Below are 57,671 nucleotides of genomic sequence, written 5' to 3'. Positions count from 1 at the left end.
CTGAAATTGTATTGTCCTCTCTTACACCGAGTGATTTAATGCAAGGAAAAATCATCGGCTATTTCGGTGTTGGATTAAGTCAGGTGTTCATCTGGTTAGGATTTGGAATTCCATTAGCGGCCTGGAGAATAGAGGATGTTGCCATTGTAGACAACTTACTTGTACCGGAGCTTCTTATTATGATGCTAATCGCAATATTAGGATACCTTCTGTTTGCTGCGCTGTTCGTTGGCTTTGGTTCAACAGTCGAAGATATCAACTCATCAAGTAATTTTCAAGGCTTACTGATGATGCTTCCGTTTCTACCATTGGTATTTATTCAACCAATCTTAATAAGTCCTAACGGATTGGCAGCTACAATCGGCTCTTTTATACCATTCGCATCTCCTGCTGTATTAATTCTAAGGATGGCTATGCTTGAGGAGTGGCCTTGGATGGAGTTTGGCTTAGCTTTTGTTGTCCTTACGTTGAGTGTGTGGGGCATGATCAAACTGTCTGGCAAGATATTTGAAGTCGGCATACTTCTTTATGGCAAGAATGCAACTCCTAAAGAAATTTGGAAATGGATTAAAGCATAAGATCGGTTGGAGTAAATTTGAATGCAGCATATTTAGATTGGTGAAATCTATGAATGTAAGGCATCTATCTCATACTAATCTAGTAACGATTAGTAATAAAAAAGGGAACCTACGGGGGTTCCCTTTTTTACCGTGAATATCATTAATAAGCTATAACAAACCTTTTATTGTTGATTCATTTCATCATCTTCATACATATAAACAACTTCCCATAAATGGCCATCAACATCCTGAAATCCCCATATATACATAAATCCATGATCTAGAGGGTCATTATAAGGTTTACCACCATTAGTTAAAGCTTTCTTCACTAGCTTATCCACTTGATCACGACTTTCAGCTGATAAGCAGAAAATAGCTTCTGCAGAAGTAGTCGTATTGACAATTTCCTTCTTACTAAACCCTTTAAAGCTTTCTTCAATCATTATCATAGCATAAATATGATCACTGATAATCATACAAGATGTTGTCTCATCGGAGAACTGGGGGTTAATTTCAAATCCTAGTTCCTTGAAAAAGTTGGTGGATTTCTCCAAGTCTACTACCGGTAAATTGATAAAGATATTTTTAGACGTGAATGCCAATTTAACTCCTCCTTAAAACTGCATTTCTAAAATGCTCCTACCTTATCAATGAACTGATTTATTAATGATTTTCCTGAATTTTTTTCAAAATAGTAGTATCGATTTTTTTCATTTGTAGCATTTCCTTCAACACTTTTTCGGATATTGCAGGATCTGGGTGGCTAAGTAACTCTGAAAGACAATCAGGGACGATTTGCCAGGATACTCCGAATTTATCTTTTAACCACCCACATTGTTGTTTCGATTCGTCTCCGCCTTCAGACAGCTTTCCCCAGAAATAATCCACTTCTTCCTGATTAGCGCAGTGCACGATGAAAGAAACCGCCTCATTAAACTTAAATTGGGGGCCGCCGTTTAATGCCACAAACTTTTGTCCTTCCAATTTGAACTCTACAGTCATCACTGCGCCCTCTTCCTTACCATGTATTTCTTGGCCTGTTTTCAGGTAGTGAGTGACTTTTTCGACTTTGGAATCCTTAAATATAGAGGTATAGAACTCTACCGCTTCTTCCGCTTCGCTATCGAACCAAAAATTTGGAGTGATCTTTTGAATGTTACCCATAATCGATCTCCTTTCCAAATAATTCATAAACTGCCTTAGTTCATCTACATTTCACACAGTCAGCCTTTGCTGAAATCTCTATCCTAATTGCCCCTCCTTTTGTACAAGGTAATTCATGTCGCTTTTATACTAACATGGGAGATATTTAATGATTTCTTCTCAATTGCTATGATGTTTGATTCGATTTAAGAAATTGTTCATCAACAGTGGTAGGGAAATAAGAATCGGTGAATCTTCTATATGTGGGGGACGGAGAGTTACTTTTTGATGGGGAACCTCAGATTCAGGTTCAACAATGATTGGCTTTTTCGAACGTGATCGTAAAGTCTTATGTGGAAGCATAAAATCTTGAGCAGCCATTTCCCATGAGACGGAGGTTGCAAATAAATAATAAACGCCTGGCTCGACGCCTTTAATCGAGAATTTTCCCAATGAAGATACAAGAGTTCCATTGAGCGGGTATCCTTCAGGGATGGGCTTGGGAAACAGACCAATCAAAATCACACCCTCAAATTGCTCGGTCGCATTAATAGTCCCATTTATGTTAGGGATGCTATTCGAAAAATTTCCTAAATCGGTCCAATCGCGAAGATGTTGCAATGAACGAAGGTGTTGGCTGGCCTTGGTAACCGTATTTCGGAATTGTGCAGGAGTCATTCCCACCTTCTCTGTAAACCTCGTAGTAAAAGTTCCTAAACTTTGTTGTCCGATTTCCATACCGATATCCCGCACGCGCAAATTCGTATTTAATAGTAAATCTTTGGCCATTTGAAGGCGTAGCGCTGATATGTAATATAAAGGAGGAAGACCAATAGTTTCCTTGAAAATACGATTGAAATGATAGCGGCTATAGCCAGCCTGATTAGCTAAGTCAGAAAGAGTCACTGAATCGCATAAATGCGCTTTTATATATTTAAGGACCTGTTCGATTTCCGGATAAGCTTTCGTCATAATACACCATACTCCCTTCTAAAATATAAACTTAGAATCCTTGATGAGAGTATCTGTCATATTAAATGATTTCCATAATTTAAAGCTAAGTCCTGCAAAAAGTCTTTTTAGTATTCGTTTACGAATGGCCATTTTCATATTGGTTTCCTAATAGTCCAGACTTTTTTCCTATTAAACCACTACTTTTGATATACTACCTGTAATTTGGTACTTAATGAAGTAGGTGAAAAGCATGAATCGACGGCAGCAAAAACTATTGCTGATGTTACTAGAAAGTAAAGAGACGCAGCTTGTTAGTAAACTCGCTTCTCGTCTTTCTTGTTCAGAGAAGACCGTTCGAAACGATCTTGGGACAATAAAAGAATATATAGAAAGTGAAACGAATGGTGAGCTAATCAAGAAACCAGGACTTGGTGTCTATATTGAGGTTGAGGAATATGAACGAAATCGACTCTTCCAAACCTATTCATTTATAGATACAAAGAAAGAAGATGTGATTGAACGTCAGCGAAAAGTTGAAATCGCATACGAGTTGTTGATAACAAAAGCTCCTATTTCGATTCAAACTCTTTCAGAGCGTTATTATGTGAATCGGCCTATTATTCGAAAAGAACTGGAGGACATTCGGATTTGGCTAAAGGCGTATGAGTTAGATGTTCATTTGAAACAAAAAATTGGTCTTCGTATTGAAGGGGATGAGATGGCGAGAAGGAAGGCTATTTCTAATTTAAGTGAGGTTGTAAATGATGAACCCCTTGTTCACTCATTTCTTAAAAAGCAATTTTCTTCTTATGAAATTAGCCTGGTTGAGAACGAATTAAGAACTTTACAGGATAAGCATGGGATTTCTTATACAGACGAAGCATATGAAAATCTCCTTCTGCATACCCTTTTTACGGTCAAGCGAGTAAAGCAAAGACAGATCATCACGCTTCGTGACAAAGATTTCGACAGAGTTACGTCAACGGCCGAATATACTTGGGCGAAGGAGATGTTAAAGAAGCTTGAAATCGTATTTGTCGCTCATTTTCCTCAGGAAGAAATTGCTTATCTAGCGCTTCATTTTATTGGCGGAAAACGTCGTGACTTAAGGGAAGCCGAGTTAGAAATCGATCCGATCGCAAAAGAACTTGTTGAGAGGATGACAGAGCTGACATCTCTGTCATTTCATGAAGACGACGCTTTAATGGAAGGGCTTCGAGTTCATCTGTATGCTGCGTTAAACCGGATTACATATGGACTTTCGTTTACAAATCCGATGCTGCAGGATATTAAGCATATGTATCCTTATTTATTCGATCTTCTTATTGGTATTGCTTCAGAGTTTAGTGAGAAACATGCCATCAACATTCCAGAAGATGAGGTGGCCTATTTAACGCTGCATTTTGAGGCTGCAGTTGAACGCCTTCATTCTAATAGAGGAAAAAGAAAAAGAGCGGTTATTGTATGTCATTTAGGAGTCGGAATGTCGCAACTCCTTCGGTCGAAGCTTGAGCGCAAGTTCGCTTCGCTTACCATTCTTGATTGTATTTCTAGGGGAGATTTGTCTTCTTTCTTGAAGAAAGAGGAGTTAGATTTGGTCATCTCAACCGTTACCCTTGATACATTGCAGTCAATTCCGTCAATCGTTATCTCTCCCTTACTAAATATCGAGGAAGAAAGTAGGCTCGAGGCATTCATTGAGAGTATCGATCGTACAAAGCGTGGCTCGATGATTACAACGTATGTAAAGCCTGAATTTGTGTTTGTCTATCATGAACCTGTTCATCGATTTAAGGTCATTGAAGAACTGGCGAACGCACTCTACCACAGTGGCTATGTGAAGAGGGAGTATGCCGCACGTGCGCTTGAAAGAGAACGAACATCTTCTACAAACATTGGGTCAGGTATTTCGATCCCTCATGGTGATCCCACGTTGATTCAGGACTCTGCGATTGCGGTTGCTGTTATGAAAGAACCCATCGAATGGGAGAGAGAAAACGTGAGCCTAGTCTTTTTGCTAGCGGTGAAAAATGATAAAAGTGAGGAAACGAGAGCCCTTTTTCGAGAAATTTCAACTCTTAGTGAAAACCCACTAGTATTAAAGGAGGTTGTGAGTCAGACGAACCCTCAAGCCGTTATTGATAGCCTTAGAGGAACCAATCCTTCGAAATAGTTCAAATTTCCGGAAGTTCCGGTAAACATTCTTTCTTTATTCCCTCCATTAATAAGATAGGATATGTGTAAGCGATATCATGAAAAAGGGGGATGAACATGAAGTTGTTAGCGATTACATCTTGTCCGAACGGGATTGCCCATACGTACATGGCAGCGGAGAATTTACAAAAGGCTGCTGAAAAACTGGGTGTCGAGATGAAAGTAGAAACGCAAGGGTCGATTGGCGTTGAAAATGAATTTACGGAAAAGGACATTCAAGAAGCTGATGGGATTATCATTGCAGCTGATAAGACGGTTGTGAAGGACCGGTTCAACGGCAAAAAATTACTTAGCGTTGGTGTTCAGGAAGGAATTCGAAATCCTGAAGGGTTGATCAAGAAACATCAGAACGGCGACGTGCCAGAATATCATAGTAGTGGAACTGAAGCTGCAAAAAGCGAGAAGAAAGGGAAAGAAAATCCGATCTACCGTCATCTTATGAACGGTGTTTCATATATGATCCCGTTTATTGTGGTCGGGGGACTGTTGATTGCTATCGCACTTACAATTGGAGGGAAACCAACCGAGAATGGACTTGTGATCCCTGAAGGTTCTTTCTGGAAAACGATTGAACAGCTTGGCGGCGCGTCATTTACGTTCATGATTCCGATTCTTGCCGGATTTATTGCCTACAGTATCGCCGATCGACCTGGTCTCGCACCGGGTATAATTGGGGGATACATTGCGGCGAATGGGAGCTTTTATGGAAGTGAAGCTGGAGCAGGATTCATCGGAGGTATCATCGCTGGTTTCCTCGCAGGTTACGTTGCGCTGGCGATTAAGAAGGTTAAGGTTCCGAAATCTGTCCAGCCGATCATGCCGATCATCATCATTCCGGTTTTTGCATCACTCATTGTTGGGCTAGCTTTTGTATTTCTCATTGGTGCTCCGGTAGCGCAAGTATTTGTAACACTAACGGACTGGCTTGCAGGCATGCAGGGAACAAGCTCGATTCTTCTAGCAGTTATCCTTGGCGCGATGATTTCATTCGACATGGGTGGTCCTGTTAACAAGGTTGCCTTCCTATTCGGAGCAGCTATGATCGGAGAAGGAAACTACGAAATTATGGGTCCGATCGCAGCAGCGATCTGTATCCCTCCTATTGGGATGGGCCTTGCAACATTTCTTAAGAAACGAAAGTATCAGGAAGCAGAAATCGAAACAGGTAAAGCATCGTTTACAATGGGGCTATTTGGAATTACGGAAGGCGCGATTCCGTTCGCTGCCCAAGATCCGCTCCGCGTTATTCCAAGCATTATGGCAGGCTCGATCACAGGTTCAGTGATCGCCATGATGGGGAATGTTGGCGACAGAGTTGCTCACGGTGGTCCGATTGTAGCGGTACTAGGTGCGGTTGATAACGTGGTCATGTTCTTTGTAGCTGTCATTGCAGGTGCATTCGTCACAGCATTACTGGTTAATACGCTGAAAAAAGACGTTACTAAGATGGAGCTTGCCGGCGAAGGGGTACAAGTAGAGGCTGCAACAGCTCATGAGGAGACACCTCCTGTTTCAAAAGTAACAGAGGTTACGAAACTAACAGATATCATGAACGAAAACTTGATTAACATCAATATAAAAGGTTCAAAAAGAGACGACGTAATCGATGAAATGATCGGTATGCTTGAAATGGAAAACGTACTTGAGTCGACAGAAGACTTTAGGGACGCAATTCTTGCAAGAGAAAATGAAAGCTCGACAGGAATCGGTATGAACATTGCCATTCCTCATGGAAAATCACCAGCTGTTTCAGAACCTCGCGTAGTGTTTGGCATCAAGCGCGAAGGAATCGATTGGAACAGTCTCGATGGAACAGAAGCACGACTGATCTTTATAATTGCCGTTCCGAAAGAGAGCGAAGGAGATGCACACTTAAAAATTCTACAGATGCTTTCAAGAAAACTAATGGACGATGATTTTCGAGAGCAGTTGTTAGAAGTGAAGTCGGATGAAGAAGCGTATGAACTATTGAAACAGGTGCAGTGAAAGTAGGAATCTAAGGAAATGAAGTGGAGTTGGTCATTCAAATGATCAACTCTATTTTTTCGGTCTATACTAATAGAAGAAAAGCGAATGATTTGGAAATTGCCAGTATATCACTCCAAACCCATAACTCATTCCCTTGCACTTTTCGTTAAATCATTTTAAAGTATATAATGGTTGAGATATAACGTAACTGACATGGATAAAACAATCATCATTTATAAATATGGGATCATGTGTCTCTTAAGGAAAGGGTTCAGATAGATTATGAAAGAAAATTTTTGGCATGAGCTACCACGACCATTCTTTGTTTTGGCTCCAATGGAAGCCGTGACAGATGTCGTATTTCGTCATGTTGTAAGCGAGGCAGCGAGACCAGACGTATTCTTTACAGAGTTTACGAACACCGAAAGCTTCTGCCATCCAAACGGAAAAGAAAGTGTAAAGGGGCGTCTGACGTTCACGGAAGATGAACAGCCGATCGTCGCTCATATTTGGGGAGACAAGCCGGAATACTTTAGGGAAATGAGTATCGGAATGGCCGAAATGGGCTATCGCGGTGTAGATATTAACATGGGCTGTCCTGTGCATAACGTTGCAGCGAAAGGGAAAGGATGCGGGTTAATCCGTCGTCCGGATGTTGCTGCAGAAATCATTCAGGCTGCCAAAGCTGGAGGATTGCCAGTAAGTGTGAAAACACGCCTTGGTTATACAGAAGTTGACGAATGGCGCCACTGGCTAAAGCACCTTCTTGAACAGGATATTGTAAATCTTTCTATCCACCTTCGTACGAAGAAGGAAATGAGTGAAGTTGATGCTCACTGGGAGCTTATTCCTGAGATCAAGAAACTTCGTGATGAAATTGCCCCTAATACGCTTCTGACGATTAATGGGGATATTCCAGATCGTCAGAAGGGACTTGAACTTGTAGAAAAGTATGGCGTCGATGGCGTTATGATTGGACGGGGAATTTTCCATAATCCATTCGCTTTCGAAACAGAGAAGAAAGAGCATACAAGTGAAGAACTGCTTGATCTCCTTCGACTGCATCTTGATCTTCATGATAAGTATTCGACAGAACTGGAGCCTCGTTCATTCAAACCGCTTCGCCGCTTCTTCAAGATCTATGTGCGCGAATTTAGAGGTGCAGGTGAGTTGAGAAATCTGTTGATGAGTACAGAATCCACTGATGATGTACGTGCTCTGCTTGATGAGTATACTGGTGGGAATCTCGGAGAGAGTTCTCGTGATTCAGTAGAAAGTATGAGCGGTGTCGAAAGCTAGTTTCAACATACAATAGGACGTTAAATAAAATCAGTTAGGCATATTTATGTCTAACTGATTTTTATATCAAGAGCAATTAATAAGCTAGCTCAAATACTGCTCCATTGGTAATCTTTTATGAGTCAGATACGATTGATCTTAAAGAAATGAAGTTATGTTCCTCTGGTTATCACTTTATTTAGCAAATGTAGTTGTGTAGAATCGCCATTAGAAAGAAGTTAAACGTATCGCAGGGGGCATTCATGATTTCAGAAGTAAAAGGAAATGCATTACATATTTTAAAAGGTAATTGGATGAAAGTAGTGAGCTTAGTTTTCATTACTTATCTACTGATCTCTCTAGCTGGAGCAGATTATTCTACTTTGTCATTTAATAGAGGAGGATTAAATTTTAGTCCACTTACCTTTACAAGTTCGCTAAATATCGTCGGTATCATTCTTGGGTCACTTATAGGGAGTATCCTTTTCTTTGCTTTAGTGGATCTGATTCATAGTATTAAACACCATAAAGACAAGAAGTATCTTACATCCTTTTTATATGGATTTAGACATAGAACGCTTATTATTAAAGGTTTTATCATCTTAGTCGTAAATCGGGTTTTACAACTGGTTGTCGCTATATGTACAGGTGGCGCACTCTTTAACTTACTGTTGGTGAACACCCCTTTAAGGGCAGGGGTATTATTATTAATCGCCTTGATGGCTGGTTGGTTGTACTTAGGGATATCCCAATGTATGTATATCTTTTATGACGATCCCAAAGAAAATTTGATAAAGTGCATTTCTTCTAGCATTAGATTGATGAAGGGGAGGAAGCTCCAACTATTAGGTTTGTACATCAGTTTCATCGGATGGTTTTTACTAGGTTTACTAGCATTTATCGTAGGAATTTTGTGGAGCATTGCTTATTTTAAAGTTTCTAGGTTTGAATTCTATGAATCAATAAAAGAATAATTTTTTTAACAAGGGAGCGTTGATCTCAAAAGGATGAACGGCTCCCTTTTTTATTTGATAGAATACATTGAGTTATTCATAACGATTTGGAATAATTGGTATCATAAGGATTGGAAAAATCAAGAATAAGTGGTCTTACATTTTATACTAATTTGGGAGGTCGCGCATATGAAAAAAATATTGGTTTTTGTTACAGATGGTTTTGCTGATTGGGAAGCAAGTTATGTAACTGCTGAATTAAATAAACCAGGAACGGGTTATCACGTTCAGACGATTGCGATTGATAAGGAAGCTAAAACCTCAATGGGTGGTTTAACAGTCCTGCCGGATTATAGCTTACAAGACTTCTCTCCTCAAATGGATTTAGCAATGTTAATCATTCCGGGTGGAACAGGATGGAGAGAAGAAAAAAATCATCAGGTTAAGAGTCTCGTGGATTATTGTTTTGAAAGAAGTATTCCAGTAGCAGCCATTTGTGATGCAACGACTTTTCTTGGAGAATACGGATATCTTGATCATCATAACCATACAGGTAACTCATTGGCTTACCTAAAAGAAGGCGCACCAAATTACCGAGGTGACGAAAAATACATAGACGAACAATCTACTAGTGATGGTAATTTAATTACGGCTAATGGAAGTGCAGCATTGGAATTTTCGAGAGATATTCTAAGTAAATTGAATGTCTTACAAGGTGAAAATCTAAAAGAGTGGTACGATTTATTTAAAAATGGTTTTATTAAAAGATAATATGTAAGCGTTCTAAAGTAGGCGGATTTGAACTAACTTGAACGAAAGGAGATGAACGAAATGAAGAAGACGCTGGAAATGCAGAATTAACGTGGTGGTTACATTAGACTGACCATCATTAATTTAATAACAAGGTAGGTGGTTAGTTTGGCAGAAACAAAGTTGATTATCGTTGAAGGTATGTGGGGTTCAGGTAAAAGCACGACGGCTAAGTTAATTTATGATCATTTAACTAAGGCCGGCATCGACACAAGGGCTTATCTTGAGGGTGATCTAAACAACCCAGCAGATTACGATAAAGTAGCTTGTTTTACACAGGAAGAGTATAACGAGCTAGTAGAGAAGCACATAGATTCTCTCAAATTGATTGAGGAAATTACGCAATGCAAGGGAAATTACTATTTCATAGAATATGGAAAGCTTCAACAGGAATTAACACATGAGTTACCAAATGAATTGTTTGCTGATGTGATGCACAAAGATATTTATGATGGAAACCTTCCATTAGAACGTTACTGTGAAGTGCATTTGAATCGGTGGAATGAGTTTGTACAGGCGCACAAGAAAGAAGAGTCTGTCATAGTTTTTGAGTGTTGCTTCCTTCAGAATCCTCTTTCAGCTATGCTTGGTCGATATGACGCTTCTGAAGAAATGATTAGCAATTATGTATTGAAGTTGGCCGATCTGATCAAGCCGTTAAATCCATCACTTCTCTATTTCCATCCTGGTGATGTTCGTTCTATTTTAAACAGAGCATTCCATGAGCGATCTTCCGAATGGCGAGATGGTGTAACGCAATATTACACTCAACAAGGATATGGACGAAGTCATGGTTTAAAAGGCTTTAACGGCCTCGTTGAATTTTTAAAAGTTCGAACTGAAATCGAGTTAAACATCATAGATGACCTTTTAGTGAAGAAGACCGTAATAAGAAATGATGATTTCAATTGGGAGCGGGTTCAACAGGAAGTAATTCAATTTGTTGAGGATTCGTTTGAGGGATAAGTGGAATGGCGGGTTTTTTCACCCGCCATTTAATTATTTATTCAAGACAGATTGTTAAAACTATTTAAATATGAGAATAATTGCGGTAGTACCCATAACGATTAGTAAGAGAAGGCTAACAAAAAAGGTTACGATAGAAGCAACTACATATTTCCTCTTTCTAGAGTAATAAATCGCGCTGACTAAACTTACAAGTAAAAATAGGGGACTAAGCATAAAAGCGCCAGAAAATAGAACTAGTAAAGCTATAAGCAGAAATAAGAAAGGCATAAATTTAATTCGCTCCGTTTTTATAGGATTTACATTGATATTCTTTCTAGAGAGGAGTAATCCCTAGATTAGGGTATGTTTAGGTAATTCTCATATGGATAACATTCATCAGTCTTTAAAGTTATAGTTTATCATACTGAAATATATTGTTATTAATGGATAATAATTGAAACTTTAATCCGTAATTAACGTACATACTAGTATAAAACTACTTAACTATTTTAGTTTGATAAGAAAGGAAGGGTTTGATGAAACTTATTATCGGAGGATTACTTATACTGTGGGGCTTAATCATTCTTTACTTTTCTTTATTTAAGATGAAACAAGAAGATTATCGAGATAGAAGTTCGGTGGGAATAAGTGGATTTTTAGAATGGGAGCTCTTAATGAAAGTTATTAATAGGGTTCCATATGGTTTTGCAAAGAGTTTTGTATTAATCATTGGCGCTTCATTTATTGTTACAGGTGCTTTCGTTATTTAATTATGTTCAGACTCTCTAATCAGATTCAAAAGGTTCTTTTCTAAAAGATTGTTGCTTTTGAAACAATGATTGAAAAAACCACACTTAGGATTGGAGCGGAAGGATGGTCGACTCCTGCGGGACTAGCGGGACAGGTGAGACCCCGCAAGAGCGTAAGCGATGAGGAGGCTCACCGCCCGCCCCGCGGAAAGCGAGCATCCTGGAGCGGAAATTAACCCACTCATATAAGGTGAGCTAGTCATTATTATTTTAATTGATTATTGGAAAAACTTACTATACACTTACTAGTAGAGATGTAAATGGAAGGGGAATTTAACTTAACATGTGGATTACCTTGTAATGATGAACGAATTGAATAGAATACGAACCTCTAAGTAACGGGGGAGTATGTCTATTTATCACTCATTAACAAGGGACGCTTGGTGTGTTAATTCCTAAGAACACAAGTGGATACCTTTGTATCTGCTTTTTTTGTGTAAAAAAACTTACATCTCTATTAGACACATCTTAGTATCCCAAGATTTTCTACTAATGGAAGGGGATTTATAGATGTCAAACAACGATAAAGAAGAATTGCTAACAGGTGGGAATGTCTCGAATGTATACCGTTCAGGAAATACGGTTCGACGAGAACTGAAGCCAGAAAGTATCAAAATACATGAGTTATTAAAGCATTTGGAGCACAAAGGGTACGATCATGCACCTAGGTTTTTAGGTATAGATGAAAAAGGTAGAGAGGTTCTATCATACATTGACGGAGAAGCTGGTAATTATCCGTTAAAAGAATACATGTGGTCTACTGATGGCTTAAAGGAAATCGCAAGAATGCTGCGTCTTTATCATGATGCTGTGAGCGACTTTCCGATGGATAACATTGAGCCACTTGATCATACACCAGAACCTTATGAAGTGATGTGCCATAATGATTTTGCGGTGTATAACATTATTTATGATCATCAAAAACCAGTCGGGATTATTGATTTTGATGTTGCTGCTCCTGGGCCAAGACTTTGGGATATTGCCTATACGCTTTATACATGCGTACCGTTAAGTAGACTTTACCATACTGAAACAGGTGAAGCCGTTTATTATGAGTCATCGCGGGATGCCGACCGTATTAGACAAAGAGTGAAGTTGTTCTTTGAATCGTACGGTGTTGAAGGAATGGAAGAAGGTTATGTTGAGATGGTATTGCTACGGTTAGAAGGATTGTGTAAATACATGGTAAGAAAAGCCGGGGAAGGCGACGGTGCTTTCCAAAAAATGATTGATGAAGGGCATTATGAGCATTATCAAAACGAGATTCGATTTATTCGTAAGCATGGAGAAGAGTGGTTGTAAGGGAACGTTTATGTATGGCTAGTTAGGCACATCTTAATCCAAATGGATTAAGGTGTGCCTTACTTTTAGATGGATGTACTGATATCCTAATAAGGTTAAGAAGAAAGTTTTAGAGTTATCGTCAATGATGGTAGGAAAGAGGTACCTTCATCAAGAAGGAAGATAATGGGGGAACTTTGCCTTTGTTTCATAGACTCCAAGAATCGCACACGTTATGTTTTATACTGCTTTACTCAAGCATGGCATTTCAAAAGGAGAGATCGAATGAAACATTTTGCGGTTTTTCGTACACCTCAAACGATTCTCTATGGTAGAGAGTCGTTTAGACAAATTGGTGAAGAAGCAGCTCTTCGCGGTCAGAAAGCCCTTATTGTTAGTGATCAGGTGATGACGAGTCTTGGATATGTGAAAGAGTGCCAGGAGTTTCTAGAGCAAAAAGGAGTAGTAAGTGAGGTTTACACCGGTGTTGAATCAGAACCAAAGGATGACTATGTGTCGGAAGGCCTTGTTCTTTTTCAAAACACGAACTGTGACATTGTGATTTCACTTGGTGGAGGAAGCTGTATTGATACGGCGAAAGCGATAGCGGTTCTTGCGACGAATGGGGGTTACATAGGGGACTACCGAGGTAATAGAACAATTGCTGAGAAGGATCCGATTCCGCATCTCGCCATTCCAACAACAGCTGGAACCGGCTCAGAAGCAACGGACGTTACGGTTATTACAAATACAACGACTGATGTGAAAATGATGATCAAGCAGCCGGCCTTCATGCCAGTGGTTGCGATCGTTGACCCGCTATTATCCATTTCATCTCCAAAGCAAGTTACGGCAGCGACAGGGATTGATGCACTGAGTCACGCAGTTGAAGCTTATTTATCAAAACGAGCTCATCCGATGACAGATGCGATGGCACTGTCTGCAATGAAGCTTATTATCAATAATATTAGAAGCGCTTACAGCGATGGAGAGAATCTCGATGCAAGAGAAAGTATGAGTTTGGGAGCCCTCCAGGCGGGAATGGCATTTACAAATGCTTCCGTTTGTCTTGTGCACGGGATGTCGCGGCCGATCGGTGCGCTCTTTCATGTGCCACACGGGTTTTCAAACGCGATGCTGCTTCCGGCTGTTCTCGAATACAGCATGGAATCCTGTACGGGTCGTCTTGCTGAAGTTGGCCGACTGTTCCAGCCTGAAACAGATGCTTTATTATCAAATGAAGAAGCCGCAGAACTGGCAGTAGCTTCCGTAAAGAATCTCTGCGCATCACTAGAGATTCCCAATTTGAAAGAATGGGGCATTACCGAGCAGGTTTACCAAAGCGCTATTAGTAAAATGGCAGCAGATGCTTTAGACAGCGGGAGCCCAGCAAATAACCCACGCTTACCAACGCAAGCGGAGTTAGAAGAACTGTATCAGATTTGTTATGACTATCAGTTTACGAGTCCAGAAAGAGTTCAATCTTACGCGCAACAGGAAGGGGAAATTTAACATGACAACGACTGCAACGAACGTGCTACAGAATTATATCAATGGCAAATGGGTAGATGCCAAAACCGAGCAGTTCCAATCTGTCCCGAACCCAGCAACAGGAGAAGAGCTTGCGCAGGTTCCGATTTCAACGCGAGAAGATCTTGATGAAGCGGTGAAAGTAGCTAAGGCTACGTTCAAAACATGGAGTAAAACACCTGTCCCGAAACGCGCACGTATTCTTTTTAAATACCAGCAGCTACTCGTAGACAACTGGGACGAGCTTGCGAAACTGTTAACGCAGGAGAATGGGAAAAGCTTTAAAGAAGCGCAGGGAGAAGTACAGCGCGGCATTGAGTGCGTGGAGTTCGCTGCTGGTGCACCGTCGTTAATGATGGGCAAACAGCTCCCGGATATTGCGACGAATCTTGAATCTGGCATGTACCGCTATCCAGTCGGCGTCGTTGGAGGGATTACACCATTTAACTTCCCAATGATGGTACCTTGCTGGATGTTCCCACTTGCCATCGCAATGGGGAATACGTTCGTGTTAAAACCGTCTGAACGAACGCCGTTACTCGCGAACCGATTAGCTGAGCTTTTTAAAGAGGCGGGACTCCCTGATGGCGTACTGAACATCATTCATGGTGCGCATGATGTGGTGAACGGTCTATTAGAACATAAAGATGTACCTGCGATCTCGTTTGTTGGCTCACAACCTGTTGCAGAATACGTCTACAAAACAGGTGCAGCGAATGGCAAACGCGTCCAAGCGCTAGCCGGAGCGAAGAACCATTCGATCGTCATGGCGGATGCTGACCTTGATGCTGCTGTTAAAGAAATTATTGCAGCTTCCTACGGATCTGCAGGCGAACGGTGTATGGCTTGTTCCGTAGTAGTAGCGGTAGATGATGTTGTTGAACCACTTCTTCAAAAGCTAAACGAAAAAGCCGATGAAATCAAAATTGGAAACGGGCTTGATGAAGATGTGTTCTTAGGACCTGTTATCCGTAAAGAACACAAAGAACGAACGGAGAACTATATTCGTAAAGGGCAGGAAGAAGGCGCGACGCTCGTTCGTGATGGGCGTAATGATGAAGCTTACAACGATGAAGGCTACTTTATTGGACCAACCATTTTTGATCACGTGAATTCTTCCATGCAAATCTGGAAAGACGAGATCTTCGCACCAGTTCTTTCGATTGTACGAGTGAAGAACCTAGAAGAAGCAATCGAGCTAACAAATGAATCTGACTTTGGTAATGGCGCATGCCTTTTCACTCAAAGTGGAAGCAACGTTCGTTACTTTAGAGAAAACATTGAAGTTGGCATGCTTGGTGTGAATATTGGTGTACCCGCACCAATGGCGTTCTTCCCGTTCTCAGGTTGGAAGAATTCGTTCTACGGTGATCTTCATGCGAATGGATCAGATGGCGTAGAATTCTATACGAGAAGGAAGATGTTGACGGCAAGATGGTAAATCAGTAAAAAAAAGATAATTGATGGAAAGGTGTAGAGGGGGAGCGACTTCTCTACCCTTTTTATGTGAAAAACGATCGCTTTACCAAAAGGCTCTTTTCTAAAAGATGTTTGCTTTTGAAACAATTATTGAATAAAGCTCAACATTTCGCTGATTGGAGCGGAAGGATGTTCTTCTCCCGCGGAAAGCGAGCATCCTGGAGCGGAAATCAAACTATTTACAGTAAAAGCAACAATGTCTTCGAAAAGAGCCTGCCCAAAAAAGAGGAGGTCTACTGTTGAATTTTAACTTGAACGAGGCAATTGAAGTGCTAGAACGGACACCACAAACATTGGAAGGGTTCTTAATCGGTTTATCCGATGGATGGATAGAAACGAATGAAGGGGAAGGAACCTGGAATGTGTCTGAAGTAGTTGATCATCTGATTGAGGGGGAGAAAACGAATTGGATCCCAAGAATAGAAGTGATTTTAAACGAAGGTGAAAATAGGTCTTTCCCACCCTTTGATCGGTATTCTCACTTAACGAAAGAAGCTGAAAGCTCAATCGATCAAAAATTGGCAGAATTTAAAAAGGTTCGAGCAGAGAGTCTAGCGAGAATAAAGGAGCTCATTGGATCGGAAGAACAATTTGAGTTAACAGGCATACACCCTGCTTTTGGTGAAGTAAAGCTAAGGGAATTGCTTTCAACTTGGGTTGTGCATGATCTGACACATCTTTCACAGATTGTTCGAGTGATGTCAGAAAGATATAGGTCGGATGTTGGACCTTGGCAAGAGTATCTTGGAGTATTAAAACGGTAAGCTGATGAGGGCGGGTTCTAATGTGGTATTAGGTACATTCCCATACCAACGTGAATAACATACCTTTAGAAACTTTGAAGGGGTTGGAAACAGATGCACGAAGAACCTTATAGTTACCAAAATCCATATCAAGGCTCAGAAGTAGAGGGAGGAAACCGATCAAATTATCATCGTCCTCCTAATGGGATTGGAAGGGTTCCTGTTAAGGATTACGGACAAAAACCATTTGTATTTGATATTAATGAAGCGACAATTCAAAACAAGACGTACCGAACCGCGATATGGACTGGTGAACATCTACAAGTAACATTGATGAGTATTGGTGTTGGTGAAGATATTGGTCTAGAAATGCATCCTAATCTCGATCAATTTTTACGAGTTGAACAGGGTCAGGGGCTTGTTCGAATGGGCGAGAAGAAAAATGATCTAAGCTTTGAAGCGAATGTTTATGATGATTTCGCCATTTTGATTCCTGCTGGTGCTTGGCATAATGTTATTAATACAGGGAATGTACCGCTTAAACTTTATTCAATCTACGGTCCACCGAATCATCCTTTTGGTACTGTTCATCGAACGAAAGCCGATGCAGAGGCTGCAGAAGAAGGGTACAGTCAGAACAGCGGCTCTCAAATTGCGTACCGTCTGAAGCCAGATGAATGGGTGCAGTTTTGAACACAGAGATGTTAAGGGTTCTACCATAAATGGTGAACCCTTTTCTAATTAAAAATAGGAGGAGTTTTCTACTTAGGTGTGTCCACGATTTTCCTTAACAAAAAGACTTCTAATCGCAACGATGAGTAAGGGTACAAATGCTAAGGAAAAGGCGAGAATCGTTTCCATGATTAGTCCACTTTCTCCAAGCTCTATTTCGTTTTGATACATCGTGAGTGAGAGAAGGTAGACAAGTAGGGTGTTAGGAAAGACCATTGTTCGTTTGTCTTGTACGTCAAAAACCTGTGTCACGACTTCATTTATGATAAAGAGCATCATGGTGAGTTTCATAAACGAAGCAACAACCAAGGCCATGCCAAACACTGATTCAACCCGCTGGATAATCTCTCCGATTTCAATCATCCTCGCAAGTTGAAAGATGGGAAACTTCTCAACCATTGCCATCGGACCTAGAATCATAATGCAAGCAACGATCGTGGTAGCTAAAATGAAACCGTTAATTAGCAATCCTACATACATCCAGCGTTTGAAGGGCTTGTCACAATTATGCTGTAAATAGGGAAGAATCATTGCGAAATACATAACATCCATATAAGGAAACCCAAAGCCTACATAAGCACCGTGCAAGATCGGCTTCCATCCCATTGGGAGAACAGGTAATACATATTCAGGATGAAAATGAGTCAAATTTAGAAGAATGATGAAGGAAATAATGAAAAGAATCACATATAGTAGTCCATGAAACATTCGCGCCATTACTTCTATACCTGATTTAACCGTGAGTGCTGCAACGAATAAAATGAGAAAGTGAAAAACATAAAGAGGTGTATGTTTCATCATAGAAGTTGAGAAGAATTGGCCCATACCGTGTGTAATATTGGCTGTGATTTGAAAGAGTAAAAGGACAAGAGCGATTCCAAATAAATAGGCTCCTCCTTTTCCAAGCAACCGTTTTGTATATTGGATATAAGATAGATCTGGGTATTTCCCATTCAACCAGAGCACAATGGCAAGTATAATAAACCCTAAAGCATTCGCTAGTAAAAGGGAGATCCATGCTCCGTTCTGAGCTAGGCTAATGAAAGGTCCTTGTATATTAATAATAGAGGAGCCTGTTATAAACGCTTGAAACAAAACAATCATTTGCCATGTACTAATCGTTTCTTTGTTCTTCATTGATAGAACCCCCTTTGTTTAAGGAGAAGTGAAATACGCGAGAACTGCTCGTGCAGGTTGTCCAAAAAGCAATTCGAAGAGATCATCTAAATTGAATGCATTCGCATTCATAATGAATATGTAGCTTAAATAAAACGAGATCAGGATTAAGGTAGAATAAACAATATTCTCTTTACGCCGCCTGTTATGTTGAAGGAGTCTAGAATACCCAATTAAAAGATAAACCACGAACATAATAAGAATCTTTTCAAACATCACGGTCCTCCTTATTCAAAGAAAGGCTTACCAATATCAGAGCCTGTATTGTTTATATCCACTTTGACATCAACGGTGAAAGGGACCTCACTAAATGTGTTTGGCCAGTCTTTCTTAAGCTCTTTCCATTCTTTCGGATGTTTTCGATAGATGGCGTTACCTAAACCAATCACATCGACTTGCTCTTTCTGAAGATACTGTAGCGTCTCTTCAATATTGGTTTTCACAACCTTTGCTACTTTTTCATTAAATTCTTGAAGGTTTTCGCTTTTATCAAGAACTGTACACTTTAATTCCCCAACATCACCTTCCATCTCCACTTTCACCTTTGCGGATACGCTCCCACCCGATAAATTCGCTTTCATATCAGTTTCTACATTACTAACCTCAATCGATTCTTTAACCATGACATCCTCGCCTCCGCAAGGTACCTCAATAATCCCGAATCGATACTCACCTAGAATAGTAAGCAGTGCTTCAGTTTGAAGAGAAGAGATCTGCCCTGAAAACTTACCTTTATTAATAATGGCGAGGCCTCCAATAACCGCTTCGCCTGATTCTTTTATATGATAATAAGGAATTTTGGCAGTCTGAGTCTCGCTTTTCAATTCTCTGCCAAACGTTAGAAGGTTTACTTCCATTGTTTTTGAGGTGAAATTGTGGGACGCTGCTTCTATTTCTTTCAATTGTTGACTAATCGTGTTCTCAATAAACGGCTCTTGATTTAAATAATCCTTTGCTTTCCCTTCCGTCATCCCAAGTGTGATGAGTAATCTCGGCTCATGGTCTCGATAGAAAAACTCTAATATCTCTCCAATATTTCTACTTTGTACAATTTCATCACTTATTAAAATGATTCTCGTATGACTCCACTGTGCTTTTCGTCCTAAATGGGTTGTAATATCGCGCACCGCTTCAAATATCGAATCCCCAGATGTCTCAATATTAACGTACGCTTCACCATCTCCCCCTCCAGCACTGCCGATTTTTGGAGAGGGCTTAATGAATTGAGTTGTTAAATCTATTACTCCTTCTTCTTCCTCAGACAGATCGATCGCAACAGCTTGAACAAATCCGTAAGCTGGTAATTCATCATGATCCCAACATCCTGTTAACAATAGAGTAGAGTTGATCAACAAAATGGATAAGCATATGTGCTTTACATTCATATCAGTATCACCTTATTTCCTGTTGGGATTAAAGTTAGGTTGTTTATGCCTTTTCAGCTGGGAAGGTAACGGCGAACGAAAGATAAATTCATACAGTATACCTGATCGAATTGGGGCGAGTGGCGCAAAGTAAGGCTGCCCTAACGATCGTAAACTAGTGAGATGCAGGTAGATAAGGAGAAAGCCAATCATTAAACCAAAGCCACCTAATACAGCAGATGCAATCATTAATGGCAATCTAAGTATTCGTGACGATGTTCCAAAATCATATTGCGGAATAGAAAACGATGCAATTCCAGTTAGGGCGACAACAACCACCATCATAGGCGATGCGATTCCAGCATTAATGGATGCTTCCCCAATGACTAACGCACCGACGATACTAACGGCAGAACCGATTGGTCTTGGGAGGCGTAAGCTTGCTTCTTGAAGCAGCTCAAAGAAAAAGATCATGATTAGCGCTTCAACTAGAGCGGGAAACGGCATACCTTCGCGCGTATCTAATATGGCCAGAAGTAAAACGGTGGGGATCAATTCTGTATGAAAGGTGGAGAGAGCTATATAGATACTTGGTAATGACAAGCTAATTACATATCCTATAATGCGGATCACGCGAATTAAAGATGAAAACAACGTCCTTTGATAGTAATCAGATGGCGATTGGAAGAACTCAATAAACAACCCAGGACAAACAAGGATCGTTGGTGTTCCATCAACTAATGCAATGATCTTTCCGCTAAGAAGGGCAGATACCGCAACATCGGGTCTCTCGGTAGACCGAAATTGAGGAAATGGAGAGTAGGTAGAGTCTTCTAGTAGCTCAGCAAAGTAAGAAGTTTCAAGGATTTCTTCTTCTTTAATTTGATTAAAACGTTCCTCAAATTCGTTTAATGTATCTTCAGGTACAGTTCCTTTTAAATAAGCATAAGCCACTTTCGATTTTGTATTGTTTCCCATTTGTTTGATGATGAACTTCAATTTATCTGATTTTAATCGTGATCGAATGAGGCCGATGTTCTTCGTGAGGTTTTCAATGGTTCCTTCACGTGGACCAATAACAGATACCTCATTTTGCGGCTCTCCAACAGAACGTTTCTCAACAGAGAAGGCATCATACGTTATTGCTTTATTCCAATTCTGGAATAGAAGGACAATATGGCCTTCAAGTACGTTTGTCGTAACATCCTCTAGTGTTTCAACTAAATTAACCGCTCTTGACGTAACTCCATGCTTTGTGAAGAAGTGCTTCACTTCCATCATGTTCACTTCTTGAGAATCCCCAACTTCATGTGAAACAAGATCCTGCATAACTTCCTTTAGTAAATTAGCATTTTCATTCTGAATAATGGTTTCGCAGAACAGGACAAGCGCCTTTTCCTTATACCCTTCACTAAATTGATAAGTGTGATAAACAATATCCTGACAATCAGAGAAAAGCTCTCTGAGTTGAGACTCATTTACTTCTAAACTAAGTGAGAGCTCAGTAGATTGAGGTTCCATATCTTTCATATGCTGTCGCTGTTTCCTACGCTTCATGGACAAAAAACCCCTTAGAACAGTCTTTTGCCATTAGTGTCTCACGAAGGAAAATCATTATGCGCTACTCATTCGACATAGTTCGAGCAAAACCGGGTGGTGACAGGCACTCGCACTTAATTCGTCGACATGTGAATAAAGATATCGGTTATCAGTTTCGCTGCGTAAACGACGAACAAATAAGAAAGGAGTAGCACAAAATAGTTCGTATACAGCTCAAAAACATTAATCCAAATGAGCAGTGGTTTAATGATAAATGTAAATCCAAATGAAGAGAGTGTACCGTATAACCAATAGTTCTTCTTCTTGTTTAAACACCATTGATACAAAAGAATGAAATAGACCGGAATAACGGACGCATCAATACCAAGACTTCCTGGTAGTTGAGGAAAGATGACATAGGGATAGTCCCACCAACTTTTTCTAATACCTAAAGCATCCGTGTAAGCAGCTAATACGTGAATCGAATAACCCAAAAAGCCTAATAGAAAGATTTTGCTTCGATCGATTTTAAAATACAAAACAACGAGAGGAAGGACGAACATGGCTAGTACAATCCAGAATTACCATGAGTCAAGGTTCGAGGACTGCTGCCAGTAATCAAGATAAGAGGCTTCAAGTTCTGTTCTTATTTTGTGAAGATGCTCAAAATGTTCCTGTTGATTCATAAAGATCGCACCACCTTTTAGTAGGTAGTATTGATTAGTAATTAGTCTTTTATTTATGGGTAATTAAACAAGGATAGGATCGAAAGTGATGTAGAAAAATCCACCAATAAATTCAATGTTAAAATACAATAGCAACATGAGAAGGATTAGAGCGTGATAATAACACTTATATGGTTTTTGGTGCCAACTTCTATGGGCGTAACCTTTCTTTATTGGGGACTAAGAGAAGTGTGGAGGGAAAGGAAAAGTGAGAAGAGGATTGGTGACTATCTGGACAATTTCTTGGAGTTTTCTGTGATGCCAACCCCCTCTGAAGGAATACATATTCTGGTTGGTGTTATTCTGATTTTGATAGGGGTTATCTCTTTATTCATTACTAGTTGAAATAACGAACGTATAAAGGAACAGGGGGGCAGGCACGTGCCTGACCCCTTGTTCCTTATTCGACATCATTCGAGCAAAACCGGGTGGTGACAGGCACCCGCGAACCCGCAACTAACGCTAAGCTAACCGAAAACCAACCCATAAGAAGTAAAGTGTAATGGCTACGTTAAACAAGGTGAGGAGGAGGGCAATGCTTGCTAATCCTTTTTTCTCTTCACTCGTTCTAAAAACGACGAATGCTAAGAGGACGGAGAGAGCACATCCAGCAATAATAAAGATCATAATGAAGATGCCAACAGACTCGCCAGCATTTGTAGAAATCGGGTCTATCAAAAACATTGCAAGTGTCGTTAGAAGGCTTAGTATGAGGAAGAGATACGTTCGCCAGGTCGTCATTTTCGTATGATAATACATCCTGGTCTCCTTTCTGATCCGTACGTTACATAGTCTGTCCATCATTATAGAGGAGATCGAGAGAGATAACAATTTTTTCAGGTAATTACTGGAACAAGAGGTAAGGAAAGGGGAATAACCTAAGCTATAAAAAAGGAAAGTTATCACAAAAATTCAGTTAAAACCCACGAATAAACATGATTGATTTCTACCCTAAAGTCAAAGCGAAAAAATGTTCTAGTAGCGCATAAACAGTAGTTTTATAGTACATGATACCTGTTGTGAAGCACTCGTTTGTTACAGTCATTCTATTGATAATCCTGATTTTAGCGATGTTCTAGTTGTAACAAAACACAAAGAAACCGGTTTCTAAATAAATTAATAAATTTAAGAAAATTTACACATCAACTGTTGAAATCGGATACATTCTGTGGTTAAATCGTATCTAACGAACCATTTCAGCTATTTTTTTTGCTGATTTACGAAACCGGTTTCCTAAACTCATTGGGCAGGTTAGTGTGGTGTCTATCATTTAATTGGAGGGGATTTAGATGAAGGTTAAAAAGAATTTTCTTGCTGTGTTGTCACTTAGTACAGCATTAGTGCTTGCTGCTTGTGGCGGTGGCGGAGAAGAGTCATCTGAAGATGGCAAAGTAACATTGGACTTTTGGACGTTTGGTGCAACAAACTATGAGTCTCTAGCAGAAGAGTATATGAAAGATAATCCGGATGTAGAGATTAATGTGAAAACTTCTGAATTAGGAGATCACCATAACAGTTTATTTACTTCCATTTCAGCGGGTACTGGAGCTCCGGACCTTGCGATGATCGAAGTGGATCAGCTTGATCGTTATCGAGAAGCGCAAGAACGCTTTGTGAATCTGTACGACCTTGGCGCAGAAGACGTTCAAGGAGATTATCTTGACTGGAAATGGAATATGGCTGAGAGCACAGACGACGATTTCTTATTCGGCCTTCCAACAGATATCGGTCCTAAAGCGATGTATTACAACGTGAATGTTTTTGAAGAAGCTAACTTACCAACTGAACCAGAGAAAGTAAATGAAATGATTTCTACGCCTGACCAATTTGCAGACGCTGCGAAAACAGTTTCTGATGAAACAGGTAAGCCAATGGTCGATAGCATGGAAATGGCTTATCGCGCCAATATGGATGCTTTAGAACAAAGTTACTTCAATGAGAAAGACGAACTGATCATAGATCAGGAAGGCAACGAAGTTAAAGACGCTTACGATTATGCTGTTTCTCTTTATGAGGAAGGGTATGTAGGAAGCTACGAAATGTGGACACCGGAATGGGCGACTGCACTGAACAAAGGTGATTTCGCAGTAGAGATGGCTCCAGCATGGTTGAAAGGATACATGACTGAGAATGCTCCAGAAGGTAAAGGCAACTGGCGCGTAGCAACACTTCCAAGCGAATTCGCTGGTAACTGGGGTGGATCTTACGTAACAATCCCAGCCGAAACAGAGCATAGCGAAGAAGCTTATGAGTTTGCGAAATGGCTTGTTTCTCCTGAAAATCAGTTGAAATCATTTGAAGAGAGTGGTCTTTTCCCTTCAACTCCATCCGTTTATGAAATGGATGAATTCGTAAACAACTCTGATGAGTATTTCGGTGGTCAAAACACAGCAGCTACTTTCGCTGAAGCTGCGAAAGAAATTCCGGCTGTATACAAAGGACCTAAATACGTAACAGTAAATAACGAAGTGTTAACAGCACTACGAAACGTACAAGAAGGCGGAGATCCAGAGAAAGAATGGAAAGATGCTGTTAAGCGTATCGAAGGGTTAGTTGCACGATAAACAAGAAGCTGCTTAAAGGCTGGCGGGGGATAACTCTTCCGGCCTTTAACTTTGGAGGAGGGTAAGGCTTTGGAGGATGTGCAAAAGCAATCAAAAGCTCGTAAAACAATCAAAGCTAGTAAACTGTCTGAAAAGAAAAAAGATATGATTTCAGGCTATCTATATGTTGCACCATTCTTTATTGTATTTGGGATTATTGGGTTATATCCCGCTCTGTTCAGTATTGTTCTTGCTTTTAATGAATGGAACGGACTTGGTGATATGCAGTTTGTCGGTCTTAGCAATTTTACAGTCGTTCTACAAGATCCCTTATTTTGGAAGTCGTTATATAATACCGTTATCATCGGTTTAATGGGCACAGCTCCGCAATTAATTGTCGGAATTGTACTCGCTTACTTCCTCAATCTCGCCGTTATTCGCTTCACTAATTTCTTCAGGGTAACGATCTTCATGCCATATATTACGTCAATGGTAGCAGTTGCCCTTGTGTTTGGAGTGTTCTTTAGTAGTAACGAAACAGCACTTGCGAACTACGTTATTGGCTTGTTCGGAGTTGATCCAGTGAGCTGGAAGACTTCTGAATGGGGAGCGAAAATTGCAATTGCTTTGATGGTATTCTGGCGCTGGGTCGGCTATAACACGATTATCTATCTAGCTGGTTTGCAAAGTATCTCAAAGGACTTATATGAAGCGGCTACCATTGATGGAGCGAACAAACTCGAGCAGTTCATCTACATTACGATTCCATTATTGAAGCCATTCATTATTCTAACTGTGTTTATGTCAACGGTTGGTGCACTTCAATTGTTCGCAGAACCAACGGTGTTCCTAGGTTCTTCTGCATTCAGTCGTGATGAAGCGATGACAGTTGTTATGTACTTGTATCGTGATGCCTTTAACCTTGGTTCATTCGGAACAGCATCCGCTACGGCAGTGTTGCTACTCATTATCATCATTGGTGCTGCAGCAATCAATACATGGTTAACATCAGGAATTGGCAGTAAGAAGAAGAGAGGAGTGTAAGGGATGAAACAAAAAAGAAAAAATCAATCAAAAGCAGGCACGTTGCCGATCTATCTTATATTAATTTTTACTTCCCTTTTTTCTCTCTTTCCATTTTACTGGATGTTCGTTATGGCTACGCAGCCGAGTGCTGCCTATAACTCGATTCCTCCGACATTGTTGCCGGGTGGAAAGCTCGTCGAGAACTTCCAAAAAGTGCTCGATACCATTCCGTTTTTCCAGGCGATGTGGAACACAGTTTTGCTATGTACGGTTGTAACAGCAGCTGTACTGTTGATCAGTTCCTTAGCAGGATTTGCATTTGCTAAATTCCAGTTCCCTGGTAAAAACTTTTTGTTCATCTTGATTCTGTTAACGATGGTTATCCCGCCTCAACTGGGATTGATTCCACAGTATTATCTTGTTTCTCAACTAGGTTGGCTTGATACATTGATGGGTGCGGGAATCTTATTCTTACTCAACCCACTTGGTATTTTCCTAATGCGTCAATATATCAGTGAATCTGTACCTGACGAATTAATGGAAGCCGCGAAGCTTGATGGCTGTTCGAACTTCAGAATTTATTGGAGTATCGTCCTTCCGATTATCAAGCCTGCATTTGCAACACTTGGGATCATTGTTTTCACGTTAGTATGGGGAGAATTCCTATGGCAGTTCACTGTTCTACGTGATCCATCTTCCTACACGCTACAGGTTGCTCTTGCTTCTCTAAACAATGCGTTCAGAGTTGACTTCGGAATGCTACTATCTGGCGTGTTCTGGGCGACGGTTCCATTGATCATCATCTTCCTTATTTTCAACAAGTGGTTTATTTCGAGTATTACGGAAGGATCGGTTAAATAATCGCGTGTCTCCACACCGTGTTTGTTACAATAAATAGGTACACGAAAGCGGTTTTGCTAAGGAGATGACAGGTATGAATTTAACGATTAAAGATATTGCGAAAATGGCAGGAGTATCTCCAGCTACTGTATCAAAAATTATGAACAATTACGGTGGAATCAGTGAGGCCACTCGTCAAAAAGTATATAAAATTATTGAAGACACGAAATACCAGCCAACATTTTCAGCCAAGTCACTGGCAACAAAGAAATCGAACTTAATCGGATTGATTTATGCAGGTAAAATCAACGTTGATTTTAAGCACCCTTTCTTTAATGAAGTGGTGAACTCGTTTAAGAAAGCAGTAGGAGCTCTCGGTTATGATCTCCTGCTCTTCTCAAACGAGAAGTTCTACCAAGGTGAAAGCAAATACTTGGAACGATGCAAGCATTTCCATGTCGATGGATGCTTGATCGTTGCCGGTGATGAAATTGAAGAGGCTGTTTGTGAGATTGCAGAGAGTGAGATTCCTTGTATTGGAATCGATTTAAAGCTGGAAGGACCAAACTCCAGTTATATTATGACCGATAATGCCAAGATCGGCATGAAGGTCGTTGAGAATTTATATTTAAACAAAGTGAAAAAGGTCGCATACATTGGTGGAAAACAAGATTCGCTTATTTCTAGCATTCGAAACGAAGGGTTTATCGATGCGATGAAGCAGTTCGGTCTTCCTTTAAATGAGGAATGGATTCACTACGGAGATTTCTTTGAAGAAAGCGGTTACTACGCAATGAAGAAAATTCTTCAAGGTGATGGATGGCCAGAAGCCGTGTTTGCCGCTTCTGACATGATGGCGCTTGGTGCATTGAAAGCGATGAAAGAACATGGTGTCAGAGTTCCAGAAGACATTCAGTTAATCGGCTGTGACGATATCGAGTCATGTCGCTATAGCGATCCACCTCTTTCGACCGTTAAACAGGACAAACATAAGTTAGGAAAGCTCGCTGCCTACATGTTAGATGATTTAATACGAGGAAATGTTGAGATCCATCCAGTGAAAGTGGATCCTGAACTCGTTATTCGATCATCTAGTATTGAGAGGTAAGAGTCTTCTGAATACAGGAGGATACCAACCATGACAACGATTGATTTTCCAAAAACACTCAAATGGGGAGCAGCAACAGCTTCGTACCAAATCGAAGGGGCGGCGAATGAAGACGGCAGATCACCTTCCATTTGGGATACATTTTCTCATGCTCCAGGAAACGTAAAAAATGGGGACCATGGAGATGAGGCATGTAATAGCTATCACTTATATAAAGAAGACGTGCAGCACCTTAAGAAACTAGGTGTAGATCTGTATCGCTTCTCCATCTCCTGGCCACGTGTGATGCCAGAGGGAAGAGGAGAACTCAATCCAAAGGGTGTCGCGTACTATCAAAACCTAATCGATGAGCTAATCGAGAATGGCATTGAACCGATGATCACCCTTTACCATTGGGATCTACCTCAAGTCCTCCAGGATGAGGGCGGCTGGGAGAACCGTGATACGATCGATGCTTTCAACGAATACGCTATTGCCATGTTTAAAGAATTCGGTGACCAGGTGAAGCAGTGGATTACGATCAATGAACCTTGGTGTGCTTCGTTCTTATCGAACTACTTAGGCATTCACGCACCAGGCAAAAAGGATTTACAAGCTGGTGTGGATGTTGCTCACCATCTTATGGTTGCTCACGGAAAAGCAGTGCAATCGTTCCGTGAACTATTGCCAAATGGTGAAATCGGATATGCACCAAATTCCGGTTGGCTCGAGCCGTTTAGCTCAGAACAAGAAGATATCGACGCGTGCAAGCGAGGGATGATGTGGCAGAAAGAATGGTTCATGGATCCTGTCTTCAAAGGATCATATCCTGAGGAATTGATTTCTATTTTCGAAGATCATAACGCGAAGCTAAAGCTTGAAGACGGCGATCTTGAACTGATTTCACAGCCGATCGATTTCATGGGAATCAACTATTACACAGGAGGCCTTGGACGTTACAAAGAAGGCGAAGGTCTTTTTGAAGTAGAAGAGGTTCCTCTAGATTATCGTAAAACAGATATCGGCTGGCCCATTTACTCCGACGGGTTCTACAACATTCTAACCGATCTACACGAAACTTACGGCGATGTGCCGATTTATATTACGGAAAACGGTGCCTGCTACAACCATGAAGTAGAAGATGGAAGAGTTCATGACAAAGAGCGCATCGATTACTTAAAGCAACATCTAACAGCACTACACCGCGCCATCAAATCTGGTGTACCGATCAAAGGATATATTGTATGGTCATTGCTCGATAACTTCGAGTGGGCATTTGGATACGAAAAGCGCTTCGGTATCATTCATGTTAATTATCGCACGTTTGAGCGCACACCAAAGGACAGCTACTATTGGTATAGACAAACGATTACGAACGGATGGTTTGAGGTTTGAAATTGAATCGATAACTTTGAAAGACTGGGCAGCCATGCATTTATGTGTGGTTTGTCTGGTCTTTTTTTTGGGGTGGTAAGAGGAGTGTTAGAGGATAGAGCTATCGAGTGATGAATTACGCATGACGACTTAATCTGTTAAACTATGGTAGAAAACTAAAGGTGTGTACGTTGGGATAATACCCTAAAAATAATAGATTATAAATATTTTTACAAAGGATGACCATATGATGTTACAGCATTCTCTTACGTTAGTAGGTCCTAAACAATTAGAGTGGAAATCTAAAGTGTTGCCTCCGATTGAGGAGGATGAAGTTTTAATCAGAACGATTGCCGGGGCAATTAGCATCGGTGCTGAGTTGCCACAGTATAGTGAGACGGATGTAACAGATCCAAACCCTAGCTATCCTCGTGAAACGGGATATGAGAGTTATGGAAAAGTCGTTGAAATAGGAAGAGAGGTTTGGGGCTTAAAGGTTGGGGATCATGTCATAGCAACTTATGGGCACAAAGATTATAGTATTGAAAAAGGGCATAACGTTGTAAAAGTCCCAGAGTCAATCAATTATACATATGCGTTACTGAACACGCTGTCCTGTGATGCTGGTAAAGGTGTTCTGAAGCTTAATCCAGAGCCAAAAGATCGCGTACTCGTAGCAGGAGCTGGCACAATGGGACTTCTGACTATTCACTTTCTAAAGAACTATGTAGGTGTTGAGCAAGTGGACGTTATAGATCCTATCCTACGTCGAGGAGAAGTGGCTGAAGTTTTAGGTGCGAAATATATATTGAAGGAGTCTAGCACTGTTTATGACTTTGGTATTGAATGTTCTTCTAGTAAAGCCGGATTCGATGCGCTCTTGAGAGCAATGAAACGTAACGGAGATATTTGTGTCTTATCTGACGGAAATAAGGATCTACTCTATTTAAATGAGGACTTCTATGAAAAAGAACTCCGGATCGTTGGTTCGAGTGATGGTTGGGATTATCATAAGCATGCAAGGTGGTTCTTCGATTGTTATAAGAAAACTCCGCAGTTGCAGGACATCTTTCAACATGAAATTAAATCGAATGAACTCATTGATTGTTTTGAAGAGCTTAGTCAACACACTATCAATCCGTTAAAGGTACTAGTGAGGTATGAAGAGTAACTTATCCACATTTTGAGGTGAAACAATGGCTATAAAAGGATTAAATCATTTATTGTTTTCGGTTTCTAATTTAGAACAGTCGATTAAATTTTATAAGAATGTATTTGGTGCGAAACTTCTTGTTAAGGGAGCAAACACAGCATATTTCGATTTAAATGGGATGTGGCTTGCTCTTAATGTTGAGGAAAACATTCCTCGAGACGAAATTAGCGAATCCTACACCCATATCGCTTTCACTATTGATGAAAAAGACTTTTTAGAGATGTACAATAAGTTGAATGAATTGAATGTGACCCTCCTAACAGGACGACCAAGAAATGAGCGAGATAAAAAATCAATTTATTTCACTGACCCTGATGGTCATAAGTTCGAATTTCATACCGGTACACTGAAAGAAAGGCTAGATTATTATAAGGAAGAAAAACCACATATGACCTTTTACGATTGAATTAAAAATTAGAACACTATTCGAAAAGAGTGAAACCAGTGACAGAAAAAATAAAAGTAGAATTTGAAGTGAAAGCTTTTGGACAGGATCATGTAGCGGATTCTGAGGATTCATTTAAGGGTCTCGAAATTGGGCGTGTGAAAGTCTTATCTAAGGATACGACGCTAGGAGAACTTGAGGAATACATAAAAAGGTACTATGAAGAAGTGAAAGAGCAATATGGAACACAGCCTGAACAACTAGCTGCTAAAGTTACGATTAGAGCAACTGAGAAGGAAGATCGAGTGCTTTATTTAGGTTAAATGTTGCTCGAACCACCTTGTTAATTAGAAGTGAGAAAGAGTAGTATGGAGAAATGAAAACTGGAGTGTTAGCTTTCAAGCTTACACTCCAGTTTTATTCTAGTTTTCTATTTCAGTATAAACGAGGAAAGTCACACCAAATTTATCCGTTACATCGCCAAAACCTGGGCTGAAAGGTTGTTCACCAAACGGCATATTCACTGTGCCGTCTTGTTGCAACGCTTCAAAAATTCGTTTGGATTTTTCCACATCATTTGTTGTAATACCAATTGTTATTTGTTTACTCGCTTCCACATTTGTAGCATCAGGGACATCTGAGATCATGAGTGCCGATTCACCAATTTGTAGCTTTGCCGTTGCCACAAGATCTTTCAGGTCATCTGAATATGTATCAGACATCCCTGACATATCTCCGTAAGTCATCATCGAAAGAACTTCTGCACCAAGTGCTTTTTCATAAAACTCGATTGCTTCCTTTGCATTTCTTTTCAAGTTTAAGAAAGGGGTTAGACTCAATGTCATTATGATCAACTCCTTTGATTTTGTGCTTTCATTATAGCATTGAAATGATGAGCCTTTATACATACCTAGGGAACATAACCTTCTGTAAATCCATTCGACATGATTCGAGCTAAATCGGGTGGTGACAGGCACCGGTATTACTTCTGCCAATTCACACATACTAACAAGAACTGTGAAGGGAGGGGTCTGTTTGTCTCAATCGACTTATCGAGAGTCGTGGTTTGGCAATATGAAAGGTGATCTTTTATCTGGATTGGTCGTGGCACTTGCCTTAATTCCTGAAGCAATTGCTTTCTCCATTATCGCAGGGGTAGATCCAATGGTTGGGTTATATGCTTCTTTTACGATTGCGGTAACGATCTCATTTGTTGGTGGTAGACCGGGTATGATTTCCGCAGCAACAGGAGCCATGGCGCTAGTGTTCATTGATCTTGTAGCCAATCACGGCCTTCAGTATTTATTAGCTGCTTCGATTCTTACAGGTATCATTCAAGTCATCTTCGGGCTGCTTAAACTAGCTCGCTATATGAAGTTCATTCCAAGGTCAGTGATGGTAGGCTTTGTGAATGCTCTGGCTATCTTAATCTTCACATCGCAGCTTGAGCATTTCGTTGATGAGACGTGGGTGATGTATGTTTTAGTTGTCGTCACGTTAGCCTGCATTTATTTGTTTCCATATGTAACGAAAGCTGTGCCTTCCACACTCGTTGCGATTGTGTTGGTAACGGTCGTTACGATCATGATGGATTTTGACATTCGGGCCGTTGGAGACATGGGAACCATCTCACAAACTCTCCCGATCTTTCTGATTCCGAAGATCCCTCTTACCCTTGAGACGTTGATGATTATTTTCCCCTATGCCCTTGCACTAGCAATCGTTGGATTACTGGAGTCACTCTTAACCGCTTCGATTGTAGATGATTCGACCGAAACGAGTAGTGATAAAAATAGGGAAAGCAGAGGACAGGGAATCGCCAATATCATCACCGGTTTCTTCGGAGGGATGGCAGGCTGTGCGATGATTGGTCAGTCGATTATTAATATCAAATCGGGCGGTCGCGGAAGGCTTTCGTCGCTTGTCGCTGGGGTTTTCCTCATGTTTCTGATCGTAGTGTTAGGTGATATCGTCATTCAAATTCCGATGGCAGCATTAGCAGGGGTCATGATTATGGTGGCTGTTAGCACATTCGATTGGAACTCCATCCGCACGATTCACCTTGTTCCTAGAACGGATGCTGCCGTTATGGTTATTACCGTTCTAACTGTTGTGCTAACACACAATTTAGCGATAGGAGTTTTTGCTGGTATTATTTTAAGTTCTATTTTCTTCGTTTCCAAAATCTCTCGCGTTCGTGTTGAAGAAGAAAGAAAAGAAGGTAGAATTCGCTATTCGATTTACGGAGAGCTCTTCTTTGCTTCCGTCACAGAGCTGCTTGATCAATTTCAATATGATGTGGATGTTGAAGAAGTTGAAATCAATTTAAGCGGTTCGCATATATGGGATGATTCTGCAGTTGCTGCAGTGGATAAAATCGTTTCTAACTATAAATCAAACGGAAAAAAAGTGAACGTAACAGGGTTAAACGAGGATAGTACCGAATTAGTAGGGAAGTTAGCGAATAAGCTTGGATCACATTGATAGGGGGCAACGACTATGTACCAAAAGATCCTACTAGCAACAGATGGGTCACAACATTCAAAGCGAGCGGCGGAAAATGCCGTTAATATCGCGAAGTGTTCGGAAGGCTCAATGCTTGAGGTTGTGTATGTTGTAGATGTTGAACGTGCGAAAAGTGATGTTCTTACCCATTGGCATGCTGTCGATGTAAATGATTCACGTAAAGATCAGGTGAGTGAAGTCGAGCGAATTGCGAAAGATGCTGGTGTGAATTACGAAGTTAAAGTACTGCGTGGAGAACCAGGACCAGTCATCGTGAAGTATGCAAACGAAAACCAGTTTGATATCGTGATCATTGGAAGTCGTGGACTAAATGGATTACAGGAGTTTGTTCTTGGTAGTGTTAGTCATAAGGTTGCGAAACGAGCCAATTGTCCTGTGTTGATTGTGAAATAATGAGGCGAACCAAAAAACCTTAGGTCACTCAACCGTTCCTAAGGTTTTCTACTATTATCTTGGGGATGGGATTCATTGGTATGTTAGATCCAACTTCTCCTTTTTTGTGAAAGAGGAGGCGGTGGTCCAATGACGACGGCGCCTTGTCCTTTAAGTGGCTTTAATGCTTCTTTCATTTTCTTCGGGTCAATGTTATAAGATTGCTCGTACACTTCAAGGGGCGTTTCCGTCAGCATAGTCGAGCCATCTTGTGTTTGAAAGCGATCGTTATTGAAGAAGAGGAGCAGTTGGGTGTTGTCGGATTCTGCAGAAATGTAGTGCCAGTAGCCCATTGGAATGAAGACTGTTTCCCCCGCTTTTTTAAGTTTGTATTTCAGTAGCTTATCATCGTTCGGGTTAAGGATGCCTACCGTTGCTGAGCCTGATACAAGGTATACCAATTCCCATGCGTTTGTATGCCAATGAGGTTCGCGAATCGATCCTTTCGACATCCGTAAATCGCCAAGCGATCCACCGATCATCGCTGGCATTTGTTGTGAAGATAAAAGATAGATGAGGTTCTCAGGATCTCTTTCAAACAGTAGATTGTCTTCAATATTATAGAAGAAATTAGGCTTGCCACCCTCTACTAAGTTTCGATTATCAGTAATATAGCCTGATACTGGACTTGTCATGTCACTTCCTCTTTTCTATTTAGGTTCTCTATCATCCTATGAAACGAAATAGAATTGGGATAGGTACTTGTCCGATTTATCTAGAATAGGGGTAAAATGATAGAAAAATAGCGTAATACATAGATACATAGATTTGCCTCATGAAAGGAGTACAACATGACGATTGCTTTCATTCAATTAACGAAACCTACTTCTCTCTTTGTAGAAGTGATGAGCCGCTGGGAAAATGATTCGGCATTGATTCCATTGATTCGACCGAATCAAAATCAAGAAGAATTAGAGAAGCGTCAAACCATTACGCTAGAAGGAATCAAGGAACGCCTTGATTACCTGCAGATTTACCAGATTTTCATGAATAACAAGCTCATTGGGGAAATGAATTACATGATCGATCCACCTCATCTCTTCAAAAAAGAAAATGGAACAGCATGGATCGGAATTACGATAGGAGAACCAGAAGCAAGGGGCAAAGGAATCGGAAGTCAGGCGCTTCGGTACTTAGAGAAAGAAATCAAGAAACAGGGCTTTCATCGTATTGAACTCGGCGTATTTGAATTTAACACAGTGGCGCATGAACTCTATCAGAAATTAGGATACAAAGAAATAGCGAGAATAGAAGATTTCACTTACTGGCAGGGGAGAATGTGGTCTGATATTCGAATGGAGAAGTACATATGAAGAAGAGTAAGGGTAACAGCAAACGAACGATCATTCAGTGGATTGCATTTGTGATTGTCATGCTCACTATGGTTACAAGACTAGTGTTATTGTTATCAGGAATAGCTCGGGATATAGAATATAGTACAATTAATGCTATCACTTGGACTGGGTTTTCGATGGGTATTACTGTATTATTGGTTTCTTACTTATTTCCTAAAGAGACTTAAAACTCCCGCTATGCTTTGGTGTCAGTCTATTTTTATTACATTATGTTAGTTGTTTTACCATTGGTATTGGAAATCTAAAGAATCTAGTAAGAAGGAAAGCTAAAATGATCTTGCTCTTTATAAATATTAGTATTCAATAATAATCTTTTACTGGAGGACTTACTTTGAGTTTATTTAAATCTAGAACGAATAGACAAATGATAAATTGGAGAAAGGGAGCAGTAGCTGGCTTTTACACCTATTTGATCGTGTTATTTCTTAACTACACTCATAATCTAATTTTCACAGGTGATTTTTTTTCATCAGCTATCATTTTTTGGTCGGGTTTAATAGTCGCATTTGGTTATGAGCTTGTTTTAAATGTTAATGATAAAAGAAGAATAAGAAAGAATTTAGAATAATCATTGATGATGTATAGACTAACTTGGGTGGAGCTTAAATGCGTTCTTCTAGAATAATGTTATGTTCTAGGCATTGGTTACAATAGGATAAAGAGCTTAGGGAGTTCATTACAATGAATGAAAAAGAGATAGTAGAATTAATCAAACAAATGTCAGGTGCTGAGACCATTAGTAAGGATGGTATTTATACCAATGAAGGTTCTCCTTCCTGGAGGGCTTATCGAAATGCAGAAAGACTAACAGATGTGAGTGCTATACCTAGTCTTAACAGTTTGTTAGAGAAGAGTAAGGATAGGGGTACAAGGGAACATATTTTTTTCATCCTCGGTAAAATTGGTGAAAATACAGGCGACAAACGTGTAGTTACTGTTCTTTTGCAATCGCTTGAAGAAGAAACGAACAAGTATTTAAAAGGAAGAATTCTTGACCAACTCGCAGGACAAAAAAACGTAGAAGATTGTTCTCTCATTATTACATTCATAACCGATAAGCGTGCAGCAATCAGACAGTCAGCAATTCAAGCATTAAGAAGTTGCAAAAGTTCAGACGCAGAGGGAGCTCTCATTGAGGTGATAACTCGCTCAAATGATGAGTATGACCTTACCTATGCTAATGAAGTATTATCTGAGGTTGGCACAGAAAAGTCTATACCCTATCTCGTTAATTTACTAAATCATCCGAATGGGGACGTTAAATGTTCTGCTTTATGGACACTAACAGAGCTGGGGAATACTTCATTACTTCCTGTTTTTCTAGAGGCTTTAAACCAACGATCTGTTAACGTTAAAAGCCATGCATTGTTAGCAATCAAAAAACACGGTAATGAAATGGCTATCGGCCCTGTAATTGCTCGTATAAAAACGATTCTAAGTAGAGAAAGAACTGTTGAAAGTGACGACTTGATAACTGGACTAGAATTTCTTATTTCGTATAAGGAAAATTCCGAGGAAATTCAGAAGTTGTTTGAATGGATTAGAACTAAAAAATGGCGTTATCTTTTCGAGGAGGAAAGAGTTTTCATCACTGCAAATAGTTGATGAAATTAGATTGAATCTATTTAAGTAAAGGGAAGTTATCTGAAATTAAGATATGCTTCCATTTTTTGTGAAATAAAGATTGAGTTAGTTCTTGAAATTTGAAATAATTGGTATTAGGTCCATGGACAGGAATATGTAAGAAGAAAGAGGAAAGATAGTAGGTCAGTGTAAAGGGCATTGCCTTTGCTTGATTATACGTAACTAGTAAGAAAATCAATAAACTATTAGATTGAAGAGAGGACTTGAGACTATGTTTTTATCGTATCTATTAGTATTTGTCTTGGCAGCGGTACCCTTATTTGAACTTGTTACTGTGATCCCTTTAGCAGTCATCGGAGGGCTCTCTCCAGTATGGACAGCGGTACTTGCTTTTTTAGGTAATGCACTCACAGTCATTTTGTTAATCGTCTTTGTGGATAACGTGAAGAAATGGATGCAAAGGCGTAAACAAAAACGGAAGCAAGGTGATGCAGAAGAGGAAGTGGCGACGACAGAAGATGATGTCGATGGAATGGAAGAGTCGAAGAAAGGTAAACGCGCAAGAGTGCTTTTTAATAAGTATGGATTACCTGGATTAACGATTATCGGTCCTTTTTTCGTGGGATCTCATATATCAGCGTTTATGGGGATGGGTTTCGCTTCAAATAGAAAAAAGGTAACTGCCTGGATGATGACCAGTTTGGTTTTTTGGACAATGACTATGGCAATTGCGACAAGTTATGGCGTTACATTTTTTATGCCTACTGTCGAAGAAGATGGATTTTTAGTTCGTCTGTTTAAAAACTAGTATTCAAACTTTAGTCTTACTTTTTCAGTAGCAGCAAAAGTGGAAAGGCGAGCGCTAAAGCCATTGTTGTTTTGATGGGATAATATCAGTACTACATATCCAAAAGACTTTGTTACGTGAGAGGTAGATGAATTTGAGGAATCCACTTTCTTTATTTTGTTTATTGTTGTTGGTATTAGGAGGATGTAGCCAGAGCGATGTTCAACGTTATAAAGACTTAGAGAATTCCATTCAATCTATGGTAGAAGATAAAAGTCAGAGTGAGATTAGAGTTAACACACTTACAAATTTCGCTTGGGAAAAAGCGTATAGTTTCACGCCTTATACAACGCAAGGGAACATAGAAGAAAAATTGGGTTTGAATTTTAAAGATCCTAGCAATCTCGAAATGAGAGACGATATTTACCTTTTGGTTTTTGTAAACGGAGATAAAGTTGTTCAATATGCGGAAATAGATCGTCAGAAGTCTGATTTGTCATTTGGAGAGAAGGGTCTGCTTACTCCTGAAGATGATGTGATAAGTATTGAGAGGCATTGATGAATTTAAATTTAGCATGATAACGGTAATCAGCAATCGAGGGGCAAAACTTTAACTATAAGAGATGAGGGCATATGGTTGAATATAAAATATTTCTGGGTTTGGATAAGCATGATTGCCGTATTGTCATTTATCACGGAAGAAATAGTTACCTTTATGATGTTATTTTTAATACTGCTCACTCTAAATGAAATTAGAACAATTTTAAGCAATTTTTATGAAGACTGGAAGAAAAAGAGCTAACAAAGGAAGTATGTTCTTACGACTAAGTGGATAGTTAAGGCATACATGGATTTTTCTCTATTTGAAAAGGAAAGAGTCCAAGACAAATAATTTAAGAGGATTTAAATTTTTGGACAGAGATAGGGGTTCTACATGAGAATATTGCACAAGCAGTGGTTAAGAAGCTTACTATTAATATTTGTTCTAGCTTTTCTGTTGATATGGGATCAGACATTATTATTTATAATTGGGTTATTGATATTGAGCCTAATAGAGATATCTGTATATAGAGATAAAAAGAACTCAAACTAAATATGATCCTATTTTTTAATTTCTGGTGTAGGTCAATGTACTCGTATACATTACAACAGATAATTTAGCTTGGAGTGATGATTAGATTTTTCGCTATGGCATCTGTTTTTATGGTTAATTTTTATTCCAATTATCATTCCTCTTTTAGTCATCATTTCTATTATCACATTTAATATAAAATATAATAAATGGAATCACGCTCAAAAAAACATTCAAAAAGAGAGGTATGACTATTTCGAGAGTATATCTAAGAAAAAGGAAGAATAAATACGCAAGTAACATAGGTAGAACAACTGAAAAAGCCACCCAAATCACTATGTCATTTGGGTGGCTTTTTCTAATGTGATTAAGTACTACTTTAATGAATCATGATCTAGATACACCAAACTCCAACTGAATGTCTCGTGTTTCTCGAAGGTAAATAGATTCGTTGATTTCTTTAGCCAAAACGCACCCCATCTCAGAATAGAAGCGCTGCGTTTCAACGGCAGGGTGAGAACCGATGTACAATTTATCCGCACCTAACTCTCTGGCAACGTTACTTGTTTTTTCGAAAAGCTTCCTACCAATTCCTTTGCCACGATGTTCTAAGGTGACATGGATGTAAGATAATTCGCGGTAACGGAATGTTTGTCCAAATTCTTCTGGCTCGATTACTGCAAATCCCGCAATTCTTAACTCCAACGTAGCGACAATTACAGCTCCACCTAGATTTAGTACATGGCGGAAATGCTTTATGATTTCTCGTTTTTGCTGGAATGTCCACTCATCTTTAAAGCTATCTTCCTTCTGGAGTAAATGTCCTGATTCATGAACGAGAACGTTTTGTGTGACTTGTGAACGATTAAAGGTGTCGAGCATGCTGTCTTCTATGTCGGTAGAGTGTAGTGATTTGATCATGAGCATGTGGCTTCTCCTTCGCTAATTGGTTTCTTAAGATTAGTATAGAACTGGAATTAGCGGATGTCATTAGAAGAAGGTATGTTTCTGGGCTTGTGAGAAAATCAAGCGTGCTCTCGACAATATTCGAGCAAAAACGGGTGGTGACAGGCACCGCTCGACTGCTTGAATAGTCTTTAAGGATATAGCAGATAGTAGATAGTGATGCTAAGAAATCCATCCATTGTGGACGGTTCACGATAGAAGGGTGTTTTACGATGAGTATGTCAGAATTATTACTTCGATTAGCGGTTACATTCACTGTGCTATTTGTGCTCGCGAGAATAGCAGGAAGAAAAGAAATAAGTCAAATGACGTTATTCAATTGGGTATCATCCGTAGCGATTGGATCTCTAGCTGCGAATCTAGTGGTCAATCAGGATTTACGGATATTCCAAGGAGTAATCGTGCTTGTGGCATGGCTTGCTATCCCAATACTGATTGGGTTTATTGATATTAAATTCAAAGGAGCACGTAAGGTGACGACGGGGGAGCCAATCATCGTCATTAGAGAAGGCAAGATCATGGAACATTCTCTTCGTCGAACCCGTTTGGATATCGATACGTTACGAACGCTGTTAAGAGAAAAAAATGTCTTTCAATTATCAGAGGTTGATCTAGCGATATTTGAGACGAATGGGAAGCTGTCTGTTTTGAAAACCGATCCACATCAGTTCGTTACGAGAAACGATATGAATGTTTTGAGTAAGCCAAAACATTTTCCAATCGCAATGGAAGTCATATCAGATGGTGTCGTTAACATTAAGAACCTGGTGATGTTGAATCGGGATGAGAAATGGTTAGTCGAACAAATGGAACGAGCGGGTGCTACTTCCCCTTCAGAAGTGTTCTATGCGGAGGTAAAGACAGACGGAACAATCCATGTGGATATGAAGGGTGAATCCGTTGTTCGTTAAACACATAAGGGCGTTCAAGAACAGTGAAGATTACACAAAAAGCTAACTTCCGAGAGACTAGAGTTAGCTTTTTTGTGTATAGCAGCTGATCAGCATGCTGACGTCACTACTTTCAAAATTCATGAAATGGAGTTCGGAAACTTTATTGGAGAAGCGACTAAACTTTTAGTTGAACAATTATTCCTAAATCAAAGAGTCCTCGTAATTCAAAAACTAAGTGACATCATTCGATATAATTCGAGCAAAACCGGGTGGTGACAGGCACCATTGTTTACTTGATAACGATAGAAGGTGTCTAGCATGTTGGTGCTTATGTTAGTAGGGTGTAATTGAAAGATATTGAGCATTTTTTCTCTCCTAACTGTTATAGATTTCTGGATGTTTAATAATTTTCTAAGCTTATGTAAAAAATATGAGCATCATTGAATTCATAAGGATGGATATTTTTGGATAATTATAGTAATGATAATACGGCCAGAAGGTATAAAGCCTATGTTAGTATTCTTGGAACAACTCACATTCATTTAAGAAATCCTTATGTAATCGCATGGTGGTCGGTAGCTTTCCCTGGGTTTGGTCACTTGTTGTTGTCTAAGTACATTAGAGGATTTCTCCTTCTTGCATGGGAAGTAGTTATAAATTTAAGGGCGCATGTCAATCAAGCAATGATTTATTCGTTTCAGGGAAACATTCCCATGGCAAAAGAAGTATTAGATACGCGTTGGCTGCTTATTTATATACCCGTCTATATTTTCGCCATATGGGATAGTTACCGTACTACGGTTGATTTAAATAACGTTTATATCCTATCCGAACGAGAAGATCATGAAATTAACTCGTTCAGTATCGGCGCTTTAGAAATCAATTACCTGGATAAAAGAAACCCTTTCTTAGCTGCTTTATGGTCATTGTTTATGCCGGGATTAGGACAATTATACATTCATAGAATTATTTCTGCCTTTGTTGTTATTATTTGGAGTGTTGTTTTCTTTTATTACTCACACATGTTAGAAGGAGTATCCCTGCTTTTCTTAGGAGAGATCGATAAAGCGACAAATGTTCTGAAACCTGAATGGTTTCTTATGTTTCCTTCTGTATATGGTTTCGCTATCTTCGACGCCTATATGAATACAGTAGAGAACAATAAGCTTTATGAAAAAGAACAAAGACGTTTCCTTAAGAAACATTATCAAGCAAGAACATTTCGCATACTGAAAGGAAAAAAGATGATATGAGTATGCAAATCTTTTCAACCTTTGAGAATCATATCTTTCTAGAGATCGCCATTTCCAATCTAGAGAAAATCGGTATAAAAAGCGAAGACATATACGCAGTGCCACTTGATAATCGTGAAGAAAGCAGGAAGATCTTTGATACTTTGCATCGTTCAGACGGAATATCTCTGATTGATATCGCAATGCCGTTAGCAACAGTATTTGCTGTAGTCACTGCTAGCATTGGATTTAAACTAGCGTGGGGGCCAATCTATTGGGGGCTAATTGGTGCTGTAGGTGGATTTATGATCGGGTTTCTAATTCGTTTGATTATAGTCTTAAAGACCACAAAGAAAAAGCATAGACTAAAGGGGAGACAATCGGAAGTTATTCTCATTGTTGATTGTGATGAAACAAAGGGCGAGGCTGTCGAGAAAATACTGTGGGAGCATTTTGCATTAGGGTTAGCTAAGGTGATTAAATAAAGTGAAATAGATAGTAGAGCTTAGAAGCGTAGATGTCCCTCTAAGCTCTACTTTGATTTGGAGTACCTATGTCAACCACCTCCAAATCGATTCGACATAATTCGAGCAAAATCGGGTGGTGACAGGCACTCGCGAACTCAATCACTTGATTACCTTCAAGGATCACGGTAACGATCCTGAGATGATTCAGTCCAGCTTCTTAATAAGTAACAGAAGACCAGGTGGACCGTCCTATAGCCGTCTGGTCTTTTGTGAAGCATGAAATACATATGGATTTACCGGGAGAGTTTTGAAATAATCGATATGGGAATGAAAAGGAGGGTTTCATTGAAGATATTACGAATGGTTTTATCGATTACAACTTTTTCAATAAGTGTTTATGTACTGATTACAAAACATGTTGATCTTTTGCCTCTTATGATGTTTTTCTTAAGTATACTGATGCTGGTCATGGGAATAGAAGAATTTCAAAAAGAACGAAAAACGATGGGGTTGTTATTAGTTGGTGCTTTCCTATTTATATTGTTTGTATCAATGGAAGGGGTATTATTAAATTAGCGCATGGTAAAAGAGGGGTCAGGTACGTACCTGACTCCTTTGTGGTAGAGCCTTATTTAATATGCTGAAGGTCTTCGTTCATTTTTTTCGATTCATGTTTGAAGTACAAATAAAATGCAAACCAGATCACGGTGTAGGTCATCAGTGCTATAGCGCCAATCGACTCCAAAAGCGATTACGAGGTACGCGATCATCACTTTGCAAAAGTGTAAGGCCGTAAACCGGGTGGTGACAGGCACCATTATACAGCCTTCGTTGAAGTAGGGAAGGCCTGCGACAACAAAGTCAAAATAGCCTGTTCTCCAACATGTTGGGGAACAGGCATTATTATTTTTCTTTCAGAAAAGGAACCTTTTGGGAAATCAGAACGTAACGAATAAAGAGAATTGTTATCATGGCTAGTGGGTGCTGTGAATGAACGATTCAAAATCATGCTTATAAAGGAGGGGAACATGTATCAACTAATTCCATTGTTAGGATTACTACTAATCTTGGTTGCGCTTATCACGCTATTTCTTAAATCAGACGAATTAGAACCATACTTATTAGTAAAACTAATCGGCTACACCATTCTTGGTGGGTTTACGTTTGAATGGAATGATTGGAAGCTTCCGCTTGGATTTCTAATTTTCTTATTGTTTTCTAGAAACATTCGAATCAACGCGAACGTGAAGAAACGAGCGGCATATATAGGACTGCTTGTTTATCTTCTATCGACCCTTATTCCATTTGTGGAAACAACCATTTTTGAATGGCCTCGAGAGATCGAGTTACAGAATACGAATTTCTACAATGGGAGCTTGGTGGAAGAATGGGAGAATGTACATAACGAGTTTAGCGACTTAGAACATGGTGTGAAAATCAAACACTTCAAACTGATGATGAACGATGAAGGAGACCTGCAAGATATACAAATGGATATGGAGGAAAATGGTCATCCTCAGAATATTCATTATCGGATCAGACTTTCAGAAAATGACAAAAAGCTTATCGTGAAAAGGCAAAAGGTAGAAAGAGTGCAGTACTACCAAAACGGTGAACCACCTTACATGCAAGCGAGCTTTTTCCTTGCGCAGCTTGATCTTATCAAGAAACCGATGCTTAATCATAAAGGGATTAATTCTTATACCTTACGCTCAGATGGGCAACGCATAGGGTTCGGGATAACAGATGGGGTAAATTATCGTATTGATACGGCAGGAAAACACAAACTGGAGAAAAGTGAGCTGCCGGTAAATGCCATTATTGTTGATGTTTGTGGTTCGAACTGTAGCGTATATGAGCATTTTCTATTCGATGTTAGGAGTAGCAATGGTGTTTCTAAGTCAGCCGTTCTCGATGTAGCGAGTAAGGATTCTCCGGAAGTTCGTCAGTGGTTCAAAGAGCATACTGGTGACGCCATTGGCTATGAAGAAAATGGGGAGCACGTTCTAATAACGGATGGTAAGAAGAAGAAGGTAACGGATGAAGAATATAACCGTGCTTTGAAGGAAACGCCACTAATCGATTACCAACAGAATGAGAACATGTGGCAAGTAACAGTTAAGAATCCGTATGGAGAAGCGCCTCATGTGATGAGGTTTACGTTAGAAGATCAGGAGCGAGAGGTTATGGAAGTACTTTTCGAATGATTGTTTGATTGATTGGAGCACTAAATAGGGTTCTGGGGTTATATATCATTGAAACTATCCTTTTTTGCTATAATTCATAACACCTATGCAGTGGTAGATTTATTCGCAGGTAAGAAAAGGATAGCTAAATGATTTTTAATGAATTTCTGTACATCTTCATTGGTGGTGGATTTCTGCGAATTCAACGATTGGATCGACGCGAAAACAATACGGCTTCACCTCTTTAAACGAACACATTACTCGATCAGATGATTCATCAAAAAATACGATTGCATAATCATCATCATCTTCTGACCAGACGCGCTGACCAAATGGTAGCGAATCTTCGTGTTGAAGAGTTACGTTTTCAATATCGAATGTTGAATGAATCCACTCTAATACACGCTCATGAGCTTCCATGATTTAACCTCCTGTACTTATGACTACAAATACTGTTACCCGTATTGAAAAGAGGTTAAGCTTGTTTTTATTTTGATCTGGAAGCAGAGAGAGGTTTGATTGCGTTTAAGTAGGCTGAAAAAGATGGGGATCGAAAATGATCATGATATGGGATAAAGCTTTTAGTCAAGGTGCTTGAGCAAGCATTTTCTAATTCTAAATCTCATTGAAAATGACAAGTATTTAAACCACTCAATCATTTTTTTAGACTTGAAAAGAGTACGATGGGCTTAGTGAATTCACGAAGTTCATCTGGTTATTTATGGTAAAAATTGCAGGGGATCGCAAAGAGTCATTCCCTCATTGGGCAGTTCAAATAGGTTATTACATAATATTAGTAAAGAAGGATGAAGCGGTATCGACTCTAAAAAATTCATGCATATACTAGGTTACACAATGTTAGGATCATGGCTGTTGCACTTTATTGTTTATGCCATCATTGATGAAGATCCAGTCGTTTATGTAACAAAAGAAATAGTCCAAGGAATCCTTTTTATACTAGTCGTCACTCCGATCTATTTCGTTATTGTTAATCTTTTCTATAAGGGTAAAAGATAGATTGTATTGATAATCTTGACCTCACTTGGAGTCCTATCAATCGCTATCATTTTCATAGATTACTTTTTAGGTTCTTCTCACTAAAGTGTTTGTGTAGTTGTAAAGAGTAATGAAATGATAAGAGCTTGGAATGGCATTGCGCCTCCAAGCTCTTTTTTATATCTGGTTGGTTTGTGAATTTCTATTTCAGGGGGTCAGACACGTGCCTGACCCCCCTTCTTATCCTTTACCCACAACAACGTAAGGACGCATCATTTCGTAATCTTCATGTTCGAGAATATGACAGTGCCACGCGAATAATCCAGGGTAAGGTTCAAACTTCATGATGATCCGGGTGATTTCCTTAGGATTTGCTCTTACTGTATCCTTCCATCCCTGCTCATTCAGTGCGGGTTTCACCCGTTTTCCTGATGGAACGATTCTTCCTTCGTTCTCATAGATCTCGGCATCAAAGGGCTGCCGATCCAGAATTTGAAACTTAACGAGATGAAGGTGAATAGGGTGTGTTGCATTTGAAACATTCACTAGACTCCAGATCTCCACATCGCCTAAGCGAGGCTTTTCAGTAATCGGATCAGTCCACAGCTCATTGTTTAATAGGTGGATGGAGCGTCCGTATTCATCTGGTCGCATGCTGAGGAGAAGGTTTCTCTCATTGTTGGATTGTACTGGATTCATCTCATGATAGTTTGATAAGTAGTGTGGGACATTACTATGATCAGGAGAAGAGAGGTGTTTCTTTACACGAAACTGCATAACAACACCGGTTGTTTTCGGGTTCGGTAATTTCCCTTGAGGAAAAGGAGAAGCAGTGTCATTTCTCATAACGATCTCCTCACCTGCAGAAGAACTGAAATCAATGACCACATCCGCACGCTCTGCCGGCGCAAGTAACAAGTTCGTTACAGGCACAGGATGTTCCAACAACCCTTGATCCGTTCCAACTTGAAGAAAAGGTAGATCGTTCGAAAGCGATAATCCATAAAACCGCGCGTTCGCACCATTCAAAATCCGAAATCGGTACTTCCGAGGCTCAACCTCAAGATAAGGCCATACCTTCCCATTAACAAGATTCGTCTTCCCGAAAAAGTCAGGTAAAACAGAAGGATCAACACCTTCAACAGGCGGAGTACGTTCCGCTGGATAATACAGTGATCCATCCGCACGAAAAGACCGATCCTGTAAGACGAGCGGGATATCAAACTCACCATCCGGTAACCCGAGTGACATCTCTTCTTCATCATGAACAATATACATTCCAGCAAGCCCCGCATAGATGTTCAACCGGGTAATACCCATCGCATGATCATGATACCAGAGGTTCGTCGCAGCCTGATCGTTCGGATACTCGTAAACAGCATTTGTAAAGTAACGCCCTACCTGTTGAAACCTAGGAGTAAACCACGCCTCAGGATACCCATCACTCGTATCAGGCGTCACCCCACCATGAAGGTGAACGACTGTCCGCACTTCAGGAGCCCCATGAACCGTCGTATCAATCGGAAGGAAATGCTTCTCCAAGCGCACTTCTCCACAGAACGCGAATCGGCTGCCTTCGAAACACATGAAACGTAGGCCCTGGAAACAGACCGTTGTACCCCCATATTCGCGTCGGAGGTAGATCTCGATGGAGTTTCTGCATGCTTTCTCTCATTGTTACTTCATAATAAGGAACCTTGTTCTTGATCATAAGAGGCTGAATCACTGCAATGACGGGGAGACGATCCACAAATTTTTGGAGCATGTGTGCATCTCCTTTCAAAGCGGTGCTTTGGTTTATCATATGTTTTTGAGGTGAGATCTTTCTTGGTTGAGGGGAATCATGGAGACGATTCCCATGATTTTTTTGGTGTGGGGTGTTTAGAATGATTCTAGTTAGCTAATAAAATGTGAATTTGGCAAATATATTTCGATTTTGGACAATAAAAGAATCATAGAGACAGTTCTCATGATTCTTTCAATCCACCTATACGAGCATAAGAAAGACCAGTCGGCTATATACGTTAGTATTTAGCTAGGCTGTTATTAAATAGAAGAGCAATTAACAGAACTGTCCACCATGATTCATAGCATCAAGGTTCGATAATGAGTAGGAAAGTCGTTTCAGGATGACATCCCTCATGTGATGACGTTTACGTTGAATGGTGATGAGCGGGAGGTCGTAGAGATTCATTTTAAATAGTGGGAAGTCGAATCTTCTATAGATTTGATATTTCCAAATCATTCCACTTCGACCAGGCACACCTCTGCCACTCTTCGTAATAGAGTAAAGGGAAAGGGGCAGATACTTGTGAGCGATCAATATCTAGGTATTATCCTTCCCAAAACGACTTATGAAGCGATGCCTGGATTACAGGGTGGCACGTTAGGGATGTTTATGATTTGGGAAAAGGCAGCGAGAGAAGTTGGTCTCATTCCGTGTTACTTCCGTTTCTTTGAAGTTCAACCGGGAGTGTCTACCTTAAAAGCATACGTGTTCGAACATCAGGCGTTTGTTCTGAAAGAAGTTCCTGCGCCAAAAGTGATTTATACTAGGGTTCTCGATGTTCTGCCTGTTTATCGTTCGCGTATTAAATCGCTAATGAGCAAGGGACACATCGTTTATAATGTGCCGAACTATGACGTGGAGAAATACAAAGTCCACCAAATTCTTCTTAAGCATCCTGGGATTAAAAATCATTTGCCTCAAACTGAGTTGTTTACCGTCGAGAACTTAAATAAGATGGCTTCTACTCATAAGCAACTTATACTGAAGAAAAGCTACGGAGAATTTGGTATGGGGGCGATGAAACTAGAGCGTGTGAAAAGTGGATGGTGTCTTTCTTATAAAACAGATGGCGATAAAGAAGTGAAACAAGTGGTTTTCAAACAAGTGATACCTTCTTTACTAATCAAGCGGCTTCGTTCACATACGTATATGATTCAAGAGATGATTCCACTTGCAGACTACAAAGGCAATCCTTTTGATTTAAGAGTTGCAGTGCAAAAGAATGGGAGAGGGGAATTCCAGGTATCTGGCATCATGTGTAAAGTCGCTCGCGGAAAAGATTTTCTTACGAATGGAGCACAGGGTGGCACAACGTATACGTTTGAAGAAGTGGCAAGACACTCACATCCTACGATTCCATATCAAACCCTCGTTAATAGTATTTCTCAGTTTTCCCTTCAAACAGCGAAAGCCCTTGATCACCACTTTCCTCTTCTCGCTGATTTAGGCTTCGATATTGGTCTAAACAAACAAGGAAAGCCCTACTTTATCGAGTGTAATTTTATATCAGATTATGTGAGCGGCTTGTTTATCGATGGGCAATTAATTCACCAACCGTGGGAAGCTGTCTTTCGTACCCCAATCGAATACGGCAAGTATTTAACTGATCGTGCAAGCAACTCATAAGAAAAAAGGTTGATCAAATGCAGATAAAGGGTTTCGTTTTAAGATGCATAACTTATAACTGATATTAACAATGTCCTGTGAATTGACACAGGGCATTTTGCTTTAATATCAACGTTCCCCAGGCTTCAAAGGAGCAAATGGTAAAGGGTTAATATTGAATGTCGTTATTCTGTTTAAGGAAAAGAATGTTGAAGACTCAGTCAAAAGCAATCATAGCTCAAATATATATTTATAAAATACTTTCGTGAGAATTAGTAAAGTGATGTGGGAAGCAATATGAAGGTTAACAACACTTAGGTTTTGGCTGCTCATATAGGGGAAGAGTATAAAAAAAATGGTCCTAATATGTTGGTTATCTAAAAATTAGTAGATTGATTAATCGTTAAAATTGAAGATAGGGGAGAAAGCATTGAAGTCAAAAAGAAAATTAACATTGTACATCGCTTTGGCAAGTTTAGTGATATTTTTAACATGGGGAATGGTGGAGCCTTACACCATTGATGTGGAAAAGGAAGAAGCTATAATTCCTAATCTTCCTAAAAGCTGGGAAGGGAAAAAGATCATTGCTTTAGCTGATTTTCAAGTAGGTATGTGGCTAGATAATGCAAGAAATATGGAAGGTATAGTGGATAGGGTGATAGAAAGGAAACCGGATGCAGTGGTCCTGCTTGGGGATTATGTCTACCATTCCGTAAACGACCATCAAAGTGAGATGGAGAAGGTACAATCTTATTTGAAACCTCTCACAGATGAAGACATTCCTGTTTATGCAGTTCTGGGCAATCATGACTATAATATGAGTGCTCGTAAGGTGAAGCCCAACATGGATACAGCAGAACGGGTGAAGGAAAAGCTAAGGGAAATCGACATCGAAATTTTGCACAATCGTTCGGTATCTCTGGAAACAGAAAATTCCGAGGAAGCACTTTATATTACAGGTATCGGTGCTCGGTGGCCCGAAAAAGATAATTTCTTCCTTGCATTTGAAGACCTAGCTGATGAAGAAGCGCGTTTTGTGATCATGCATAATCCTGAAACGTTTGATGATATTCCACAGAGAGACGCGCCAACCGCGGTCGCTGGTCATACTCATGGCGGTCAAATTCGTATTCCTTTTACACCTCATTGGTCATGGAAGAATCTTATTACCAAAGGCGAAGCACATGTAGATGGTTGGACAAAAGAAGGGTATGGAAATGAAGAGAACAACCTTTATGTCAATCGGGGCGTGGGAGTGAGCATTATTCCGATAAGGTTCAACAATCCTCCAGAAATTACAGAGTTCCATTTATCGGGAAAGGATTAAAATTCACTCTAATATATCTCTAAATCAAATCTTCTAGAAAAGGGAGCGCTTGCTCAATAATGGAAAGACATGATCTAAAGAACGATCAGTTCCAATCCAAGGCAAAAGACTCGTCAATTGGCGAGTCTTTATCTTTTTTAGGAAGGTCTCGCAAAGTCAAATGGATTTTACACTTCAAAACGGAACCCCTTAAAATGCTAATCAGTCTTTCTTTGCGTTTGCCACTAACGCTTGTAACGTGTTAGTAAACGATCTTCGCATCGATGTTTTTAAGAGAATCGACGTGTTAGGCGATGCGACTTGATTCAATAGTGCGAGCAACTCCGATTGTGTGGTAATCATGTGGATGGCTGAAGGGTTCATCCCTAGCTTGGCCGCTTCACTACAAATCGGAAGGGCGTTTTTCCCAACAGCGATGAGAAGATCCACTTTCTTTTTGGCGACAAGCGAGCCGACTTTTCGGTGCTCTTGTTCCGCGTAAGAACCAAGCTCTTCTATTTCGCCTATCACCGCAACGGTCTTTCTTCCTTGTGCAGTTTCGACGAGAACTTCTAACGCCGCTTCGATGGAAGTTGGGTTTGTGTTCCAGGTGTCATCAATGAGTAAGCTACCTTTTCTTCCTTCATGGAATTGCAAATGACTTTTGATATGATGAAATGACTTAAGACGACGTATCGCATCTTGTATCCTTACACCTGTAAGAGACGAAGCAATAATCGCTGCTAGTGCATTCGAAACATTGTGCGTCCCAAAGCCCGGCACAAAACAAGCGTATTCTCCATCTCGACAAAGGAATTTGAAGTCCATCCCTTGTTTTTCAAGGTTAAAGGTGATGGAATGTGCACGAAAATGCGCAGACGAATCCTTGCCATAATAAATAACCTTACCGCTGAACGAACGTAAATCAAGGTTTCGAATCGTTTCATCATCTCGATTCAAAATAATCGTTCCGTTCTTCCCGACGGCTTCCAGCATATATGCTTTTTCCTTAATATAAGCATCTTGGCTTCTAAATCCTTCGATATGGTCTGTCCCAATGGCGGTGATGATTCCGATTTGAGGACGGAAATAATGAGCCGAATACAGTAATTGGTTCGGACCCGATACCCCCATTTCAAAGACAGCTCTGTCTGTTGTATCATCAATCTCCAATAAATAATCGAGGTTTCTTGCTAAGCCATTATGACTTAATTTTGTACTTACAACGCTGTGTCTTTGCTTCAAAATCCACGTAATCATTTCTTTTGTGGTTGTTTTTCCACATGTTCCTGTTACGCCGATGACCGGAATTTGAAATAAGCTTCGATAATAGGAGACAAATCGGTAATAAGCCTTTTTCACGTTTTCCACATAAATTACCGTAACATCTTTTCTCACATTTTTAAGTGCTTTCGGGTTTGAGGTAACAACGGTTATATTGTTTACGCCTGATGGTAAAGGTAAGGCGGATTTTCTCTTAAGAATAAACACTAGCGAATGATCCGTAATGAGGTGCTCTCCATATTTCGCAGCGTTTTTAATTGTTTTCGTTGTACTTCCAGAAATAACTCTTCCTTCTAGTAGAGGAATAATCTGATGTAATGGAAGGTTTTTCATCATTAACCTACTCTCTTAATTGACTTCTATGTATCCTATTCGGACTACTAGAATTCTGTAAGGGCAAATCCATTTTCTTTTCCTTCCCAACGTTAGGTAGCACATTCCTATTTAATACCAAAAGCATATACTACTTCAGTAGCTAAACAGATACGGTCTGTGAATTGCACATTGGAGCGGGGGAGTAGGATGTATGTTATTAAACCATATCTTAAAACAGACAATAAGCTGATTGTAGCGAAGTCAGCCATGCTGGGTCGGTCAGGTCAATCGAAAGAGAACGTGCAAATCCAATTTGGGATAATGTCTTTGTACGTAACTCTGTATGATTCTGATCTTGTAGAAGAAAATGAAGTCTATCTATCAAGCAACGTTATTAAACAGCTTGGCATCCAAATATCTTGTCCCTATGATCTAGTAGTGTATGAAAACAAGATCATGGTTGGACCTTTTATTGGAATTTTAAGCGAATTAACGAACAAAAAAGTAGCAGAAATGCTACCAACTTATAACAGCTTTGTGAAAGGATACCGCTATATTGGAGGAGCGATAGCTGTCTTTTCAATTGAAGGGATTAATAAAGAAAAAGGTACGATCCAAGGCTTTCTCTATCACCCTAAGAAAAAGATATGGCAATGGAAAACCTTTCCTTTTCCAGGCGTTGTCATGTCCATTACAGAACCGAGCTTAACGTCATCATGGAAAGCCTTCCATGAACAAATGAGGAATATCGAATTATTGCTAGGCGGAAAAGTCTTCAACTATCCCCATTTCTCAAAATGGGAAATGTATCAAATGCTTCTCCCACAGTTTAAGCATCAACTCCCAGAAACAACGCTCTACAAGGATGTCCATAACATCCACGAAATGCTTCAGAAGCATGGGAGCGTCTATATCAAACCATTAAACGGACGATTAGGAAAACGGATTTACAATATAGTAAAAGATGGACCGCATATTAGGATTAAATTCGATGTGAATCACAAAAGCCATGAGGAAGTTTTCACGAATGAAATGGAAAGCTCTCGCTTCTTTGAAAAGCATCTAGTACGGAATGCGTTCCTCATTCAACAAACGATTCCACTTAAAACCTATGAACAAAGCGTCATCGACTTTCGCGTTATGGGTGCAAAGAACCAAAAAGGACAGTGGCAAAACTTGGGAATCTATTCACGTTACGGAGCACGAGGTCAAATTGTAAGCAACATCACCGCTGGCGGCCATACAGAATTGGCAGGAAAAACGTTGAAAGAGGTATGGCATTTAAGAGAAAAAGAGGTTCAGAGACTAGAAAAAGAGATGGAGCACGTTGTCTTAGCAGCCATTCAGACAATAGAAGGGAATGGCTATCATCTAGGCAACATCGGCGTCGACATTGGACTCGACGATCAGTGCAACATCTCCATCATCGAAATTAATCACCAAAACCCTGATCCGTATATCGCGCTTATGGCGGAAGATCGCAAGGCTTTTTATAACTGTCGGTTTCAGAATATGAGGTATGCAAGGTACTTGGGGGGATTCTAGAAAAGGGGGTCTTTGGTATGGAGAAGCGCCGATCCCCATTTACTAGAGTATAAAAGGTCCAATCGGTGGCAATGATGAAGCTACTTAATCCGATTGAGGTGAATCCTATGTATTTACTATTCGTGATGGTCGTTTGGATCTTTTTTGCTTATAAATTTATAGACTGGTCACAGTGGAGAAAGCAGTATCCTACGATTCTCTTTTTCATAGCGGCCAATCTTACATATAATTTCCTCTATTTCAATCACACACTGTGGGCGTTTAGAGGCGTTACGGCAGAATGGATCAATCATTCTATCATTAACATGGCCTTCACATTCTTTATCTGTCCCGTTGGTCTGATCATCTACCTGCAGCGCTTTCCGAAAAAAAGGATCAATCAATTCACTTACATCGCCATATGGGCAGGATTCTACACACTGCTTGAGACGCTCTTCGCCTATAGAGGATTGTACGTCTATGATAACGGCTGGAACGGTTGGTTAAACATTCCCTTGAATACGATCTTGTTCGTGATGATTTATATCCATTATCGAAGTCCGGTTAAAGCACTAGTCATCTCCATTCCCATCGCCATCCTATTCTATCTATTATTTCCCGTTCCATTGGACAGTCTAAAATAATAAAGGAGTGGAGCAGTTATGGAGATTCGTGATGTTCTATCTGTACCCATCTTTTTGATATTAGCGATGGTAACCTATAGTGTTATGTGGATTTATTTGGTTAGGAAGAAAGTTGATAAGGATGAAGAATGAAGAGGATAGTAGACTTTTGCAGAATAAGAAGAGGGATCAGACACGTGCCTGACCCCTCTTCTTATCCTTTACCCACAACTACGTAAGGGCGCATCATTTCGTAATCTTCGTGTTCGAGAATATGACAGTGCCAGACGAACAATCCGGCATACGGTTCAAACTTCATGATAATCCGTGTGATTTCCTTAGGATTTGCTCTTACTGTATCCTTCCAACCCTGCTCATTCAGATCTGGTTTCATCCGTTGTCCTGTAGGTACGATTCTTCCTTCGTTCTCATACACCTCAGCATCAAAGGGCTGCCGATCCAGAATTTGAAACTTAACAAGGTGGAGGTGAATAGGGTGTGTGGCATTTGAAACATTGACTAGACTCCAGATCTACACATCGCCTAAGCGAGGCTTTTCAGTAATCGGATCCGTCCACAGCTCATTGTTTAATAGATGGATGGAGCGTCCGTATTCATCTGGTCGCATGCTGAGGAGAAGGTTTCTCTCATTGTTGGATTGTACTGGATTCATCCCATGATAAGTAGATAAGTTTTGTGGGACGTTACTATGATCAAGAGAAGAGAGGTGTTTCTTAACGCGAAACTGCATAACAACACCGGTCGTTTTCGGAGTCGGTAACTTTCCTTGAGGAAAAGGAGAAGCAGCGCCATTTCTCATCACGATCTCCACACCTGCAGAAGAACTGAAATCAATGACCACATCCGCACGCTCCGCCGGCGCAAGCAACAAGTTCGTGACAGGGACAGGATGCTCTAACAATCCTTGATCCGTTCCAATTTGAAGAAAAGGTAGATCGTTCGAAAGCTATAACCCATAAAACCTCGCATTCGCTCCATTCAAAATCCGAAATCTGTACTTGCGAGGTTCAACCTCGATAAAAGGCCATACCTTCCCATTAACAAGATTCATCTTCCCGAAAAAGTCAGGTAAGACAGAAGGATCAACACCTTCAACAGGCGGACTGGGTTCCGCTGGATAGTACAGTGATCCATCCGCACGAAAGGACCGATCTTGTAAGACGAGCGGGATATCAAACTCACCATCCGGTAACCCGAGTGACAGCTCCTCTTCGTCATGCAAAATATACATACCAGCAAGCCCCGCATAGATGTTCAACCGGGTAATCCCCATCGCATGATCATGATACCAGAGGTTCGTCGCAGCCTGATCGTTCGGATACTCATAAACAGCATTCGTAAAATAACGCCCAACCTGTTGAAACCCAGGAGTAAACCACGCCTCTGGATACCCATCGCTCGTATCAGGCGTCACCCCACCATGAAGGTGAACAACTGTCCGAACTTCAGGAGCACCATGATCAGCTCCATGAACCGTCGTATCAATCGGAAGAAAATGCTTCTCAGGAAGCGCACTTCGCCAAAGAACCCGAATCGGCTGCCCTCGAAACACGTGAAACGTAGGCCCAGGAAAGAGACCGTTATACCCCCATATTCGGGTTGAAGGTAGATCTCGATGGAGCTTCTGCATGCTTTATTTCATTGTTACATCATAATAGGGAATCTGATTTTTCATCATAAGAGGCTGAATCACTGGCATGATGGGGAGGCGATCCACAAACTTTTCGAGCATGTGTGCCACTCCTTTCAAAGCGGTGCTTTTGTTTATCATATGTTTTGGGGGTGAGATCTTTCGTGGTTGAGGGGAATCATGGGGGACGATTCTCATGATTTTTTTGCGGTGTGGGTTGTTGGGGGTAATTAAAATGATTCTAGTTAGCTAATAAAATATGAATTTGGCCAATATATTTCGATTTTGGACAATAAAAAAGCAAAATGGCCAATATAATCGAATTTTAGCCAATAAAGGGGACCTCACTCGTAATAGGAGGGGAAACTGAGAGAAAAGACGTCCATGTTCACTTAGTAATCACATGTTTTTTCGATACATTCCTGCTTACGTTCAGGGAATTCCTCACCTTTTCCAATGCTACCGACCGAAAAGTCGTTTTCGACTTCGACATCGATCGAAAAGGTTGCTTTTTCATTCCCATTTACTATCCCAGAGATCATCATTCCGCCCATCGGACTAGTTGTGTCCTTATCAAACTCGATCTGATCAATATCCTTATAATTGTGAATTAAGTAGCTTTCAACTGTATCTCTTGCTTTTGAGATCGTTTCATCATCAGTTGCGTTCTCATTACAGCCTGATAGGAGGACTAATAATGAGATAAGACAGATGTAGACGCTTTTCAATAAAATCATATCCTCACATGTTGAATTTGCTGAAGGTTCGGTCACTCACAAATCCGTTCTTTACAAGCTTCTTTCATCTCGGGAAAGTCTTCACCTAATCCTAAACTTCCGACAGAGAAATCATTCTCTATTCCAGCCGAGAACCTGGCTGCACCTCCATTAACCGTTCCATCTACATTTAGGCCACCCATCTCGCTCTGATAAACTCTAGTCATTTCAACGGAGTCGATCTCTTCATAGTTACTCGTGATGAATTCTTCAACGGAAGCTTTTGCTTTTTCTTTTGTTTCGTTGTCATAATCGTCGCTATGCGTATTCACATTACAAGCTGCTAATAGGAGAAGAACGACGATAAGTAATAAAAATCGCATTTTAGAAATTGGATTTCCTCCTTATGCATTGAATCTAATATCTAGAAAGCCTAATTTTTGTGGGAAAGAGTTAATAGTCACATATCCTCTCCACGCATTCTTCTTTCTTTTCAGGAAATTTTTCACTTTGTATCGCAACCCCAGCCACCATAAGATCAGTGTCCAGGCTTACAGAAAAAGCTTCACCGTTTGCTTGTGCTTCTTTAACTGTTTCTCCGCTGTATTTTTCAGTACTGGAGTTCACGGAGCATCCAGCTACTATAATTAGAATTGAGATGGTTAAAACTTCAATTGTCTTCATATACAACACCTCGGGTTGATGAATAGGGATGATTTTGTGTATAAATACCAATTAGTTATTACTACATTATGTGTTTCGCTAAATTATAACTCTAATAGCGCAGTAATTCATTCCAAAAAGAAAGCCTGCTTTCACAGAAGTAATCTGAGGCAACAGGCTGAGAGAGCATTAAATTTATTATTTACTTACTTCATAATCACAGGAGTGGTCTCTACATTCTTCCTTAGGCTCTGGAAAGCCTTCACCCATTCCAACACTTCCAACTGTGAAATCATCATTCACACCGATGTTAAATGTAGCTTTTTGATTAACGGTACCTTCAAGGACAAGTCTACCCATCGGTGCCGAAGGAGAATCTTTAAACTCTACGCTTTCGACATTTTGATAATTATTAATAATGTAACTTTCTACGCTTGCTTTAGCTTTATCGATCGTTTCTTCACTATAGTCTTCACTGTTAGAGTTCACACTGCAGCCTCCTAATAGTATAATAATGGAAAGGACTAAGATGAGTCGAGAATACAAATAATCACCTCATTTAATATTTGGAGTGAAGTTAATGAAGAAAATTAGAGATACTGAAGCTGCTGAGATTTCTGAACAAACTTATTTCGACGACGTTAAGAAAATACAAACAGAAATAAAAAATTATGGAAAGGATATATGGCATCCCATTGATACGATAAAGGATGATTATACAGGCCTCTTTGGTTATGTATTAAAAAGTGAAAAGACTGGACAAATCGTCATCAGTTTTCGCGGTACAGAAATGCCAGAATCAGTAACTACTAAAGTTGAAACTAAATATGTTGGTTCTCCTTCCCAAGACGCGATGTTAGCGACCGGTGAAGCAAGTATTGAAAATGGAAATCTCGTATATGAAAAAAATGCGATCAGTAAAGGAGAACTTGCTGAATCGAATAAAGATGTCAAAGAAGACCTCGAAGGCATCGTTTTAGGCAATTCCAATTATACCAAAAAGAGGTATGGGACAACAGACTATT

The 57,671-nt window shown here is 40.1% G+C and carries 59 protein-coding genes and 2 pseudogenes (2 of these 61 cut by a window edge); 40 read left to right on the top strand and 21 right to left on the bottom strand.

What is annotated here, in order from left to right; all coding sequences use genetic code 11:
• Window positions 1–578: the 3' end of an ABC transporter permease gene (locus tag AB986_RS08655; protein ID WP_048310442.1), read on the top strand. The gene continues 667 nt to the left of window position 1, outside the view; only the last 578 of its 1,245 coding nucleotides appear in the window; its start codon lies beyond the left edge, outside the window; its stop codon occupies window positions 576–578.
• A 164-nt stretch (window positions 579–742) separates the two neighbouring features.
• On the opposite strand, the gene AB986_RS08650 is transcribed toward AB986_RS08655, so the two are convergent.
• From AB986_RS08650 to AB986_RS08640, 3 genes are all read right to left on the bottom strand, one after another.
• Window positions 743–1,162, bottom strand: coding sequence for a VOC family protein (locus AB986_RS08650; RefSeq protein WP_048310441.1), 420 nt, complete (start codon window positions 1,160–1,162; stop codon window positions 743–745).
• Between the two features lie 61 nt (window positions 1,163–1,223).
• Entirely contained in the window at window positions 1,224–1,724 is a 501-nt protein-coding gene (locus AB986_RS08645; RefSeq protein ID WP_048310440.1) for a VOC family protein, read from the bottom strand.
• A 159-nt stretch (window positions 1,725–1,883) separates the two neighbouring features.
• Complete coding sequence (locus AB986_RS08640) at window positions 1,884–2,675, bottom strand: helix-turn-helix transcriptional regulator (RefSeq protein ID WP_048310439.1); 792 nt, start codon at window positions 2,673–2,675, stop codon at window positions 1,884–1,886.
• Between the two features lie 232 nt (window positions 2,676–2,907).
• Here AB986_RS08640 and AB986_RS08635 point away from each other — a divergent pair, with 232 nt between their 5' ends.
• The 12 genes from AB986_RS08635 to AB986_RS08575 all read left to right on the top strand — a co-directional run bounded on the left by AB986_RS08635 (window position 2,908) and on the right by AB986_RS08575 (window position 17,363).
• A complete protein-coding gene (locus tag AB986_RS08635; RefSeq protein WP_048310438.1) occupies window positions 2,908–4,830 on the top strand; it encodes a BglG family transcription antiterminator in 1,923 nt (640 codons plus the stop codon).
• Between the two features lie 98 nt (window positions 4,831–4,928).
• Entirely contained in the window at window positions 4,929–6,857 is a 1,929-nt protein-coding gene (locus AB986_RS08630) for a PTS fructose transporter subunit IIABC (RefSeq protein ID WP_048310437.1), read from the top strand.
• 264 nt (window positions 6,858–7,121) lie between these two features.
• Window positions 7,122–8,138 (top strand): tRNA dihydrouridine synthase, encoded by a 1,017-nt coding sequence (locus AB986_RS08625; RefSeq protein ID WP_048310436.1) that lies wholly within the window; start codon window positions 7,122–7,124, stop codon window positions 8,136–8,138.
• A gap of 242 nt (window positions 8,139–8,380) precedes the next feature.
• Window positions 8,381–9,091 carry a DUF975 family protein gene (locus AB986_RS08620; RefSeq protein ID WP_048310435.1) on the top strand — a complete coding sequence of 237 codons (711 nt, stop codon included), beginning with the start codon at window positions 8,381–8,383 and terminating at the stop codon, window positions 9,089–9,091.
• A 168-nt stretch (window positions 9,092–9,259) separates the two neighbouring features.
• Window positions 9,260–9,841 carry a type 1 glutamine amidotransferase family protein gene (locus AB986_RS08615; protein ID WP_048310434.1) on the top strand — a complete coding sequence of 194 codons (582 nt, stop codon included), beginning with the start codon at window positions 9,260–9,262 and terminating at the stop codon, window positions 9,839–9,841.
• Window positions 9,842–9,988: 147 nt separating this feature from the next.
• Window positions 9,989–10,846 (top strand): P-loop NTPase family protein, encoded by an 858-nt coding sequence (locus AB986_RS08610; protein WP_053216093.1) that lies wholly within the window; start codon window positions 9,989–9,991, stop codon window positions 10,844–10,846.
• A gap of 518 nt (window positions 10,847–11,364) precedes the next feature.
• Window positions 11,365–11,598 carry a hypothetical protein gene (locus tag AB986_RS08605; protein WP_048310433.1) on the top strand — a complete coding sequence of 78 codons (234 nt, stop codon included), beginning with the start codon at window positions 11,365–11,367 and terminating at the stop codon, window positions 11,596–11,598.
• Window positions 11,599–12,147: 549 nt separating this feature from the next.
• Window positions 12,148–12,939, top strand: coding sequence for a phosphotransferase (locus AB986_RS08600; RefSeq protein ID WP_048310432.1), 792 nt, complete (start codon window positions 12,148–12,150; stop codon window positions 12,937–12,939).
• Between the two features lie 264 nt (window positions 12,940–13,203).
• A complete protein-coding gene (locus AB986_RS08595) occupies window positions 13,204–14,430 on the top strand; it encodes an iron-containing alcohol dehydrogenase (RefSeq protein ID WP_048310431.1) in 1,227 nt (408 codons plus the stop codon).
• A gap of 1 nt (window position 14,431) precedes the next feature.
• Window positions 14,432–15,889, top strand: a complete 1,458-nt coding sequence (locus tag AB986_RS08590; protein WP_048310430.1) for a CoA-acylating methylmalonate-semialdehyde dehydrogenase — start codon at window positions 14,432–14,434, stop codon at window positions 15,887–15,889.
• A 277-nt stretch (window positions 15,890–16,166) separates the two neighbouring features.
• Window positions 16,167–16,691, top strand: a complete 525-nt coding sequence (locus AB986_RS08580) for a DinB family protein (protein ID WP_048310428.1) — start codon at window positions 16,167–16,169, stop codon at window positions 16,689–16,691.
• A 93-nt stretch (window positions 16,692–16,784) separates the two neighbouring features.
• A complete protein-coding gene (locus tag AB986_RS08575; RefSeq protein WP_048310427.1) occupies window positions 16,785–17,363 on the top strand; it encodes a cupin domain-containing protein in 579 nt (192 codons plus the stop codon).
• A gap of 72 nt (window positions 17,364–17,435) precedes the next feature.
• Here the strand turns inward: AB986_RS08575 and AB986_RS08570 are convergent, their stop codons facing one another.
• From AB986_RS08570 to AB986_RS22570, 6 genes are all read right to left on the bottom strand, one after another.
• Complete coding sequence (locus AB986_RS08570) at window positions 17,436–18,539, bottom strand: GerAB/ArcD/ProY family transporter (protein ID WP_048310426.1); 1,104 nt, start codon at window positions 18,537–18,539, stop codon at window positions 17,436–17,438.
• Window positions 18,540–18,557: 18 nt separating this feature from the next.
• Window positions 18,558–18,794, bottom strand: coding sequence for a hypothetical protein (locus AB986_RS08565; RefSeq protein ID WP_048310425.1), 237 nt, complete (start codon window positions 18,792–18,794; stop codon window positions 18,558–18,560).
• Window positions 18,795–18,805: 11 nt separating this feature from the next.
• Entirely contained in the window at window positions 18,806–19,963 is a 1,158-nt protein-coding gene (locus AB986_RS08560; protein WP_048310424.1) for a Ger(x)C family spore germination protein, read from the bottom strand.
• Between the two features lie 12 nt (window positions 19,964–19,975).
• Window positions 19,976–21,499 carry a spore germination protein gene (locus tag AB986_RS08555; RefSeq protein WP_048310423.1) on the bottom strand — a complete coding sequence of 508 codons (1,524 nt, stop codon included), beginning with the start codon at window positions 21,497–21,499 and terminating at the stop codon, window positions 19,976–19,978.
• 116 nt (window positions 21,500–21,615) lie between these two features.
• Entirely contained in the window at window positions 21,616–22,044 is a 429-nt protein-coding gene (locus AB986_RS08550; protein ID WP_084006463.1) for a CBO0543 family protein, read from the bottom strand.
• A gap of 624 nt (window positions 22,045–22,668) precedes the next feature.
• Entirely contained in the window at window positions 22,669–22,965 is a 297-nt protein-coding gene (locus AB986_RS22570) for a hypothetical protein (protein WP_053216092.1), read from the bottom strand.
• Between the two features lie 530 nt (window positions 22,966–23,495).
• Here AB986_RS22570 and AB986_RS08535 point away from each other — a divergent pair.
• From AB986_RS08535 to AB986_RS08500, 8 genes are all read left to right on the top strand, one after another.
• On the top strand, window positions 23,496–24,770 hold the full coding sequence (locus tag AB986_RS08535; RefSeq protein WP_048310421.1) for an ABC transporter substrate-binding protein: 1,275 nt from the start codon (window positions 23,496–23,498) through the stop codon (window positions 24,768–24,770).
• Between the two features lie 69 nt (window positions 24,771–24,839).
• Window positions 24,840–25,793 (top strand): carbohydrate ABC transporter permease, encoded by a 954-nt coding sequence (locus AB986_RS08530; RefSeq protein ID WP_048310420.1) that lies wholly within the window; start codon window positions 24,840–24,842, stop codon window positions 25,791–25,793.
• A 3-nt stretch (window positions 25,794–25,796) separates the two neighbouring features.
• Window positions 25,797–26,636: a carbohydrate ABC transporter permease gene (locus AB986_RS08525; RefSeq protein ID WP_048310419.1), complete on the top strand. Its 840-nt coding sequence runs from the start codon at window positions 25,797–25,799 to the stop codon at window positions 26,634–26,636.
• 73 nt (window positions 26,637–26,709) lie between these two features.
• Window positions 26,710–27,723 (top strand): LacI family DNA-binding transcriptional regulator, encoded by a 1,014-nt coding sequence (locus AB986_RS08520; protein WP_048310418.1) that lies wholly within the window; start codon window positions 26,710–26,712, stop codon window positions 27,721–27,723.
• 30 nt (window positions 27,724–27,753) lie between these two features.
• Window positions 27,754–29,097, top strand: coding sequence for a GH1 family beta-glucosidase (locus AB986_RS08515; protein WP_048310417.1), 1,344 nt, complete (start codon window positions 27,754–27,756; stop codon window positions 29,095–29,097).
• A 229-nt stretch (window positions 29,098–29,326) separates the two neighbouring features.
• Window positions 29,327–30,247 (top strand): alcohol dehydrogenase catalytic domain-containing protein, encoded by a 921-nt coding sequence (locus AB986_RS08510; RefSeq protein ID WP_048310416.1) that lies wholly within the window; start codon window positions 29,327–29,329, stop codon window positions 30,245–30,247.
• A 25-nt stretch (window positions 30,248–30,272) separates the two neighbouring features.
• Window positions 30,273–30,695, top strand: a complete 423-nt coding sequence (gene fosM / locus AB986_RS08505; protein ID WP_048310415.1) for a FosM family fosfomycin resistance protein — start codon at window positions 30,273–30,275, stop codon at window positions 30,693–30,695.
• A 38-nt stretch (window positions 30,696–30,733) separates the two neighbouring features.
• On the top strand, window positions 30,734–30,997 hold the full coding sequence (locus AB986_RS08500) for a hypothetical protein (protein ID WP_053216091.1): 264 nt from the start codon (window positions 30,734–30,736) through the stop codon (window positions 30,995–30,997).
• Between the two features lie 99 nt (window positions 30,998–31,096).
• Here the strand turns inward: AB986_RS08500 and AB986_RS08495 are convergent, their stop codons facing one another.
• Window positions 31,097–31,519 (bottom strand): VOC family protein, encoded by a 423-nt coding sequence (locus AB986_RS08495; RefSeq protein ID WP_048310414.1) that lies wholly within the window; start codon window positions 31,517–31,519, stop codon window positions 31,097–31,099.
• A 190-nt stretch (window positions 31,520–31,709) separates the two neighbouring features.
• On the opposite strand from AB986_RS08495, the gene AB986_RS08490 reads away from it, so the two are divergent.
• Together AB986_RS08490 and AB986_RS08485 are read left to right on the top strand one after the other, a co-directional pair.
• Window positions 31,710–33,158, top strand: a complete 1,449-nt coding sequence (locus AB986_RS08490; RefSeq protein ID WP_236690329.1) for a SulP family inorganic anion transporter — start codon at window positions 31,710–31,712, stop codon at window positions 33,156–33,158.
• 15 nt (window positions 33,159–33,173) lie between these two features.
• Window positions 33,174–33,593: a universal stress protein gene (locus AB986_RS08485; protein WP_048310413.1), complete on the top strand. Its 420-nt coding sequence runs from the start codon at window positions 33,174–33,176 to the stop codon at window positions 33,591–33,593.
• A gap of 83 nt (window positions 33,594–33,676) precedes the next feature.
• Here AB986_RS08485 and AB986_RS08480 read toward each other — a convergent pair whose 3' ends face one another.
• Window positions 33,677–34,267 carry a cupin domain-containing protein gene (locus AB986_RS08480; protein ID WP_048310412.1) on the bottom strand — a complete coding sequence of 197 codons (591 nt, stop codon included), beginning with the start codon at window positions 34,265–34,267 and terminating at the stop codon, window positions 33,677–33,679.
• Between the two features lie 156 nt (window positions 34,268–34,423).
• Between AB986_RS08480 and AB986_RS08475 the strand changes: the two genes are divergently transcribed.
• The 6 genes from AB986_RS08475 (at window position 34,424) to AB986_RS08450 (ending at window position 37,917) form a co-directional block, all read left to right on the top strand.
• Window positions 34,424–34,945 carry a GNAT family N-acetyltransferase gene (locus AB986_RS08475; RefSeq protein ID WP_048310411.1) on the top strand — a complete coding sequence of 174 codons (522 nt, stop codon included), beginning with the start codon at window positions 34,424–34,426 and terminating at the stop codon, window positions 34,943–34,945.
• The gene (locus tag AB986_RS08470) at window positions 34,942–35,154 is read left to right on the top strand and encodes a hypothetical protein (protein ID WP_048310410.1); all 213 of its coding nucleotides are present in this window, start codon (window positions 34,942–34,944) and stop codon (window positions 35,152–35,154) included. Before AB986_RS08475 ends, AB986_RS08470 begins: the two co-directional genes overlap by 4 nt.
• Window positions 35,155–35,318: 164 nt before the next feature.
• A complete protein-coding gene (locus tag AB986_RS08465; RefSeq protein WP_152670945.1) occupies window positions 35,319–35,555 on the top strand; it encodes a hypothetical protein in 237 nt (78 codons plus the stop codon).
• Between the two features lie 113 nt (window positions 35,556–35,668).
• Window positions 35,669–36,592 carry a HEAT repeat domain-containing protein gene (locus tag AB986_RS08460; RefSeq protein ID WP_048310409.1) on the top strand — a complete coding sequence of 308 codons (924 nt, stop codon included), beginning with the start codon at window positions 35,669–35,671 and terminating at the stop codon, window positions 36,590–36,592.
• Window positions 36,593–36,842: 250 nt separating this feature from the next.
• A complete protein-coding gene (locus tag AB986_RS08455; RefSeq protein ID WP_048310408.1) occupies window positions 36,843–37,379 on the top strand; it encodes a small multi-drug export protein in 537 nt (178 codons plus the stop codon).
• A gap of 133 nt (window positions 37,380–37,512) precedes the next feature.
• Window positions 37,513–37,917, top strand: coding sequence for a hypothetical protein (locus AB986_RS08450; protein WP_236690328.1), 405 nt, complete (start codon window positions 37,513–37,515; stop codon window positions 37,915–37,917).
• 900 nt (window positions 37,918–38,817) lie between these two features.
• Here AB986_RS08450 and AB986_RS08445 read toward each other — a convergent pair.
• Window positions 38,818–39,357, bottom strand: coding sequence for a GNAT family N-acetyltransferase (locus tag AB986_RS08445; RefSeq protein ID WP_053216090.1), 540 nt, complete (start codon window positions 39,355–39,357; stop codon window positions 38,818–38,820).
• A 251-nt stretch (window positions 39,358–39,608) separates the two neighbouring features.
• Here AB986_RS08445 and AB986_RS08440 point away from each other — a divergent pair, with 251 nt between their 5' ends.
• The 5 genes from AB986_RS08440 (at window position 39,609) to AB986_RS08415 (ending at window position 44,195) form a co-directional block, all read left to right on the top strand.
• Window positions 39,609–40,307, top strand: a complete 699-nt coding sequence (locus AB986_RS08440; RefSeq protein ID WP_048310406.1) for a DUF421 domain-containing protein — start codon at window positions 39,609–39,611, stop codon at window positions 40,305–40,307.
• Between the two features lie 446 nt (window positions 40,308–40,753).
• Complete coding sequence (locus AB986_RS08430) at window positions 40,754–41,542, top strand: membrane protein (RefSeq protein ID WP_048310404.1); 789 nt, start codon at window positions 40,754–40,756, stop codon at window positions 41,540–41,542.
• Between the two features lie 2 nt (window positions 41,543–41,544).
• Complete coding sequence (locus AB986_RS08425) at window positions 41,545–42,006, top strand: hypothetical protein (protein ID WP_048311008.1); 462 nt, start codon at window positions 41,545–41,547, stop codon at window positions 42,004–42,006.
• Between the two features lie 327 nt (window positions 42,007–42,333).
• Entirely contained in the window at window positions 42,334–42,564 is a 231-nt protein-coding gene (locus AB986_RS08420) for a YczI family protein (protein WP_236690327.1), read from the top strand.
• Between the two features lie 452 nt (window positions 42,565–43,016).
• Window positions 43,017–44,195: a hypothetical protein gene (locus AB986_RS08415; RefSeq protein ID WP_048310403.1), complete on the top strand. Its 1,179-nt coding sequence runs from the start codon at window positions 43,017–43,019 to the stop codon at window positions 44,193–44,195.
• 156 nt (window positions 44,196–44,351) lie between these two features.
• Here the strand turns inward: AB986_RS08415 and AB986_RS08410 are convergent, their stop codons facing one another.
• Complete coding sequence (locus AB986_RS08410; RefSeq protein ID WP_048310402.1) at window positions 44,352–44,594, bottom strand: hypothetical protein; 243 nt, start codon at window positions 44,592–44,594, stop codon at window positions 44,352–44,354.
• 435 nt (window positions 44,595–45,029) lie between these two features.
• On the opposite strand from AB986_RS08410, the gene AB986_RS22325 reads away from it, so the two are divergent.
• Complete coding sequence (locus AB986_RS22325; RefSeq protein WP_236690326.1) at window positions 45,030–45,191, top strand: hypothetical protein; 162 nt, start codon at window positions 45,030–45,032, stop codon at window positions 45,189–45,191.
• Window positions 45,192–45,410: 219 nt separating this feature from the next.
• Here AB986_RS22325 and AB986_RS08400 read toward each other — a convergent pair.
• Window positions 45,411–46,935 (bottom strand): annotated as a pseudogene (locus AB986_RS08400) (multicopper oxidase family protein).
• Window positions 46,936–47,232: 297 nt separating this feature from the next.
• Window positions 47,233–47,433, bottom strand: a complete 201-nt coding sequence (locus AB986_RS22055) for a hypothetical protein (protein WP_152670944.1) — start codon at window positions 47,431–47,433, stop codon at window positions 47,233–47,235.
• Window positions 47,434–47,481: 48 nt separating this feature from the next.
• Here AB986_RS22055 and AB986_RS08395 point away from each other — a divergent pair, with 48 nt between their 5' ends.
• Window positions 47,482–48,585, top strand: coding sequence for a YheC/YheD family endospore coat-associated protein (locus AB986_RS08395; protein ID WP_048310400.1), 1,104 nt, complete (start codon window positions 47,482–47,484; stop codon window positions 48,583–48,585).
• A 409-nt stretch (window positions 48,586–48,994) separates the two neighbouring features.
• Window positions 48,995–49,891 (top strand): metallophosphoesterase, encoded by an 897-nt coding sequence (locus tag AB986_RS08390; RefSeq protein ID WP_048310399.1) that lies wholly within the window; start codon window positions 48,995–48,997, stop codon window positions 49,889–49,891.
• A gap of 201 nt (window positions 49,892–50,092) precedes the next feature.
• Here AB986_RS08390 and AB986_RS08385 read toward each other — a convergent pair whose 3' ends face one another.
• Window positions 50,093–51,490: a UDP-N-acetylmuramoyl-tripeptide--D-alanyl-D-alanine ligase gene (locus tag AB986_RS08385; RefSeq protein ID WP_053216089.1), complete on the bottom strand. Its 1,398-nt coding sequence runs from the start codon at window positions 51,488–51,490 to the stop codon at window positions 50,093–50,095.
• Window positions 51,491–51,676: 186 nt separating this feature from the next.
• Here AB986_RS08385 and AB986_RS08380 point away from each other — a divergent pair, with 186 nt between their 5' ends.
• Complete coding sequence (locus tag AB986_RS08380; protein ID WP_048310398.1) at window positions 51,677–53,014, top strand: YheC/YheD family endospore coat-associated protein; 1,338 nt, start codon at window positions 51,677–51,679, stop codon at window positions 53,012–53,014.
• 71 nt (window positions 53,015–53,085) lie between these two features.
• Window positions 53,086–53,637, top strand: a complete 552-nt coding sequence (locus AB986_RS08375; protein ID WP_236690363.1) for a CBO0543 family protein — start codon at window positions 53,086–53,088, stop codon at window positions 53,635–53,637.
• 193 nt (window positions 53,638–53,830) lie between these two features.
• On the opposite strand, the pseudogene AB986_RS08370 reads toward AB986_RS08375, so the two are convergent.
• The 5 genes and pseudogenes from AB986_RS08370 to AB986_RS08350 form a co-directional block, all read right to left on the bottom strand.
• Window positions 53,831–55,369 (bottom strand): annotated as a pseudogene (locus AB986_RS08370) (multicopper oxidase family protein).
• Window positions 55,370–55,659: 290 nt separating this feature from the next.
• Complete coding sequence (locus AB986_RS08365) at window positions 55,660–55,995, bottom strand: DUF1433 domain-containing protein (RefSeq protein WP_048310397.1); 336 nt, start codon at window positions 55,993–55,995, stop codon at window positions 55,660–55,662.
• 41 nt (window positions 55,996–56,036) lie between these two features.
• Window positions 56,037–56,366: a hypothetical protein gene (locus AB986_RS08360; protein WP_048310396.1), complete on the bottom strand. Its 330-nt coding sequence runs from the start codon at window positions 56,364–56,366 to the stop codon at window positions 56,037–56,039.
• Between the two features lie 70 nt (window positions 56,367–56,436).
• Window positions 56,437–56,667 (bottom strand): hypothetical protein, encoded by a 231-nt coding sequence (locus AB986_RS08355; RefSeq protein ID WP_048310395.1) that lies wholly within the window; start codon window positions 56,665–56,667, stop codon window positions 56,437–56,439.
• A 177-nt stretch (window positions 56,668–56,844) separates the two neighbouring features.
• Window positions 56,845–57,135: a DUF1433 domain-containing protein gene (locus AB986_RS08350; RefSeq protein ID WP_048310394.1), complete on the bottom strand. Its 291-nt coding sequence runs from the start codon at window positions 57,133–57,135 to the stop codon at window positions 56,845–56,847.
• Between the two features lie 91 nt (window positions 57,136–57,226).
• Here AB986_RS08350 and AB986_RS08345 point away from each other — a divergent pair, with 91 nt between their 5' ends.
• Window positions 57,227–57,671, top strand: partial view of a Tle-like phospholipase domain-containing protein gene (locus AB986_RS08345; protein WP_048310393.1) — the beginning only. Its footprint extends 959 nt past the window's final position; only the first 445 of its 1,404 coding nucleotides appear in the window; its start codon is at window positions 57,227–57,229; the stop codon falls past the right edge of the window.

Origin of the sequence: Guptibacillus hwajinpoensis, assembly GCF_001039475.1 — a bacterium.
GTDB lineage: Bacteria > Bacillota > Bacilli > Bacillales > Guptibacillaceae > Guptibacillus > Guptibacillus hwajinpoensis.
Note: the sequence above shows the minus strand (reverse complement) of the source record. Positions and strands in the feature narration are given on the sequence as shown.

Bases quoted from the DNA above. Each gene is read 5' to 3' on its own strand.
- AB986_RS08535 (WP_048310421.1), top strand. From the start codon at position 23,496: ATGAAGGTTAAAAAGAATTTTCTTGCTGTGTTGTCACTTAGTACAGCA.
- AB986_RS08460 (WP_048310409.1), top strand. From the start codon at position 35,669: ATGAATGAAAAAGAGATAGTAGAATTAATCAAACAAATGTCAGGTGCT.
- AB986_RS08480 (WP_048310412.1), bottom strand. From the start codon at position 34,267: ATGACAAGTCCAGTATCAGGCTATATTACTGATAATCGAAACTTAGTA.
- AB986_RS08445 (WP_053216090.1), bottom strand. From the start codon at position 39,357: ATGCTCATGATCAAATCACTACACTCTACCGACATAGAAGACAGCATG.
- AB986_RS22325 (WP_236690326.1), top strand. From the start codon at position 45,030: ATGTTAGGATCATGGCTGTTGCACTTTATTGTTTATGCCATCATTGAT.
- AB986_RS08630 (WP_048310437.1), top strand. From the start codon at position 4,929: ATGAAGTTGTTAGCGATTACATCTTGTCCGAACGGGATTGCCCATACG.
- AB986_RS08590 (WP_048310430.1), top strand. From the start codon at position 14,432: ATGACAACGACTGCAACGAACGTGCTACAGAATTATATCAATGGCAAA.
- AB986_RS22570 (WP_053216092.1), bottom strand. From the start codon at position 22,965: ATGTATTATCATACGAAAATGACGACCTGGCGAACGTATCTCTTCCTC.
- AB986_RS08380 (WP_048310398.1), top strand. From the start codon at position 51,677: ATGTATGTTATTAAACCATATCTTAAAACAGACAATAAGCTGATTGTA.
- AB986_RS08440 (WP_048310406.1), top strand. From the start codon at position 39,609: ATGAGTATGTCAGAATTATTACTTCGATTAGCGGTTACATTCACTGTG.
- AB986_RS08475 (WP_048310411.1), top strand. From the start codon at position 34,424: ATGACGATTGCTTTCATTCAATTAACGAAACCTACTTCTCTCTTTGTA.
- AB986_RS08570 (WP_048310426.1), bottom strand. From the start codon at position 18,539: ATGAAGAACAAAGAAACGATTAGTACATGGCAAATGATTGTTTTGTTT.
- AB986_RS08565 (WP_048310425.1), bottom strand. From the start codon at position 18,794: ATGTTTGAAAAGATTCTTATTATGTTCGTGGTTTATCTTTTAATTGGG.
- AB986_RS08355 (WP_048310395.1), bottom strand. From the start codon at position 56,667: ATGAAGACAATTGAAGTTTTAACCATCTCAATTCTAATTATAGTAGCT.
- AB986_RS08510 (WP_048310416.1), top strand. From the start codon at position 29,327: ATGTTACAGCATTCTCTTACGTTAGTAGGTCCTAAACAATTAGAGTGG.
- AB986_RS08605 (WP_048310433.1), top strand. From the start codon at position 11,365: ATGAAACTTATTATCGGAGGATTACTTATACTGTGGGGCTTAATCATT.
- AB986_RS08560 (WP_048310424.1), bottom strand. From the start codon at position 19,963: ATGAATGTAAAGCACATATGCTTATCCATTTTGTTGATCAACTCTACT.
- AB986_RS08645 (WP_048310440.1), bottom strand. From the start codon at position 1,724: ATGGGTAACATTCAAAAGATCACTCCAAATTTTTGGTTCGATAGCGAA.
- AB986_RS08625 (WP_048310436.1), top strand. From the start codon at position 7,122: ATGAAAGAAAATTTTTGGCATGAGCTACCACGACCATTCTTTGTTTTG.
- AB986_RS08455 (WP_048310408.1), top strand. From the start codon at position 36,843: ATGTTTTTATCGTATCTATTAGTATTTGTCTTGGCAGCGGTACCCTTA.
- AB986_RS08620 (WP_048310435.1), top strand. From the start codon at position 8,381: ATGATTTCAGAAGTAAAAGGAAATGCATTACATATTTTAAAAGGTAAT.
- fosM (WP_048310415.1), top strand. From the start codon at position 30,273: ATGGCTATAAAAGGATTAAATCATTTATTGTTTTCGGTTTCTAATTTA.
- AB986_RS08495 (WP_048310414.1), bottom strand. From the start codon at position 31,519: ATGACATTGAGTCTAACCCCTTTCTTAAACTTGAAAAGAAATGCAAAG.
- AB986_RS08600 (WP_048310432.1), top strand. From the start codon at position 12,148: ATGTCAAACAACGATAAAGAAGAATTGCTAACAGGTGGGAATGTCTCG.
- AB986_RS08385 (WP_053216089.1), bottom strand. From the start codon at position 51,490: ATGATGAAAAACCTTCCATTACATCAGATTATTCCTCTACTAGAAGGA.
- AB986_RS08525 (WP_048310419.1), top strand. From the start codon at position 25,797: ATGAAACAAAAAAGAAAAAATCAATCAAAAGCAGGCACGTTGCCGATC.
- AB986_RS08635 (WP_048310438.1), top strand. From the start codon at position 2,908: ATGAATCGACGGCAGCAAAAACTATTGCTGATGTTACTAGAAAGTAAA.
- AB986_RS08520 (WP_048310418.1), top strand. From the start codon at position 26,710: ATGAATTTAACGATTAAAGATATTGCGAAAATGGCAGGAGTATCTCCA.
- AB986_RS08595 (WP_048310431.1), top strand. From the start codon at position 13,204: ATGAAACATTTTGCGGTTTTTCGTACACCTCAAACGATTCTCTATGGT.
- AB986_RS08640 (WP_048310439.1), bottom strand. From the start codon at position 2,675: ATGACGAAAGCTTATCCGGAAATCGAACAGGTCCTTAAATATATAAAA.
- AB986_RS08360 (WP_048310396.1), bottom strand. From the start codon at position 56,366: ATGCGATTTTTATTACTTATCGTCGTTCTTCTCCTATTAGCAGCTTGT.
- AB986_RS08410 (WP_048310402.1), bottom strand. From the start codon at position 44,594: ATGGAAGCTCATGAGCGTGTATTAGAGTGGATTCATTCAACATTCGAT.
- AB986_RS08470 (WP_048310410.1), top strand. From the start codon at position 34,942: ATGAAGAAGAGTAAGGGTAACAGCAAACGAACGATCATTCAGTGGATT.
- AB986_RS08575 (WP_048310427.1), top strand. From the start codon at position 16,785: ATGCACGAAGAACCTTATAGTTACCAAAATCCATATCAAGGCTCAGAA.
- AB986_RS08415 (WP_048310403.1), top strand. From the start codon at position 43,017: ATGTATCAACTAATTCCATTGTTAGGATTACTACTAATCTTGGTTGCG.
- AB986_RS08375 (WP_236690363.1), top strand. From the start codon at position 53,086: ATGATGAAGCTACTTAATCCGATTGAGGTGAATCCTATGTATTTACTA.
- AB986_RS08615 (WP_048310434.1), top strand. From the start codon at position 9,260: ATGAAAAAAATATTGGTTTTTGTTACAGATGGTTTTGCTGATTGGGAA.
- AB986_RS08485 (WP_048310413.1), top strand. From the start codon at position 33,174: ATGTACCAAAAGATCCTACTAGCAACAGATGGGTCACAACATTCAAAG.
- AB986_RS08515 (WP_048310417.1), top strand. From the start codon at position 27,754: ATGACAACGATTGATTTTCCAAAAACACTCAAATGGGGAGCAGCAACA.
- AB986_RS08425 (WP_048311008.1), top strand. From the start codon at position 41,545: ATGCAAATCTTTTCAACCTTTGAGAATCATATCTTTCTAGAGATCGCC.
- AB986_RS08555 (WP_048310423.1), bottom strand. From the start codon at position 21,499: ATGAAGCGTAGGAAACAGCGACAGCATATGAAAGATATGGAACCTCAA.
- AB986_RS08550 (WP_084006463.1), bottom strand. From the start codon at position 22,044: ATGTTCGTCCTTCCTCTCGTTGTTTTGTATTTTAAAATCGATCGAAGC.